We start from the raw sequence: 46927 nt of genomic DNA, 5'->3' as shown, positions 1-46927 counted from the left end.
GGGCGGGTGGGGTGCGGGGGCGGGCGTCGCCCCCACTCTGCGCCCCCCTCTCCCCCCCCCCCCCCCCCCCCCCCGCGGCCCCCCCCCCCCCCCCCCCCCCCCGCGCCTCGCGGCAGCCCACCGCCGCTGTTGCTGTTGCTGTTGCTGTTGCTGTTGCTGTTGCTGTTGCTGTTGCTGCAGTGACCGCGCCCTTTCCCAATGCCCCGGCCTTCGCACGGCCAAAACATGCCTTTCGACACAAGCCGCTCACCAACGGCTCGGGTTACCCTCAAAGACTTGTCTGACCGGAGAATTCCCCTTGACCACCCGTCTTGCCCTCGCCGTCGCCGTGACCCTCGGCCTTGCCCTGCCCGCCTATTCCGCCACCGCCGCCACCCCGGCCGCGACCACCGCCCAGCAGGCCAACCCGTTCTTCGCCGACAGCCCGCTGCCGCTGCACTTCCCGCAGTTCGACAAGATCAAGGACAGCGACTTCGCTCCCGCCTTCGACGCCGGCATGGCCCAGCAGCTGAAGGAAGTCGACGCGATCGCCAACAACAAGGCCAAGCCGACCTTCGACAACACCATCATCGCCCTGGAAAAGAGCGGTGACACCCTGGATCGCGCCACCACCGTCTTCTTCAGCCTCGTCGGCGCCGACACCAACGACGCACGCAAGAAGCTGCAGGCCGACTACTCCGCCCGCTTCGCCGCGCACAGCGACGCCATCGCGCTGAACGGCAAGCTGTTCGCCCGTATCCAGAGCCTGTACAACGGTCGCGCCTCCCTTGGCCTGGACGCCGAAGGCGTGCGCCTGGTCGAGAAGTACTACGAGAGCTACGTCCGCGCCGGCGCCAAGCTGTCCGAAGCCGACAAGACCAAGCTCAAGGAAATGAACGCCGAGCTGGCCAACCTGGGCACCAAGTTCAGCCAGAACGTGCTGGCCGAAGTGAACGCCTCGGCGATCACCGTCGATGACGTCAAGGAACTGGCCGGTCTCTCGCAGGAGCAGATCTCCGCCGCTGCCGAAGCCGCCAAGGCCCGTGGCCAGGACGGCAAGTACGTCATCACCCTGCTCAACACCACCGGCCAGCCGCCGCTGACCAACCTGGCCAACCGCGCGCTGCGCCAGAAGATCTACGAAGCCTCGGTGACCCGCGGCAGCCGCGGTGGTGAGTACGACAACACCGCCCTGGTCTCGCGCATCATGCAGCTGCGTGCCGACAAGGCCAAGCTGATGGGCTTTGCGAACTTCGCCGCCTACAACCTCACCAACCAGACCGCCAAGACCCCCGAAGCCGTCAACGCCATGCTCGGCCAGCTCGCCCCGGCCGCCGTCGCCAACGCCAAGCGCGAAGCCGCCGACCTGCAGGCCATGATCGACAAGGAACAGAAGGCCGCCGGCAAGCCGACCTTCAAGCTGGAAGCATGGGACTGGGCGTTCTACAGCGAGAAGGTCCGCCAGGCCAAGTACAACTTCGACGAATCCCAGCTCAAGCCGTACTTCGAAATGAAGAACGTGCTGGAGAACGGCGTCTTCCATGCCGCCCAGCTTGAGTTCGGCCTGACCTTCAAGCAGCGCACCGACCTGCCGGTCTACCACGAAGACGTCACCGTCTACGACGTGTTCGATGCCGACGGCAGCCAGCTGGCGATCTTCATCTTCGACCCGTATGCACGCGCCTCCAAGCGCGGCGGTGCGTGGATGAACTCCTACGTGTCGCAGTCCGAATTGACCGGCTTCAAGCCGGTGGTCGCCAACCACCTCAACATCCCCAAGCCGCCAGCCGGCAAGCCGACCCTGCTGACCTGGGATGAAGTGACCACCACCTTCCACGAGTTCGGCCATGCCCTGCACGGCATGTTCTCGAACGTGAAGTACCCCTACTTCTCCGGTACCTCGGTGCCGCGCGACTTCGTCGAGTTCCCCTCGCAGGTCAACGAGATGTGGGCCGATGATCCGGTCATCCTGAAGAACTACGCCAAGCACTACCAGAACGGCACGGCCATGCCGCAGGCCCTGCTCGACAAGGTCGTCGCCGCCGCCAAGTTCAACCAGGGCTTCGCCACCACCGAATACCTCGGTGCGGCCATGCTCGATCAGCGCTGGCACCAGATCGGTCCGGACCAGGTCCCGGCCGCCAAGGACGTGATGAAGTTCGAAGCCGAGGCCCTGGCCAAGGACGGCATCTTCTACGCGCCGGTCCCGCCGCGTTACAAGACCCCGTACTTCAGCCACATCATGGGCGGCTACTCGGCCGGCTACTACGCCTACATCTGGTCTGAAGTGCTTGATGCCAACACCCAGAAGTGGTTCCGTGAAAACGGCGGCCTGAGCCGCAAGAACGGCGACCACTTCCGCCAGACCCTGCTCTCCAAGGGTGGCAGCGTGGATGCGATGGAGCTGTTCCAGAACTTCGCCGGCCACGCCCCGCAGATCGAGCCGCTGCTCGAAAAGCGCGGCCTGACCTCGGGTGACGGCAAGAAGTAAGCGTCTGCTTCACGGACGTGCAGTACGAAAAACGCCCGGCAGTGCCGGGCGTTTTTTTGTTGCCCTCACCGCGGCGCCACATAGCCCCCAGGCACACCATTGGGCGATAACACCAACTGCCACAACTGCGCATGCCGGCAGCGGAAACTCGCCATCGAACCGGCCAGGTAGAACCGCCACATCCGGCGGAACCGTTCGTCATAGCGCTGCGCATCCAGCCGGGGCCACGCCGCCTCGATGTTGGCCCGCCATGCCTGCAGCGTACGATCGTAATCGGTGCCGAAGTTGTGCCAATCCTCCAGCACGAACAAGCCCTCGAACGCCTGTGTCACCTGCGCCGCGGAGGGCAGCATCGAATTGGGGAAGATGTACCTGGCGATCCACGGATCGGTACGATGCCGCGACAGGTTGCTGCCGATCGAATGCAGCACGAACAACCCCTCCGGCCGCAGGCAGCGACGCGCCATTTCGAAGTAACCGCGATAGTTCTTGTCGCCGACGTGCTCGAACATGCCCACCGACAGGATCGCGTCGAACGACTCCTCCACCTCGTGGTAGTCCTGCAGCCGGATCTCGATCGGCAGCCCGGCACACAACTGGCGCGCGTACTCCGCCTGCTCCTGCGAGATCGTCACCCCCACCCCGGACACGCCATAGCGCTCGGCCGCGAACTTCAACGCCTCACCCCAACCGCAACCGATATCCAGAATGTGCTGGCCGGGCCGCAGCCCCAGCTTGCGGCAGATCAGATCGAGCTTGGCTTCCTGCGCTGCATCCAGCTCCGCGGCCTGGCGCCAGTAGCCACAGCTGTACACAAGTCGCTGGCCCAGCATCGCCTCGTACAGATCGTTACCCAGATCGTAATGGCGCCGGCCGACCTCGAAGCTCCCCGCGCCGGCCTGCAGATTGAATACCCGCGCCTTGAGCGCATCGGCCAGATCGCGCCAGCCGTGTACGCGCTCATCCAGATGCGCCTGCATCAGATGAAACAGGAAAGCATCCAGCGCGCGGGCATCCCAGTGCCCGTCCATGTAACTCTCGCCCAGGCCCAACGAGCCCTGGGCCATGACCCGCGCAAAGAAGCGCGGATCGTGCACCGTGATGTCCTGCGGCTGGTCACCGTCAACGGTGACCCCCGCCTCATGCAGCAACCCTGTGACCCGTCGTTGCAGCCCAGCGTCCACATCGCCTCCGTCGATCAGCCCCGGGCGAACAGCCCCGCGACATCCTGCGCCACGTGCGGCACCAGCACCGCGGCCGGAACGTCCACGGTCTGCGTGCCGTCCGAGTACGGCCCTACCTGGTAGGGCGGGAACACAAAGCGTATCGCTGCGATATGCCCGTCGGCACCCGTCAACGGCTGGAACTGGCTGAAGTTGTCCGCGCTCGGCCCGGTGCCGTCGGCGATCATCCGGCTGGCGTTGCGCAGCGATTCCTGCATCTGTGCCGGCTCCATCTCATCGCCACTGAGCCGGGTGGCCACGCGCTCGCGCAGCTGGTCGGCCACGTAATCACTGATCGCTTTCCAGCCCTTGGCATCGGCCACCAGCTTGTCGGCGGTCAGCATCTGCTGCTGCTCCGGCAGCCACACGAAACGCGCCACCAGCGGCTCCCCATGGGCACCCCCGGTGTAGCGGCTGCCATCGGCGGTCACCACCACCAGCTGCGGTGTCTCCAGCACCTTCTCAAAGCTCAGCGACAGCTCATACGGCATCGTCGGCTTGTCGTTGCCCAGGCCGTCCACCGCCTGCTGCAGCTCGGCCCGCGCACTGTCGGCGTAGCCGGCCAAGGCCTTGGCCAGGCCCGGATAGCGCGCGATGTCGGGCGGATAGCTGATCCCGACCACCGCCTGCGGCGAAGTCTCGATCACGTCGCGCAGTTCGATCGGCGCGTCGGGTGCCACGGCCGGGGCAGCCGGCTCGGCGGCGGTGTCGACCGGCGCGGCCGGGGCCGCTGTTTCGCCGTCGCGCTTGCACCCGGCCATCACCACCACGCCCATGGCCAAGGCCAGCGCGCTGACGCGCAGCGCGCGACGGTTTCCTGCGATGTTCATCCTGAAATCCCCTTGTTGTAACCCACCATCATGATCAGCCATCCCTGAAGCATGACCCGCTGTCGTCATCGGACCAGCAGGTCGTCGTACTCCTCGTGCCGCTGCAGGAACGCCTCGGCGTACGCACAGGCCGGCACGACCTTGAACTTGTTGTCGCGCGCGTAACGCAGCGCCACTTTGGTCAATTCGCCCGCGACGCCGCGGCCGGCGATCGGCTCGGGGACCTCGGTGTGGGTAATGATCATCCGCTTGCGCTTGATCTGGTAGTCCAGCAGCGCCACGTGCCCTTTGACCCGGGCCTGGAAGCGGTGGTGGTCCAGATCGTGCTCCACTTCGTAAGCCAGTCCGGGCGGCGTGACCGAAGCCATGAGCGGTGTCTCCTGCGGCGACTGACGCGATAGTGCGCAGCCGACCGCCATGATCGTGTGAAGCCTGAACAGGGTCAGGCTGCGACGCGGCACGTCACTTGCCGACCTAAAGCCTGCGGCGTTCAAGCCGATATCGGCATCGGACAGGGCGTAAAAGCTGGCACGGCTTTTGCGAAGACCTAGCCAGTACGAACCCGCTTTCCGGAGGTCCGCATGGACAACACTGCACCCGCCCCCGCCGCCCACGGCGATGCCGACAGCTCGCTGCTCGAAGGCCTGTTCCAGCTGGCCGTGAATGGCCAGACCCAGGGCTGGGAATTCGATCAGATCGACAACGAGGTCTATGCCCGGCTGCTGAGCACCTATGGCGTGGACGGCAAGAAGGCTGCCTGACGGTTGGGATGCTCACGACCAACGGTCATGAGCTACCCCGCGCCAGGTACCACGCAGGAGGTACCGACCGTTGGTCGGTACGCCCTGCCTCAACCGCCGAGGCGGAAGGTCGGGTTGCTCAGCTCACGCAGGAAGTGGCTGAAGATGCTTGGCTGCATGGCCAGCATGAACAACACACCGAAGGCCGCACCGGCCAGGTGCGCGCTGTGGTTGATGCGATCGCCGCCACGGCGGTCCATCCAGATGCTGTAGCCCACGTAGAACACCGCATAGATGATCGCCGGGGCCGGAATGAACAGCACCAGGATGATCGACCACGGCTTGATCAGGATGAAGGCGAACAGCACCGCCGACACCGCACCGGACGCCCCGAGGCTGAGGTAGTTCGGGTTCTTCTGGTTCTTCAGGTAGCTCGGCAGGATCGAGACCAGCAACGCACCCAGGTAGAACGCCGGATAGGTCAGGTAGCTGCCGCTCAACTGCAGCATCACCTGCTCGATGAAGCCGCCGAAGAAGAACAGCGTGATCATGTTGAACGCCAGATGCGACAGATCAGCGTGGATGAACCCGTACGTGATCAGGCGATCGTACTGACGGTTGCGGTCCACCGCCGGCGGCCACAGGATCAGGCGGTCGGCCAGCGCGCGGTTCTTGAACGCCATCCACGACACGATGACGGTGATGGCGATCAGCAGCAGGTTGACTGGGGTCATGTCAGGCTCAGGCGGTGCGGTAGTTGTCGACCATACGATAGCGCTTGGCATACCAACCAAAGGCGAACGCCGCCAGGAATGCAAAACCGGCGAAGAAGAACATCAGGAATGCCGCCTCGCTCAAGCCGGTACTGGCGATCTGGTGGGTGACCGTATCGTTGCGCACCGCCGCGTTGGACAGCAGCACCCACAGGTTGCCGATGGTGGTGGTCAGGTTCCAGAAGCTCATCACCACGCCCTTCATCGCCTGCGGCGCCTGGCTGTAGGCGAACTCCAGGCCGGTGGCCGAGACCAGCACCTCACCAAAGGTCAGCAGCGCATAAGGCAGCATCTGCCAGAAGATGGACATGACGTTGCCGCCATCCATCATCACCTGGATGCCGCCCACCACGATCCAGGCCAGGCCACTGAAGGCGATGCCGGCGGTCATCCGGCGCAGGGCGGTCGGCTCGAAGCCGAAACGACGCAGCATCGGGTACAGCACCAGGTTGTTGAACGGGATCAGGATCATCACCAGCAACGGGTTCAGCGCCTGCATCTGCGAGGCGGTGAACCAGCTCGGCATGGCCATCTGCTGGCCCTGCAGGACCCAGGTCGAGGCCTTCTGGTCGAACAGCGAGAAGAACGGGGTGGTCAAGGCGAAGATCACCAGCACGCGCAGTACCGAGCGAACCCCTTCCACGGCTTCGGCCGGGTGCACCGCACGGGCCCGGTCGAGCTGGATCCAGGTGCCGCCACCGATGCCGGCCAGCAGCAGGACGAGCGCGATGCACAGGCAGATCACGATGCCCAAGCTGCCCACCAGACCCATCGAGGCCACGGCCAGCACCGCACCGAGGATCGCCAGCGTACGACCCGGACGGCCCTTGCCCGGCACCTGTGCCGACAGCGCGGTACGCACCACGTTGCCGAACGAATGCGGGTCCTTCGGCGGCAGCGGAACCAGCACATAGCGCTTGCGGCCCATCCAGAACACAAAGGTGGCCACGAACATCAGGATGCCCGGGATGCCGAACGCCCACGACGGACCGAGGTTCTTGAGCGCCAGCGGGATCAGCAGGGAGGCGAACAGCGAGCCGAAGTTGATGATCCAGTAGAAGGCGTCGAACACGACCTTGGCCAGATGCTTGTTGCTCTGGTCGAACTGGTCGCCCATGAACGAGGCCACCAGCGGCTTGATGCCGCCCGCGCCCAGCGCGATCAGGCCCAGGCCGACGAAGAAGCCCTGGCGGCTGTCCTCGAAGATGGCCAGACAGGCGTGACCGGCGCAGTAGATCAGGCTGAACCACAGAATGGTGTGGTACTTGCCGAAGAATTTGTCGGCCAACCAGCCACCGAGCAGCGGGAAGAAGTACACGCCGATCATGAAGCTGTGCATGATGTCCTTCGCCTCGCCGGCGCGGCCATCGGCGGTGATCTCCTGCAGCAGCAGCGAGGTGATCAGGAACTGCACCAGGATGTTGCGCATCCCATAGAAGCTGAAGCGTTCGCAGGCCTCATTGCCGATGATGTAGGGAATCTGGCGCGGCATTTTTCCTTTGCCGGCGCTCGCGGCTGCGATATTGCTCATCCTGTGGGGCTGTCCTGCGAACACGAAAGGGCCAAGATTACCGGAAGCCTGTACCCCAGCGCACGCTGCACAGCTGCATGACAGGGGCCGCCGGACATGGCAGGCCGATCCGGAACAGCGGTCCCACAGCAGCACCATGTCACGGATCGTCGACGGCGGAAGCGTAAACTTATCGTTATGCGCGCGCACATCACTGGTGGGACCCAACGCTGGCCGAGCTGGATCCTGCTGCTGTTACTGGCGGCACCGACGGCGCTTGTCCACGCACGGCAGGCCGAGGAGGCCCTGCCCTCGCTGAAGATCGCCACGCTGGAGCTGCCCACCCAGGATGATGCGCAATGGCAGCAGCGCCGTGACCAGGTGCTGCAGCTGCTCGAAGCGATGCAGCCGGACGTGATCGCGGTGCAGCGGGTACTCCAGACCCAGGGCCGCAATCCGGCCTGCTGGCTGGCCAGCCGCCTGCGCTACAGCTGCGATTTCGTCACCGCCGACCCGCCCAGCCAGCCGCTGCGGCACGGCAGCGCCCTGATGACCCGCCTGCCGGTGACCGATGATGCGGTCACCCTGCTGCACCCGCCCGGCCAGTTCAGCGCGGCCGGCATGCTGCGGGTCAAGCTGCGCGAGGAGCTGGTCAACATCTACATCGCGCGGCTGCGACCGGAACCGGACGATGCACAGATGCGCCGGCACCAGACCGGCGACCTGATGACGTGGATCGGTGCGACCGCCGATGGCCTGCCGTCGCTGATCGCTGGCGACTTCTCGGCCGAGATCGGCGAACTGGTCGGCAGCACTCCGGGGTTCCAGCCGGCGCGCAAGAATCCCGGCGAACGCGTGGATCCGCCCTCGCTGGCCGGCGCAGCGCGCGGGCACGGCCTGGACGTGCTGTTCCAGGTCAAGCACTTCGGCGGAATGCGCCAGGACAGCATCAAGCTGCCGGCCAGCGAAAGCGACCCCACCGCGATGCGCCTGGGCACCATGGCGACGCTGCGCCTGCAGACCCCGGCAAGCACCAGCGCGCCCTGAGCTGCAAGGTGTCCCCAACGAAAAACGGCCAGGCATCGCTGCCTGGCCGTTCGTCTGTCAGGTGACCGTGCCGATCAGACAATGGCTTCCTGGTAACGACGCTCGACTTCATTCCAGTCGACGACGTTGAAGAACGCGCCGATGTATTCCGGGCGACGGTTCTGATACTTCAGGTAGTACGCGTGTTCCCACACGTCCAGCGCCAGGATCGGCGTGTTGCCGTCCATCAGCGGGCTGTCCTGATTGGCGCTGCTTTCCACCACGACCTTCTTGTCCGGGGTGACGCTCAGCCAGGCCCAGCCGCTGCCGAAACGGGTCAGTGCGGCCTTGGTGAAGGCTTCCTTGAACTTTTCCAGGCCGCCCAGCTGCGAATCGATCGCCTTGGCGACATCACCGACCGGGGCGCCGCCGCCGTTGGGCGACATCACGGTCCAGAACAGGGTGTGGTTGGCGTGGCCGCCGCCGTTGTTGCGCACGACGCCCTGCAGGTTCTCCGGAAGCGACTTGGTCTTCTTGACCAGCTCTTCCACCGGCAGGTCGGCGAACTCGGTGCCTTCCAGCGCAGCATTGACGTTGTTGATGTACGTCTGGTGATGCTTGGTGTGGTGGATTTCCATCGTCGCTGCGTCGATATGCGGCTCGAGCGCGTCGTAGGCGTAGGACAGCTTGGGGAGGGTATAGGCCATGTGGTTCTCCTGGTAGCTCACTCACCCGGCAAAGACCGGGCGTTGCGGAGTCGATGATGGGGATGGCCGATGAGCTTACCAAGGGCCATGTAAAGGAAACTTCGTCCTGCGCGGTCGATGGCGTGTCGGGATCGTTACGCGAAAGTGACGGTGGCACGCACGCGCGGCGCACTTGCTCGCAATGCAGCACGCCTGTTCGGCTGGGCCTCACCGTGCGGGCCGATGATCGCAGTAGAGTAGTCGCCTCGCCCAACGCTCTTGGCCTCCCATGCGCAAGCCGCTGCTGTTGTTGATCGCCATCGTGCTCCTGGTCGGTGGGCTGGCCGCCATCAAGCTCGCCCAGCGCCCGCCCGCGCCGCAGTTCGCGCCATCGCTGACCCAGCCCGATGCCGCGCCGGTCACCGGTGCACCGACGTCATCGCCAGCATCGGCGAAGGCAGCGCGCGATCCCCTGCCCCCGTTCCTGCCCGCCGAAGCGCGCGACACCATTGCACTCATCCAGCGCGGCGGTCCGTTCCCGCACCGGCAGGACGGCAGCGTCTTCAGCAACCGCGAACAACGCCTGCCGCAGCGGCCGCGCGGCTACTACCACGAATACACGGTGGACACGCCCGGTGCCGGCAATCGCGGCGCACGGCGCATCGTCACCGGCGGCACACCCCCTACTGGCTGGTTCTATACCGATGATCACTATGAAACGTTCCGCAGTTTCGACGTTCCACCTGCCGGGAGCTGGCAATGACGCATGACGGATTCGAGTTGGGCCTGCACGACATCAACAACGCCGGCATCTATGCGATCGGCAATGACGATGTCGCCCCGTTGTCGGCCGCGATGCGCGATGCCGGCCTGCGTGTGATCCAGATCGATCTGGCCGGCTGCCAGGACAAGCGCACGCTGCTGATGCGGCTGGCCGCGCGCCTGGATTTCCCGACCGGCTTTGGTGGCAACTGGGATGCACTGACCGACAACCTGCGCGACCTGGCCTGGCTGCCGGCCAACGGCTATGCGCTGTTCTTCAACGATGCCGATGCGTTGCGCAGCGAGGCGGGCGCGGAATTCGACACGCTGCTGGATGTGCTCGACGAAGCCTGCCGCTACTGGGGCGAGAGCGACGTGCCGTTCTGGGCGTTCGTGGCGTTGCAGGACGCGGGCGTGGATGCGAGCGACGCAGTACAGCCGTAACGCTGCGCAGCCTCATCGGCTGCCGTTGTCTTCCTGCAGTTCTTTCTTGAACGGGATGTCCGGCGGCGGCCGCGCGATGGCCGGCTGGTCCTGCATGTTCGGATCACTCAGGCCGCACCCGCCACCGAACTGCAGGACGGAAATCACGCAGGAGATTGTCGAGCTTGTGCCCGGGATCGGGATCTCGACGGCCTTGATGCCCTTGCGGACCCACTCGGCCAGCAGCGATTCGTTGGGCGCCCAGTACTTGTCGAACGAGGTCGGGGTGTAGTCGTACGGCGGGCGCTTGAGCCACGTGCCGGACTGCGCGATGCGCTCCTTGCTCCATCCGTCCTTCTCGCCGCCGGGTGCACCGCGCTCGGTGTTGCCTGCTCCCGCCTGCCCTGGCACGCGCACGCTGCCATCTGCGTTGAACAGGCTGCCGCCGCTCTTGCCTGTCGCGCTGACCGCCCGCCCGTTGAGATCGGCATCCTGCGGGTGATTGGCTGCACCCCAGTCGTCCGCGCGATTCGGGGTTGCCCAGTTGCCCGGGGCCGCTGCCGCCTGGCTGGCGGGCGAAGCTGCAGGCGTCGACGCGCGGTTGGCGGGCGCACGGGTGGCGCCTGCGGGAGTGGAAGGCGCCGATGCCGTGGCAGTGCTGCTCGGCGCAGTTGGCGACGGTGGCGACGGGCGTGGTGCGGCATTGGGCACGGCACGTTCGCGCACGGCGACCTCCGCGGATCGTCCCGGGACGGTCATCTCGCGCGCAGGCAGCGTCGCGACGGTCACGGCAGGCGCGGTAACCGGCCGGATCTCGCGCTCGCGCACCTGCAGCTCGCGTTGCGGCACGGCGGCCTCCACCTGTGGGCCCGGCACCGTGACAGTCGGTGTCGGCGCCTCGACGATGGCGACCTGGCGTTCCTGCACGCTCACGTCGGGCGTACGCAGTTGCGGCTCCACCGCGCGCGGCGTTGGTACGTTGCTGCGTGGCGCCGGCGCTTCCACAGTCACCACGGTGCGCTCGCGCACGGCGATGTCCTGCGGATCACGCGTGACCACGCGCGCCTCGGTGCGGGGCACGCTGGTGGGCGGCACCACGAAATCGGATGTCGCCTGGGCCACGTCCGTCGCCTGGAGCGGCTGCTCCACCGCCGGTGTCGCTGGCGAGGGGGGCGCCGGCTGCGGTTCGCTGGGCGGCACGGGCGTGGAAGAGGGCTGCGGCGCGGATGCGGACGGCTCGCGCGCATCGGCTTCGGCCTGGGCCATCGCCTGGGCATTGGCCATTGCAGCCGCGATGGCGGCTTCAGCAGTGGCAGGTTCGGCTGCGGCAGGCTGGCCACCCTCTTCCTGCTGCGGGGTGCCACGGCCGACGAACGCGACCTGCACGCGGCCACTCTCACCGCTCTGCTCCGGCTCGCTCGGCGGCCGGATCAAGGCCACCCACAGCAGCAACAGTGCGAATATCAGATGCAGCAGCGCGCTGATCACCGCCGACGTCCATCGCATCCAGCGCTGATCGCGCGGCGCCGGATCCCAGCCCTGCCAGAGCAAGCGACGCATCGCCTGGACGAAACTCAGTTCGGGCAGGCGCCCGCCGTGCGGCACCGGCGCGCGCTGGGCCAGCTCGGCCAGCACTTCGCTGGCCCGGAACGGCCGCGGCAACGGCGACAACGCACGCAGCCACAGGCCCCACCCATAGGGGAGGCCGGTGGTTTTTTCAAGAAAGCGCGTGTCCGGCTGGCGTGCCAGCAGCCACTCGAGGATGTCGTCAGCCCGGCGCAGTGGCACGCAGCGGAATCAGGCTGCCGTGCCGCGGGGAATGTACGGCGCGTCGCCACTCTCGTGGTCGGTCGCATCGCGCACCGCAGTGATGCCCGGCACCCGCCCCATCAGGGTCTTTTCAATCCCCTGCTTGAGCGTGACATCGGCCATGCCGCAGCCCTGGCAGCCGCCGCCGAAACGCAGCAACACCACGCCATCAGCGGAAACTTCCTGCACCGCGACTTTGCCACCGTGCGACGCCAGCTGCGGATTGACTTCGTTCTCGACCACCCAGCGCACGCGCTCGACCAGCGAGGAGCCTTCGGTCGGCGCCTCGCCCTTGATCTTGGGGGCCTTGATGGTCAACTGCTGGCTGCCGGTAGCACTGGTGACGAAATCGATCTCGGCGCCATCGACCCAGGCCACACTGGTGGCGGCCACATAGAGGGTGAAGCCATCGCAGTCCACCGCCCATTCGTCACCCAGCAGTTCACTGGGATCAGCGAACTCCAGGCGGGCATCGGCGCGCGGGGTACCCGCATCGACGGCGGTCAGGCGCACACCCATGCCGGGCACGGCCTCACGTTCGATCAGCTTGCGGAAATAGGATTGGGCAGTGTCGGATATCTGGATCATCGGGCTATTCTAGCCAATCCCTTGTGATGCGCTCATTCGGTTTATACACCGGACCGCGCATTGTTCAGTCATACAGATGTGGAGGAACCCATGGCCGACCTGATTCCGCTGGCGCACGCGCACTGCGTGCCGCGCAAAGGCAGCGACCACAAGCTCGGCACCGCCCGGGTCACCGAGCTGCTGGCCCAGGTGCCTGGCTGGGAGCTGGCCGAGGCCGGCCAGGCGCTGACCCGCACCTTCCGCTTCGATAACTACCACGGCACCATGGCCTTCGTGAACGCGCTGGCCTGGGTGGCCCATCGCGAAGACCACCACCCGGACCTGGGCGTGCATTACGACCGCGCCGTGGTGCGCTTCTCCACCCACGATGTGGGCGGACTGAGCGAGAACGACTTCATCTGCGCGGCGAAAGCCTCGGCCCTGACGGAGTAAGCCCATGAAACTGCAGTACATCGCACTGTCCAGCCTTGCCCTGGCCGCCCTGGCCGGCTGTAACAAGACACCCGCCGAACCGGCTGCACCGGTCGCTGCGCCGACCGAAGTCGCCGCGGTCAAGACACCACCGCCGGAGTACCCGATCGAACTGGCCTGCCAGGGGATCGGCGGCACCAGCACCTTCAAGGTGACCATCGCCGCTGACGGCAAGCCCAGCCAGGTTCAGCTCGCCAGTGGCAGCGGCAATGCCCAGCTCGACGAGCAGGCGCAGAAGGCCGTACAGGTCTGGCAGTTCAAGGCGGCCACCCGCGCCGGGCAGACGGTCCCGACCACGATCCAGGTGCCGGTCAGCTTCAACCCGCCGCAGCCCAAGCCCGACCAGTGCTTCGCGGTTGAAGAACGGCTGCGTCGCGGCGGCTGATCGACGCAGTGTGTTGAGGTCAGCCGCCGCAAGCCTCGTGCTCCCTACTCCACGCCCCGGTGCCAATGCCCGGGGCGTGCTGCACTTCTACAAGGACGCGTTGGCGGATGCCTGATATTTCCAGTGAAAACCTGTGGATCGCCCTGGCGGTCACGTTGGCCGCCGGCCTGGCTACCGCGCTGGGCAGCCTCATGGTGCTGTTCTCCCGCCGGCCTAACCCGCGCCTGCTGGCGTTCGGCCTGGCCTTTGCCGGTGGGGCGATGGTCTTCGTCTCCCTGACCGAGATCCTCAACAAGGCGATCGATTCATTCACCCAGGCCTACGACGCCCGGCTGGGCTTCGCGTATGGCACCGCGGCCTTCCTGGTCGGCGTGCTGCTGATCGTGGTGATCGACCATCTGATCCCGAACCCGCACGAAAGCCTGGACAAGCAGGACCCTCTGTTCCGTGACAACAACAAGGCCTACATCAAGCGGGTGGGCCTGCTGACGGCGGTGGCGATCACCGCGCACAACTTCCCCGAGGGCCTGGCCACGTTCTTCGCCACGCTGGAAAGCCCGTCGGTGGGCATGCCGCTGGCCTTCGCCATCGCGATCCACAACATCCCCGAGGGCATCGCGATCGCGGTCCCGGTGTATTTCGCCACGCAGAACAAGTTCTACGCGTTCGGCGCCAGCCTGCTGTCCGGTCTGGCCGAGCCGATCGGCGCGGCGATCGGGTATGTCGCGCTGTCAGGTGTGCTCAACCACGCCACCTTCGGCTGGGTGTTCGGCATCATCTCCGGGGTGATGGTGTTCCTGGCCCTGGACGAACTGCTGCCGGCGGCCAAGCGCTACGCCAAGGGCCACGAGACCGTGTACGGCCTGGTGGCCGGGATGGGAAGCCTGGCGATCAGCCTGGTGCTGTTCAAGTGGTGATGGGCCGGTTCACTTCAACCGGTTGAGCACCTCGACCAGCTCCTCGGCCAGCGGTGCATTGATCAGGTACGGCGTCTTGCCCGCATCCAGCGCGAACTCCAGCGAGGCCGCGTGCAGGAACAGACGTTTCAGACCGATCTGCTCACGAAGCCGCTTGTTGACGTCCGGATCGCCGTATTTATCGTCACCGGCTACCGGGTGACCCAGATGCTGGGCATGCACGCGGATCTGATGGGTGCGGCCGGTCTCGATGCGCACCTCGCAGTACGAATGCCCGCCCTTGCGCTCCAGCACCTTGAAGTGGCTGATCGACTCCTTGCCGATCGGATTGACCTGCACATGCCGCTCGCCGCCCTGGCGCAGGCCCACGTGCAGCGGGGCGTCCACGGTCATGGTGCCATCGGGCATGCGGCCGGCGAGCAGGGTCAGGTAGCGCTTGCGGATGCCGGCCCCGTGGTCTTCCCGCAGCAGCGCCTGCAGCTCGCTCAGGGCCGAGCGCTTCTTGGCCACGATCAGCAGGCCCGAGGTATCGCGGTCCAGCCGGTGTACCAGCTCCAGGGTCTTGCCCGGCCGCAGCGCGCGCAGGGTTTCGATCGCGCCGAAGCTGATGCCGCTGCCGCCATGGCTGGCCACGCCCGACGGTTTGTTCAACGCCAGCAGCCGATCGTCTTCGAACACGATGGCATCTTCCAGCCGTTTCATGAATGCCGGGGGCGGACCTGCCTTGTCGCCCTCTTCGTTCAGACGGACAGGCGGAACCCGCACTTCGTCGCCGCCTTCGAGTTTGCGCTCGGCCTTGGCGCGGCCGCCGTTCACGCGGACCTGGCCACTGCGGACCAGCTTGTAGATCAGGCTGCGCGGTGCACCCTTGAGCTGGCCGAGCAGGAAGTTGTCCAGGCGTTGCCCGGCGCGGTCGGCCGGGACAGTGATGATACGTACGCTGGTCATGGCTTCAGCGGCTTTGGGGGTGGGCTCGGTAACGGTCATTGGCCTTTTATTCTGTTACACTCGGCGGGCGAGATAAGGGATTGATTTCGTTGGAAGTTGCTCTGGGCCAGAAGCCCGACTTCCCGCGATTCCGGCACAGTGCGCAGCCACCGCCCCCGGGGCGGCCATGTTAGCGGCTCACCGGCGGTCCCGGCCATCGCCGGATGTCTGACACGCATTCGCGCTGAACATGTCCCTGTGGCGCTCCAGCCTGGCTGAAAGCTGCCTCCGGCCCCGTTACACCCAAACCAAAACAAATGAAGCGCTCCCGCGGCCTGCCGTGGTGTTGTAGCGCTGGAAACCCAAACCGCCCTCCCCGCGCATGCGCGATGGGCGGTGAAGCGTGACCAGAAGCGAAACCCCATGGCGTTCCGCGCGGTAGCAGCGCGCGAGGAACGCAAGAATGAAGCGAATGCTGATCAATGCCACGCAGGCTGAAGAGCTGCGGGTAGCCATCGTGGATGGCCAGACGCTGTACGACATCGACATCGAACAGCCGTCCAAGGAACAGAAGAAGTCGAACATCTACAAGGGCCGCATCACGCGCCTTGAGCCTTCGCTGGAGGCCGCTTTCGTCGAATACGGCGGCGAGCGCCATGGCTTCCTGCCGCTGAAGGAAATCTCCCGCGATTACTTCCAGGCAGGCGTGGACCACAACAAGGCCGGCATCCGCGAGCTGCTGCGTGAAGGCCAGGAAGTCGTGGTCCAGGTGGACAAGGAAGAGCGCGGCAACAAGGGCGCTGCCCTGACCACGTTCATCTCGCTGGCCGGCCGCTACATGGTCCTGATGCCGAACTCGCCGAGCGCCGGTGGCGTCTCGCGTCGCATCGAAGGCGAAGACCGCGCCGCGCTGAAAGAAGCGCTGGACAAGCTGAACATCCCTGACGACATGGGCGTGATCATCCGCACCGCCGGCGTCGGCCGCGATGCCGAAGAGTTGCAGTGGGATCTGGATTACCTGCTGCAGGTCTGGAAGTCGATCGCCGAAGCGGCACTGACCAAGCCCGCCTCGTTCCTGATCTACCAGGAATCGCGCCTGATCGTGCGCGCCCTGCGTGACTACCTGCGCGCCGATGTCGGCGAGATCCTGGTGGACACCGAAGAGCTGTACGAGACCGCCCAGGAGTTCATGCAGCAGGTGATGCCGCAGACCCTGCGCAAGCTCAAGCATTACAAGGACGACATCCCGCTGTTCAACCGCTTCCAGATCGAATCGCAGATCGAAGGCGCGTATGAACGCAACGTCCGCCTGCCGTCGGGCGGCTCGATCGTGGTCGACCAGACCGAAGCGCTGACCGCCATCGACGTCAACTCCTCGCGCGCCACCAAGGGCAGCGACATCGAGGACACCGCCTTCCAGACCAACCTGGAAGCGGCCGAAGAAGTGGCCCGCCAGCTGCGCCTGCGCGATCTGGGTGGCCTGGTGGTCATCGATTTCATCGACATGGCCTCCAACAAGCACCAGCGCGAAGTCGAGAACCGCCTGCAGAACGCGCTCAAGTACGACCGTGCGCGCGTGCAGCTGGGCCGCATCTCGCGCTTCGGCCTGATGGAAATGAGCCGCCAGCGCCTGCGCCCGAGCCTGGGCGAATCCAGCCAGATCGTCTGCCCGCGTTGCGACGGCCATGGCCGGATGCGCAGCGTCGAGTCGCTGTCGCTGTCCATCATCCGCGTGGCGGAAGAGCATGCGATGAAGGAGAACACCGGGCAGGTGCTGGTCCAGGCCCCGGTCGAGATCGCCAATTACCTGCTCAACGAAAAGCGCAGCGCGCTGCGCGAGATCGAGCAGCGTCATGACGCGCCGATCGTGATCGTCGCCGACGAGCAGCTGCACACCCCGCATTACGAAGTGACCCGCCTGCGTGAGAACGAGCTGGGCGAAGAAAGCGGCAAGCCGAGCTACCAGCGCGGTACCCCGCGCAAGCTGCCGGTGCATGCACTGACCAAGGCCCAGCTGAACATCCCGGTCGCCCCGGTGGTGACCCAGGTCAAGCACAGCCAGCCGGCCCCGGTGCGCGAAGCGCCGGAACCCGAAGCCGCACCGGCCCCGGTCGCCGCCCCCGTTGCCGCCCCGGCGGCAACCGGCGTGGTGGGTTGGCTCAAGCGCATCTTCGGTGGCGAACCGGCCCCGGCCGCCGCACCGCAGCCGAGCAACCGCTCGGCCCAGGATGGCAACCGCAACGGTCGCAACAAGGACCGCAACGGCAAGGACCGCAACGGCCGCCGCGATGAGCGTGGCGAGCGTGGTGGAAACGGCAATGCGCAGGCGCAGGGCCGTGGCAAGGACCGCGGTGAGCGTGGCGAACGCGGCCCGAAGGGTGAGCGTCGTGACGAGCGCCGCCAGGACACCGCCGCACCGGCCAATGGCAATGCAGCACAGGTGCAGGCACCCGGCCAGGGCAAGCCGCGCAACGAGCAGCAGCCGGCCAAGCCACGCAATGAATCGCGCAATGACCAGCAGCAGCCGAAGCTGAAGCAGAAGCAGGGCCAGAACGGCCAGGCCAAGCCGCAGCAGAACGACGGCGACAAGCCAGCCATGAGCGAGAAGCCCGCGCGCCAGCCGCAGGCCGATGCATCGAAGCCGACCCCCGCTGCACCGGCCGCCGATGCCGCCGTGATCGCCGCGGCGGCCGTGGTGACCACCGATGCCGCCGCACCGGCCGCCCACGTCCAGGAAACGGCCAAGGCCACCCCGGCCGAGGATTCACAGCGGAGCGACACCGACGCCACCGAACAGGGTGACGCGCCGGCCAATGCTGAAGACGGTACCGGCGAAGGCGCTTCGCGCCGTCGTCGCGGTCGTCGCGGCGGCCGTCGTCGTCGTCGTGGCAATGGCGAGCAGGCTGCCGGCAGCGATGGCCTGAACGGTGATGACAACGGTCTGGATGACGAGGGCGACGACCAGGACGGCGATCAGGACGGCGGCAACGCTGCCCCGGCCGAGCGTCAGGTCGCCAACCATGGTCAGCCGCAGCCGGAATTCGAGTTCGACGACGAATCCAGCAACGCGCCGGCCGCTACCCCTGCACCGGTCCAGGCCCCGCGCCCGGCCCCGGTGGCGGCAGTTGCTGCCGCCGCTCCGGTCGCCGTGGTCAGCAGCCCGGTCGTGACCGCCGGTCATGCCGAGCCGGCCACGGCCCCGGTGCCTGCACCGGCGGCCGAGAAGGTCCCGACCCCGGTCGTTGAGAAGGCCGCTGCTCCGGCTGTCGAGCCGGTCGCTGAGAAGGCCCCGGCCTCCTACAACGACCCGGTGCCGTTCGTGGAAAGCCCGAAGCCGGCTCCGGCGGCGGCTCCGGCCGCCCCGGCTCCGGCTGCTGCTCCGGTAGCTCCGGCTCCGGTTGCTGCTCCGGTTGCTGCTCCGGTGGCTCCGGCCCCGGTCGCGGCTCCGGCAGCTTCGGCTCCGGTCGCCGCTCCGGTGGCTCCGGCCCCGGTCGCTGCTCCGGCCGCCCCGGCTCCGGTTGCTGCTCCGGTAGCTCCGGCTCCGGTAGTTGCACCGGCTGCTCCGGCGGCGACCGCCCCGGCCCCGGTTGCTGCACCGGTTGCTCCCGTCGTTGAGACCGCCCCGCAGGAAGTGAAGGAGCCGACCGTCGCACCGGTGCAGACCAGCATGCTGGATGCCGTCGATGCGACCCAGGCCCCGGCACAGCCGACAGCGCCGCAGGCCCGCACCGAATCGGCCCCGGCCGGCCCGGTCGTGCACAACGGTCAGCTGTTCGGTTCGGCCGCCAGCGAAACCCCGGCCGCGACCAACGCCGCCGAACAGGCCGCGCAGGCCGAAGCCCGCGAGGACATCCCCACCGATGCCCCGCAGGCCGAGGAAGGCGACAAGGCCGACCAGGAAAAGAAAGACACGCTCTGATCCTGAGTGAGTGACGCAACAAACAGACAGCGGCCTTCGGGCCGCTGTCTGCGTTTGGGGGGGGTGGATGGCGCAGGCAGCGGCGTACGTCAGGCGGTCATGAGGGCGGCACTGAGAGCAATCCACGCATGGCGTGGATCTACACAGGCCATCGAATGCAACGAGGGTAGACCCACGCCATGCGTGGATGCGGCCGTTTGCGTGCTACGCCGTCACCGACGACGCTGCGCGCACCTCAGGGCGTCGTCGCGCCGGCGTTTCCGGTACCCGGCGCGAACTGCAGCCGGGTCCACACGCCGTAATGATCCGAGGCCCAGCGGCCATCGGCGTACGGCTGGTCGAACAGGATCTTCGCCTCACGGGCAAGCAGTCGATCCTGCTGGAAGAAGATATGGTCGATTCGCGAAGGTGCGTCGTAGTAATGCCGGTTCAACGTACTGACCTGCGCCAATTCGTTGTTGACGTGCACGCTGCCGTAGCTGTCGCCATAGTGGTTGCGCAACGCGCTCAGATCACCGGCATCCACCAGTGCATTGAAGTCCCCCGCCACGACCACCGGCGCGTCGCCTGCGCTCTGCGCGATGAAGGCCAGCAGATCCGCCACCTGTTCTCCACGGATGCGGCTGCCCACCTCGTCCGAACGTTCGTTCAAGTGCGTGGCATACACATTGACCGGGCGACCGTCCACATCGATGCGCAGATGCGCCACGGTGCGGTAGTCGCCCAGCGGCGCCAGCAGGTGGTCGTTGCGCGACAGCACCGGCCGACGGGTCAGCAACGCATTGCCATAGCGCTTGAAACGCCCCGGCGGATCGGTGGACACGAACTGATAGTCGTAGCCCAGCTTGCGCGCCAGCCAGGCGGCCTGGTTGCGCACGTGGGGCTTCTGGATCACCTCCTGCAGGGCGATCGCGTCGGGCTTGAGTGCCTGCAGCTCGCGCAGGATCACCTTGCGTCGGGCCGGCCAGTCTTCGCGGTCATGGTGCAGGTTGAAGGTGACCATGGTCATCTCCTGCCCCGCCCCGGCGTTCTGCGCGAGCGCTACCAGCGGCGCCAATGCCAGCGCCGCGACCAGCAGGCCGCGCATCATCTTCGTCATCTGCCGCATCAAGGCGCCTTGCGTTCGGCCCGGCGTACCGACGCCGGAATCTCGATCTCGACCTTGGCCGGCACCTGCATCACGCGCAGCTCGCCGCCCACCCATTCCGCCGGCTCACCATTGACGGTGGTGGCGCCCGGCTCGCCGCTGTACGGCCACGGCAACACCACGCCGCCCGCCGGCGGAATCAAACCGGCCGACACAGTGAGGGTGAGCTGCTTGTCGTTGCGGATCAGCGCGTAGTTGAGCTGCCCGTTCGGGGTGCGCAGGCCCTGCACGCCGACGCCCTTGCCTTCCAGCCAGCGCGAGGGCACGCCGGCAGCCAGCACCAGGCTGTCGTCGATGTCGCGGCTGTAGGCGAACATGTCCAACGCCGAACGGACGAAATCCGAGGCTACCCACGCGTGCGGCAGGTCACCCAGGAAGAACGGTTTGCGCGGCGTGCGCGAAACGACTTCAGCCCACTGGTTCCAAGGCTGCGGTGCGCGGTCCTTGAAGAAGAACTCGGTTGCCTGCCAGGCGCGGTCACGCCAGCCCAGCCGGACGAACGCAGCCACGTTGCGCCACTCGTACGGGGTGTAGTCCTTCCACTCGCGCTTGCCGTCGCGGCGCGCTTCGAACTCGCTCCAGTAGCGCTCGAAGGTGTTGTTCAAGTACGGCTGCGGCAGGCGGCCCTGCTCACCGGCCGGCGCCAGTGCGATGGTGGTCGAGGTGGCGTCGAAATCACCCAGCTCGGCCGAACCAGGCAGGTAGTCGATCTTGTGCTGCGCGGTCGCGGCCAGCAACGATGCCTGCAGGTCATCGCGGAACTGATCGCGCGACTCGCTGATCTGCATCGCTTCTGCCTTGCCGAGCGTGCTGGCGATGATCGCCGCGTCCTTGTAGCCACGCAGCGCCCAGAAATTGTCCCAGTACGAATGCATCGGCTTGGCCGAATAGCCCTCGTGGCTGATCGAGACCGGCATCATTCCGTAGAAGGCGGGGTTGCGCGCGCGGTTCTCTTCGGTGCGCTCGCTCAGGCGCAGCTGCTCCATGTACTGGTAGGCGCCCTGCACGTGCGGCCACATCACCTCCAGGAAGGTGGTGTCACCGGTGTAGCGCCAGTACTCGGCAATGTTGAAGATCAGTTCGCCGTGGCTGTCGTTCTCCGGCACCGGGTCGCTGCCACGCGAATCCACGCAGCACGGCACCTTGCCGTTGTCGAACTGGTAGGGCGCATACCAGTTCACGTACTGACGCACCGCATCGCTGCGGCCCATGCGCAGCAGCCCTTCGGAAATCATTGCGCCATCCCGGATCCAGCTGCGCGAATACGAACGCGTGCCCGGCTGCAGGCTGGGGCCGATGCGCGAGATCAGCATGTGCGCCAGCGCGGTGCGCAGCGTATCGGCCAGGGGCTTGCCAGCCGCAGGCACCTGCAGCGTCACCTGGTCCAGCTTGGTGCGCCACATCGAGGCGACCTGCTGTTGCGCCTTGGCCGCATCGAAGGCCTTGGGCATGGTCCAGGTGCCGGTCTGCGGCAGCACGATGGCCACCTCGCGGCTCTGGCCCGGCTCCAGCTTCCAGCGGTACAGAAGTGCACCGGAGGCCAGCCCGGTACTGTCCTTCACTTCGGTGGTGCCCGGCAGCTTGCCGCTGGCCAGGTGGACCACATCCAGCTTGCTGTCGAACGCCGTGGCAAACGCCGCATCCGGCGCCTGCGCGGGGTACAGGCGAGGCGTGCCGTTGACGTCGACGTGGGTGGGGTCAACCGACAGGTTATCGATCCGGCTCACGCCGCCGACGGTATTGAGGAACTGGGTCGGCGGATTCACCTGCCATGGGCGCACGGCCAGGGCCAGGGTGTACTCGTGGGCGACCTTGTCCGGGTTGCGCAGGGTGTAACGACCGACCAGCTGCGCGTTGTCCGGCGTGCCCTGCACGAAGCCGGTCACCTGCAGGCCCGCCTTGTCGTGGGTCCAGCCGACGTTGGCGATCGGCAGGTAATCGTCCTGCAGCGATTGGCTGGTTTTGACGTCGGCCCAGCTCAGCAGCTTGTTGTCGACCAGCACGAACGGCTCCACGCTGAAGCTCGATTTGGCCACTTCCAGCGCGCCATCCTCACCGATCAGGGCCTGCTCACGGCCGCCATCCAGTCCGAGCAGTGTCCAGTACGGCTGCTCGCCGGTGAAACCACGCGGCACCGAGCCGCGCGGCAGGTCGGCACCGACCGAACGGACGAAGTCATTCGGGGTCGCGGCGAACTCGAGCGGCTTGAGCGTGATGTCACGGATACCGTAGCGCCAGCTCGGGCCGCCCTTGAGGTCGAAGCGCAGATAGCGCGCTTCGGTATCGGGCAGGGCCAGCCAGTCGCGGGCACCACCACCGGCAGTCACGTCGCGCAACGTCGTCCAGGTGCGCCCATCAGCCGAAGAGCGCACCTCATAGCGCGTGGCCTCCAGCCCAGGCAGCCATTCGATCACTGCCCCGCCAAACTCACGCACCTTGTGCAGGTCCAGGCTGATGGTCTGCTCGGCCACGCCGCCACTGATCCAGACCGTATCCGGTTTGCCATCGACGATGCGGTTCTGCAGCGCGGTGGCGGTATCGGCGATCACCGACGGGCTCAGCGAAGAGGTGTCAGCGGCGGGCAGGCCCTGCAGCGTCAGCCGGTCGAAACAGACCGTGCCCTTGCCGCCGACCTTGCTGTAGATCGTGAACTCCACCGCCGCGCTGCGCTTGAGCGTCTTGTCCGTCTCCGGGCCCCAGGCCTTGTCGATCTGGCGCTTGCGGTATTGCACCGGCGTCCAGGTTTTAGGGAAGGCATAGCCGGGGCGGTTGACCCACCACACGTTGTCGCCGCTGGCATCGATGAGCTTGAACTGCAGGTCGTTGGCCGGCGAGTCGCCGCGCAGCTGGAAGCCGAACTGGTAGTTCTCCGGGTACTGGATGCCGAGCTCGCGCCGGATGCCGACATAGCCGGACACGTTGTGGAAGTCGTAGTCCACGCACAGCGCGCGGCCACCGCCACTACCGGCCACGCTGCGCAGCGAGCCGCTGACCTGGTCGGAGACGACCAGCTTCCACGGGGTCATGTCATCGAAGCTGTCCAGCACCTTGGGCGCGGGCAACACCGGCGTCGCCGGCGGTGCGGCTGAGGCCGCCAGTGACCAGACCAGACCCAGACCCACCGCGACGACGGCATGCTTCACCCTTTGACACTCCCCAGCAACAGACCTTGGATGTAATAACGCTGCAATGCCAGGAACAGCAGCAGCACGGGAACCACCGTGACCACCGCGCCGGCCATCATCATTTCAACGTCCATGATGTGCTCGCGCGAGAGCGTGGCCAGGGCCACCGGGAGAGTGTAGTGCTCCTGGTCGGTCAACACGATCAAGGGCCACATGAAATCGTTCCAGGCGGCCATGAAGGTGAAGATCGACAGGGTCACCAGCACCGGCTTGAGCATCGGCAGCACGATCTGGAAGAAGATCCGCAGCTCCCCTGCCCCGTCGATGCGGGCCGCTTCCAGCAGCTCGTCCGGGATCGAACGGGCGTACTGGCGGACCAGGAAGATGCCGAACACGGTGGCCAGCGCCGGCACGATCACGCCACCGAAGTTGTTGACCAGGCCCAGCTGCTTCATCAGCAGGAACAGCGGCAGCATCGCCACCTGCGCGGGGATCACCAGCGCGGCCAGCAGCAGCTGGAAGATGCGCTCGCGCCCAGCGAATCGGAGCTTGGCGAAGGCGTAGCCGGCCATCGTGTTGAGCAGCAGCGAACCGAAGGTGATCGCCAGCGACACCATCAGGCTGTTGACGAAGTTGTTGGCCATGCCGGTGCGCGCGAACAACTCATGGTAGTTCGCGGTGGTCAGCGAGGACGGCAGCAGCGGCGGTGGGAAATGCGCCGCCTCGCCGGTCGGCATGAACGACACCGACACCATCCACAACAGCGGCGCCAGGCTCAGGACCGCCAGCACCAGCAGGCCGCCATTGACCCACCAGGCATGCCAGCGGGATTGACCGATTTCACGACTCATACCAACTGCCTCTTGCGGCCGAAACGCAGCATGATGCTGGTCACGCCCAGGATGATCAGGAACAGCAGGAACGCCACCGCGGAGGCGCGACCCAGGTTCCACCACTTGAAGCCCTCTTCAAACATGAAGTACAGCACGCTGACGGTGCTCTGCAGTGGGTCGCCACGCGTCATCACGTAAGGCTCTGCAAACAGCTGGAAGTAGCCGGACACGGTAATCACGCCCACCACCAGCAGCACCGGGCCGAGCATCGGCAGGGTGATGTGCAGGAACTGCTTCCAGCGCGACGCGCCATCGATGCGGGCGGCCTCATACAGGTCATGCGGGATCGCCTGCAGGCCGGCCAGGAAGATCACCATGTTGTAGCCGAAGTTCTTCCACACCGCGAACAGCATGATGGTCGGCATCGCCCAGTTCGGGTCGCCCAGCCAGTCGATCGGGCTGATGCCCAGATGGCCCAAGCCGTAGTTCACCAGGCCGTAGCTGGTGTGGAACAGGTAACGCCAGATCACCGCCACCGCCACCAGAGTGGTCACCACCGGGGCGAACAGCGCGGTACGGAACAGCGCCTTGAAGCGCGCGGCCGGGGCGTTGAGTAGGATCGCCGCACTCAGCGATACCGCGATCGACAGCGGCACGCCGACGATCACGAAGTACGTGGTGTTCCACAGCGACTTCCAGAACATCGGGGTCTGCAGCAGATCGATGTAATTGCCCAGGCCGACGAAGCGCAGGTTGTCACCGTCGGCCAGTGCGTACAGGTCGAAATCGGTGATGCTCAGCGCCAGCGCCGAGAACACCGGCAGGCCGAAGAACACCGCGATGACCAGGATGGCCGGACCGGCGAACATCCAGCCGGCAAGCGAACGCTGCTTCATGGTGCCGCCTCCGTGGCCACGGCACTGGAGTGCGCCGGGTCGCTCGCCCCGGAGGATTCCTGCCGGTGCTGCTCATGCATCCAGCGGCGTTTGGCGAGGACCTTGTCCACGCGTTCGTCCAGCTCTTTCACTGCTTGATCCTGGTCTAGGCCACCACGCACCACCTGTTCGGTGGTGATCCGCATTTCCTGGGCGATCCGCTCCCACTCCAGCACCTTCGGGGTCGGCTTGACCCGCTCGAGCTGGTCGCGGAACGGCTGCGCCAATGGGTCGTTGGCCAGCGAGGGATATTCCCAGGTGCTGCGGCGCGGCGGCAGGTCGCCGATGATGGAATGGAAGCGCTCCTGGATCGCCGGACGCGACAGGAATTCGATCAGCTTCCACGAGGCTTCTTTCTGCTTCGAATCACGGAAGATCACCAGGCTGGTCCCGCCGGCGATGCCCGCACCCGGGCCATCCGGACCCGGCAGTGCGGCGGTGCCCCACTGCCCTTCCAGTTCCTTCGGCTGCAGCTTCTTGAACTCGCGGATGTTCCAGGGGCCGGACACGTAGAACACGTTGAAGCCGCGGAAGAACTCGTCCCAGACGTTGGAGATCTGCGTCTCGGACATGCGCGGGGCCCAGCCCTGCGCGAACATGTTCTCGTAGAAGCCCAGCGTCTTGCGGAAGCCCGGACTGCTGAAGTTGCCACGGGTGTCTTCTTCGCGCAGCAGCGGATCGGGCTGCTGCAGCGCGAAGGACAGCTGCTGCTCGAATTCATTGATCGGCATCAGCACCGCGTAGCGGTTGGCGCCCTGCATCATCTTGATCGCCGCCATCATCTCGTTCCACTCGTCCCAGGTGCGGGGCGGGTGGTCGTAGCCGGCCTTGGCGAGCATGTCCTTGCGGTAATACAGCAGGCGCGTATCCACGTACCACGGCACCCCGACCAGTTCGTCGTGGATGACGTTGGTATCCCAGATGCCCTGGAAATAATCGGCCGGGTCCACCACCTTGGACTGCGCAACGTAGGGCTGCAGCGGGGTCAGGGTGTTGAGTTCGGCGAACTCGGGGATCCACGTGTTGCCCAGCTGGCACACGTCCGGCAGCCCTTCAGCGGCGAAAGCGGTCAGCAGTTTTTCATGCGCGGCCGTCCACGGGATGTTCTGCACATCCACGTGGATGCCCGGATTCTCCGCTTCGAATTCACGCACTAGGCCGGTGACGACTTCGGCCTCACGGCCCATCGCCCAGAACCGCACGGTCACCCCCTCGGGCTCCTTGCGGCAGGCACTCAACAACAGGCTGCCGGCAATCAGCAGCAACAGACTCAGCCCCAGCTTCGGGCGCGACGACAATGGCACTGCTTACTTCCCCTGCTGCTGGTTGCGGTTCGAATTGGAATTGTTCTTCTGTTCCTGCGCGGCCGCCGCGCGCGATTCGGCGATGCCGACCGAACGGGCCGTCGCGGCTTTCTCGTCTTTCTGCAGTTCCATCGGCTGATCCTCGCCTTCCGGGGTCAGCCAGCCGCCGGTGAAGCCGGCGCGCTCCAGGCCCTTGCGGATATGCGGGTTCTTCTTCATCACGTCCCAGACGAAATCGTTCCGGTAGTTGGCGATCATCGTCAGGATCGGGCCCTGGTCGATGCCGATGTAGTCACTGGCCACCCAGCCACGATCGGGCACCATCCGCCCGGTCTTGATCGGGATGTCGTAGTTGAAGCTGGGATTGAACGAATCCAGGAAGCCGTAGCTGGAATAGATGTAATCGCCGTAGCGCTTGTGCATCTCCAGCGCGGCCGGGATCACCTCTTCCGGGGCGAACACGATCGAGGAGATCGCCGCGGTCGGCGCGATGGTGCCGTCATCGAAGTTCTCGCGCAGGCCGGCGCCGCGCGAAGAGTAATGGCGGAACTGGCGCTGCTCGCCGCGGTATTCCTGCGTGGTGTTCTGCGGGCCGTCGCTGGCGGTCAGGCCCCACACGTTCTGGCTGTAATCCTTCCACTTCATCGGGTTGTCGATCGCGTATTCGCGCTGCGCCAACGCCGCCGAACGGCTGTTGAGGAAGTAGGTGCTGCCCCGCTCGCGCATGTAGGCATCCTGGATGTCGCGGAAATCGACCCACACATGGGTGTACTGGTGGCCGAACAGCGGGCCGAAGGACAGGTATTCCTGGCCCTGGTAGACGCCCCAGTCGTTGTCGTAGGTGCGCGTCCACACCGTCCACGCATCCGGGCTGACCGGGTGGGTCGGCGAACCGAGCGCGAGGATGTAGACCATCATTGCCTCGTTGTAGCCCATCCAGTCGTGATCGATGAAGCCGCTTTCCGGGAACCAGCCCATCGAGATCAGCGGTGCGCGCTGCTGCAGCCACGGCCAGTCCACGCGCTTGTAGAGCGTATCGGCGATCTCGCGGATCTCTTTTTCGCGCGCGTCGTCACCGTCGTAGTAGGACTGCGCGAACAGCACGCCCATCATCAACAGCGCGGTATCCACGCTGGAAAGCTCGACCCAGCTGTCGTAGCGGCGCCCTTCCTGCATGTCCAGGAAGTGGTAGTAAAAGCCCTTGTAGCCGCCCTTGCCGGTGCGCTGCGGACCCATCGGCAGATCGCGGAAGAACTTCAGCGTGAGCAGCGTACGGTCCACCGCCTGGGTGCGGCTGACCCAGCCGTTCTCGATGCCGATCGGATAGGCGGTCAGCGCGTAGCCGACCGAGGCGATGCTGGCGAATGGACGGGACGGGAAACGGTCCGGGCTCAGCCCGTTGACCTCGTTGGTGGTATCCCAGAAGAACTGGAAGGTACGGCGCTCGATGTCATCGAACAGCGGCGGCAGCTCCGGCTTCATCGGCCGCGGCGGCACATCCGCCTCGACCAGGATCACCGGGGGCTTTGGCTTGGCGGGGTCCTGTTGCGCCTGCGGCTGGCAGGCAACGGCGGCGACAGCGATCGCTGCAGCGGTCAACAGGTGGCGTGCCTGCATGGGCCAACTCCTTGTTCGTTGTTCGTGACTGGGAAGCATAACGTCCAATGACCTGAAATCGTTTACAGAGCGCTGCTTTAAAAAACCACGCATGCGTGGCCTTCGCGAGCGGGTCATTGCCCAGGCCGCTGCCACCCTCCGTGGCACCGGCCTGGACAATGGACTGGCCCGAAGGCCAGCCATTGCCATGAAACCGGCCCCGTCCGAAGACGGGGCCGTGTGCTGCATCAGAAGCGGAAGCCGACTTCGGCCTTCACCTGGCGCGGCGTACCGACGATATCGCCGGTCTCGTTGTAGCTGGCCTGCAGCTTGCCGTTGCTCTTGACGTAGTTGTACGTGGCGAAGTTGTCGAAGTTGAAGACGTTGATGATGTCCAGACGCGCGTACAGCTCGGTATCGCCGGCCATCTTGAACGTCTTCGTCGCCTGCAGATCGACCGAACGGTAGCCGAAGATCTTGCCACCCAGCAGGAACTTGCCATTGGCATTGGGCACCGCCGCCTGCGGGGTCGGCAGGTCGTAGCCACTGGCCTGCGGCACCGGGTACCAGTCGTTGACGGCGGTCGGGGTGGCCAGGGTGACCTTGCCACCGAAGGTGATGCCCCAGAAGCCCGCGTACGAACCGGTGACCACCAGGCGGTGGCGCGGCGCGCCGTTGGAACGGATGGTCGGGTAGTCCTCGATCAGGCCGCGGTCGAACGCGTACTTCTCGTTGATGTCGCGGTTGTGGCGCGCGGTGGTCCAGGTGTAGGCCACCGAGGTGCCCCAGCCGCTTTCCTGGGTGAACGGCTTCTGCGCCGACAGCAGGACCTGGGTCGCACGGGTCTTGATACCCTGCTGGCCGATGATCAGGCTGCCGAAGCCCGGCACGTTGCAGCTCCAGGCCTGGCTCAGGCCCGGGTCGGTGCCACCGCACAGGCGCGGGTCATCGAAGAACTGGCCGGTCGGGTAACGGTTGCCCAGGGTGAAGGCGAAGCCGTCGTAGCTCAGGGTGCGGGAAATGGTGGCATCGGTCAGCCACTCACCGACCTGGTTGCTCATGCCGAAGCTGAACTGATCCGAGTACGGCACTTTGAGGTTGTTGTTCAGCAGATCGACTTCCAGACCGGCATTGCTGGTCGAGCCGACCAGGGTCTGCAGGTTGCCGATCCCGTTGAGCAGGTTCGGGTTCCAGTCATAGCAGGCGGCCTGACCGTTGATGCAGGTACCGGTCGACGGATTGCGGAAATAGATGGTCGGCTGCGGCAGGGCCAGCTTGGTGGTTTCGAGCTGCAGGTTGTCGAACAGGTCGCGGTCGTACGAACGGCCGGCACCACCATGGAACACGTGCTGCTCGTCGGCGTTGATGTCATACGAGAAGCCCAGGCGCGGCTGCCAGGCATCCTTGAACGCCTTGCGGTTGCGGCCAGTGCTGATGTAATCGCCGATGTTCAGGCCACCCAGCGCCAGCGAATCGGCGTAGGTCTGGCCAGCGGCCGCACGCGGATCCTGCGAGTAGATCGCGTCGACCACCTGCTGCGGGGTCACGAAGTCCAGGTAGGACGGGGTCTTTTCGTAGTCCCAACGCAGGCCGAGGTTCAGCTGCAGATGGTCGTTGACCTGCCAGTCGTCCTGGATGAACAGGCCGATCTGCTTGGACTTCGAACGCACTTCGCCCGACACGCCCGACACGCCGGTCACCGGCTTGACGAACTGCGCCTTGTACGGGATGGAATCCGGGAAGTCCGGATCGCCCAGGCTGTAGGTGAAGGTCGGATTGATCTGCGCCGCATCGGATGCGTACAGGTCGATCTGCTTGTACTTGGCGCCCATCTTGATGGTGTGATCGCCGGCCCACTGGATGCCATCCAGGGTCAGGTTGTCTTCGATCGACCAGCCCTTCTGGCCCTTCACCTGCGAATCCAGTGCCGATGCGCCACCGATCTTCACCACGGTGCGGTCTTCGGTGCCGTCCGGTGCGGTGTAGGTGATGCCGTTGGCCAGGGTCAGCGGGGTCGGGTTGTTGAACGAATCTTCGTGGGTGACCATCAGTTCGTTGTAGTAACGCTCGCCGCTGTGGTTCCAGCGCAGGGCGTAACGACGGTCGGTGTTGACCACTTCACGACCGGCTTCCGGCGCGGTCTGGCCGCTGAACTGCGACTGGGTTTCATCGCGGTCCTGGAAGGTCAGCTCGATGCGATCGTTGTCGGTCGGCTCGAAGTCGACCTTGGCGAAGATCAGATCCTGCTGGAACGGCTGGCTGGCCGGACCGAGGCCGGCGGCGCCTTCCGGCGGCAGCAGCGCGGCAGCAGGGCCGACCGCGCCGTCAGGCGCGATGGTGACCGGCAGGTCGAAGCGCTTGGCTTCATAGGTCACGAAGAAGTGGGCCTTGTCCTGGATGATCGGACCACCCAATGCAAACCCGTATTCCTTCTCGGCCGATGCCTCTTTGGTCTGGCCAGCCTGACGCTCGGCCGGGGTCTTGGCGCGCATGTCTTCGTTGGTATAACGGTAGAAGGTTTCACCCTTGAACTCGTTGGTACCGGACTTGGTGGCCGCGGTCACGGCCGCGCTCGACACCTGGCCGTACTCGGCCTTGTAGTTGCCGCTGATGACCTTGTATTCGCCAATCGCCAGCTGCGGGAACGGGTTGCCGGCGCTGCCGGACTGGCCGGCCACGCCGCCGCCCTTGACGTAGCTCTTCTGGCCCACGCCGTCGATGTAGACGTTGGTGCCATCGGAGTTGGTGGCACCGCCACGCAGCGAGGTGTTGCCCTTGGCATCACGGGTGAAGATCAGGCCCGGCACCGCGTCGGCGAACTCCAGGAAGTTGCGCGACACCTGCGGGGTGGTCTGGATCTGCTGCAGGCTGACGGTCTTGCCCACTTCGGAGGTACGCACTTCCTGCAGCAGGGTCGGCGCAATGACGTTGACCGTGTCCAGGTTGGTGGCGTTGGCGGTGCCGCCGTTGGCCGGCGCGCCGCTGAAGTTCAGGGTCGCGGCCGAGGCCACGGTGACGGTCACCTTCTGGGTCTGGCCATTGGCCACGACATCGTAGGTGCCCGGATCCAGGCCCATCAGCGAGTAGCTGCCATCGGCACGGGTGGTGGCGCGGCGCACGGTACCGCTGGCGACGTTGGTCGCGGTGACCTCGGTGCCGGCGGCGGTATCAGCGACCTGGCCGCGCAGCGACGAGGTGGCCGACTGCGCCATGACGCTCGGGGCGGCGCCCAGCATCAGGCAGGTGACCAGCGCGCTGGCCAACAGGCTGCGTGCGGGCGCGCGATTGCGGTGATTGGAATACGTCATGTAACTCTCCGGGTGGTGGTGGCCGTCTTTGCGGCCCCTGTCGTTTTATGTGGTGCGTTTTTTTAGGGCGTCACGACCAACGGTCGTGACCTACTGCTCGGGTCTGGCTTTGCTCGAATCACGCACGATCAGGGTCGGCACGAGCGTCTGCTTGTCGCCAGCCCCTTCTGTGTTGTTGCCATCCATCAACTGCAACAGGCGCGTTGCGGCCTTATCGCCGAGGTCGGCGATACTCACCTGCATCGTTGTCAACGATGGGTGAACGAAACGTGCCAGCGGAATGTCATCGAAACCCGCCAACGCGACATCGAGCGGCACCCGGATCCCTGCCTGCGCGAACGCATACAGACACCCCAGCGCCATCATGTCGTTGGCGGCGAACACCGCATCGGGCAGCGTGCCGGCTGCCAGCAACTCCTGTCCGGCGCGATGGCCGGAAGCTTCGTCAAAGTCACCGGGCAACTCGATTCCTTCGGCAGCATCGCCAAAGGCCGCCAGCGCATCGCGGAAACCGCGCAGGCGCTCACGGGCGTCGTAGTTGAGGTCCGGACCGGAAATGAAAGCGATGCGCCGATGCCCGACGTCCAGCAGGTGGCGGGTCATGGTCATCGCACCGGCATGGTCATCGATGCTCAGCACCGGATGATCCTGCTCGGGCAGATAGGTATTGATCAGCACCGTCGGCAACGATTGCGGCAGGTTGTCGGTCAGGAAGCCCGGGCTCTCGGCATACGGCGAAAGCACCAGCAACCCATCGACACGACCGCGCATGGCACGCAGGGCCGCGCCCTGCTGCTCCTGGTCACCGTGATAACTGGACACGAGCAGATGCTGGCGACGCTCGCGGGCCACCCCATCGATGCCGCGCATCAGTTCGGAGAAGAATTCGCCATAGAGATCGGGCAACACCACGCCAATGGTGTTGGTCCGCCGGCTGCTCAGGCTCCGGGCCGCTGCGTGCGGGGTGTAGCGCAGACGCGCCGCCACCTCCAGCACCAGCTTGCGCACGGGCTCGGCAACATTTTCATGGCCATTGAGTGCGCGCGAGACCGTGGCAACAGAGACACGGGCTTCACGGGCGACATCTTTGATAGTGATCGCTGCCTTGTTCACTTCGCCGCCCTCCACGGCTTAGAGATCTGGGCTTGGCGCGGAATGTAAGCGTTTTCAAACCCGGATGTAAACACTACGTTAGCCTCATGTCGTACGGCGGTAACCAAAAGCTGTCCATGGCTGCCGCTCGGGGGACTGACCAGGACAAGGCGGGACAAGGGTTTCAGCGGTTTTTGACCGGTGTCTCGGCACGAATGGACAATGCGTGGATATCGGTCTCCATCATCGTGCCCAAGGCCGCATAGACGGCCCGATGGCGCGCCAACGGGAGCTTTCCTTCGAATGCTGCGCTGACCACGTGCACCTTGAAGTGCCCCCGGCCATCGCGCGCGCCCTCGTGGCCGGCATGCCGATGACTGTCGTCCTTGACCTCCAGCAGCTCCGGATCCAGCGCCTGCTGCAGGGCCTGGCGGATGCGCTCGACCCGGTTCATGGCAGGACCTTGCGGAACGGACGCACCTGGACGCGCACGTAGACGCCCGCCTCTACATAAGGATCGGCGGCGGCCCAGTCCTGGGCGTGGGTGAGCGAATCGAACGCAGCGATCACCACGCTGCCGCTGAAGCCGGCCGGGCCGGGGTCTTCGCTGTCGATGGCCGGGCACGGGCCGGCCAGCAGCAGCCGACCTTCGTCCTGCAGCGCCTGCAGCCGGGCCAGATGGGCCGGGCGCGACGCCAGACGGGCGGCCAGCACATCCGTGCCGTCATAGCCTTCAATCACATACCACACGGGCAACTCCGAGGTCTTGTTGAATCAATCCCGGGCATTCTAGCGGGGCTGGCTGGACACTGGCGCGGCAACCCCGTAGTCTTAGCTCCATTGCACGTGGCTGGACGCAGCGCCCCGTCGGCAACCGGCTCCACCGCCAGCCGACGACCGATCCACTGCCCCACACCAGCACACGTAGACGACCTCCCCGTAGTTCTGTCGCTGCCCGTCGCGGCGCGCCTTGCTGTTTGAAGTGTGGAATCGCGCCGACCCAGGCGTGTCATGGCTTGCCATCCTGCCGCCCGGCCCTGTTCCGGACGCTCGCATGGTGCGGCGACCGGTCCGTTGCAATACTGACGTCTATTTGATGACTGCCGAACTCGCGCTCGACGCGAACCCGCCAACCCGAGTGCCCGCCCCACAGCAGCAGGAAATGCCGCTGGCCGTGGTGCATGGACAACCGGTCCTGCAGATTCCGCAGGACCTGTACATTCCGCCGGACGCGCTGGAAGTCATCCTGGATGCCTTCGAGGGTCCGCTGGATCTGCTGCTGTACCTGATCCGCCGGCAGAACCTGGACATCCTGGATATCCCGGTCGCCGAGATCACCCGCCAGTACGTGGAATACATCAACGTCATGCAGGAGCTGCGCTTCGAACTGGCGGCCGAATACCTGGTGATGGCGGCGATCCTGGCCGAAGTGAAATCACGGATGCTGCTGCCGCGACCGCCCAGCGTGGAAGGCGAGGAAGCCGACCCGCGTGCGGAGCTGGTGCGCCGGCTGCAGGAGTACGAACGTTTCAAGCAGGCCGCCGAAGATATCGACGCCCTGCCCCGCCAGGATCGCGACACCAGCCTGGCACATGCCTTCGTTCCCGATCGCGCGGCCGTCAAACTGCCGCCGCCGGTGGATCTGAAGGAAATGCTGATGGCACTGCACGACGTGCTCAAGCGCGCCGAGTTGTTCACCGGCCACGCAATCAAACGTGAGGCGCTGAGCGTGCGCCAACGGATGGGCGACGTGCTGGGCCGTCTGGAAGACGGCAGGTTCTACCGGTTTGAAACGCTGTTCACGGCCGAAGAAGGCAAGCTGGGGGTGCTGGTCACCTTCTTGGCCCTGCTGGAACTGGCCAAGGAACAGCTGCTGGACATCGTCCAGGAAGCTCCGCTGGCGCCGATCTACGTCAAGTCCCTGGCCGCCGGCAACACCAACGAACCGCTGCAGTTCAACAGCGAGTTCGACGACGCCGACGCCGCCAACGAATCCGACTGAGCACCCGACCCACGCATGGATCAAGCACTGATCAACCGTATTGTCGAAGGGGCGCTGCTGGCCTCAAGCCAGCCGCTGACCCTGGCGCAGCTGCAGGGCCTGTTCCCGGAAGAGGAACCGGCACCGCCGGGCAGCATCGAACGCGCGCTGGAGCTGCTGCGCGAGGGCTGCCAGGACCGTGGCGTCGAACTGGTCGAGGTGGCCTCCGGCTTCCGCTTCCAGGTCACCAATGAAGTGCACGGCTACATCACCCGGCTGTGGACCGAGCGCAAGACGCGCTATACCCGCGCCACGCTGGAAACCCTGGCCCTGATCGCCTACCGCCAGCCGATCACCCGCGGCGAGATCGAACAGGTCCGGGGCGTGGCGGTCAGCAGCAACATCATCCAGGCCCTGGAAGAACGCGAATGGATCCGCGTGATCGGCCACCGCGACGTGCCCGGCAAGCCGGCGCTGTTCGGCACCACCAAGGGCTTCCTGGATTACTTCGGGCTCAAGCGCCTGGACGAGCTGCCGCCGCTGTCCGAGCTGCGCGACCTGGGTGAGCTGGAGCCGCAGCTGCCGCTGGACAGCGAAGGCCAACCGGCCGGACGCCTGGCCGCGGGCGCTGCGACACCGGATGCCGAGCTGGACAGTGACGCCGCCAACGACGACACCACCCCGCCGCCCGAGCCCGCGGATCCGGGCGAGCCGGTGGACCCTGCCGCCGCCCGGTTGGCAGCCCGCGTGGCGCTGGCCTCGGCCCGACTGGCGGAGCCGCCAGCCGATCCGGACAATAGTGGGGCCTCCGCCGACGCGGAGACCTTCGATACCCCATCCCATGCGCCGTTGTCGCTCGCCGACGACGACGCGGATACGACCGCCAGCGATGGCGAACCCGATACCGCGCCGGGAGAGCGCGCGGCGCCCCAGAACGAAACCGGAAACAACGCCGTCGCGAAGACGACCGTGGCTGTTGACGAAGCCGATCCCGAACCAGAGGCCGACGCACCCGTTGCCGGCCGGAGCCAAGTAAATGAGTGACACCCCCCGCAAGCCGTCGTTGAACAAGCTTTCGCTCAAGCGCGAAACCGCCTCCGAACAGCCCAAGCTCGAAGAGCGTCTGCACAAAGTGCTGGCCCAGGCCGGCCTGGGTTCGCGCCGCGCGCTGGAACAGCGCATCGCCGATGGCCTGGTCAAGGTCAACGGTGAGGTCGCGCAGACCGGCCAGTCGATCAAGAGCGGCGACAAAGTCGAGCTGGACGGCCGTGGCTTCGTCGCCACCGCGCTGACCGAAACGTCCCGCGTGCTGGCCTACAACAAGCCCGAAGGCGAAGTGACCACGCGCGAAGATCCCGAAGGTCGCCCGACCGTGTTCGAAGCGCTGCCTGCCCTCAAGGGCGCGCGCTGGATCGCGATCGGCCGCCTGGACATCAACACCACCGGCCTGCTGCTGGCGACCACCGATGGTGAGCTGGCCAACGCGATGATGCACCCCTCCTACGAGGTCGAGCGCGAGTACGTGGTGCGCGTGCGCGCCCCGGAAGGCGAAGAGAAGGTGCCGGACAACATCGTTGACCGCCTCGCCCGTGGCGTCGCGCTGGAAGACGGCCCGGCCAAGTTCGACGAGATCGAACGCATCGGCGGCACCGATTCGCACGACTGGTTCCGCGTGGTCGTCAAGGAAGGCCGCAACCGCGAAGTGCGCCGCCTGTGGGAATCGCAGGGCTGCCAGGTCAGCCGCCTCAAGCGCACCCGCTACGGCAAGGTCAGCCTGCCGCGCGAACTGCTGCGCGGCCAGTCGGTCGAGCTGCCGGCCAAGCAGGTTGAAGCGCTGCGCGCCGAACTGAAGCTGGAAGAAGGCGCCCCGTCGGCACTGACCCTGCAGCCGGTGATCGGCCAGCGCCGCGCCGCCAAGACCACCGTGCGCGTCTCGCGCGAGGGCGGTCGTGGCAATGCCTACGTGAACGGCCACAACTCGGCCGATGAAGGCCGCGAACTGCGCCGTTTCGACAACGTGCGCGAAGAGCGCGGCCGTGGCCGCGGTGGCAAGGGTGGCGGCTTCAAGGGTGGCCTGACGGTCAGCGGCGAAGCGGCCGCCAAGCAGTCGCAGCGTCCGTTCAAGGCCCGCCCGGACAAGGGCAACCGGGCACTTCCCGAAGGCAACCCGGCCGCGTTTCGCAGCTGGTATGTGCCGGACGGTGTGAGCACCGGTCCGAGCGGCCACCGCAATGCCGGCCCGGGCGCAGCCCGTGGTCCGGGCGCACGGGGTCCGGGTGCCGGCGCAGGTGCCGGCGGTCAGGGTCGCCCGTACGGCAAGCCGAAGGGCCCGGGTGGCGCAGGCGGCCCGGGTCGCGGCAGCTACGGCGGCGGCGCTGAAGGTCGTGGCGGTTATGCCGGCGGTGGCGAAAGCCGTGGCGGCTACGGCGGCCAGGGCCGTCCGGCCGGTCCGGGCGGCGGTGGCAACCGCGGTGCCCAGGGGGGCCAGGGTCCGTCCCGCCATCCGTACGGCCATCCGGGCAATGCCCCGAGCTTCCCGTCCGATCACGCCAATCCGGGCGCCAGCCCGTACGGCAGCGCGCGTCCGGCGGGTAACCGCGGTCCGGGTGGTCCGGGCGGCAATCGCGGTCCCGGTGGCCCCGGTGCCCGTGGTCCGGGTGGCGCCAACGCGCGCGGCCCTGGCGGTCCCGGTGGCCATCGCGGTGCCGGTGGCCCGGGCGGCAATCGTGGCCCGGGTGGCCCCGGCGGTCGTGGTCCCGGTGGTCCGGGCGGTCGCCCGGGTGGCAGCCGTGGTCCAGGCGGCGGTGGTCACCGTGGTGGCGGCCCGCGCGGTGGCTGATCACTGATACGCTGAGATCAAAAAACCCCGGCTTCGGCCGGGGTTTTTTTTTGGGTCCACGCGGGCGGCGATCAACCCGGTCGTGCAGAGCCACCCCATGGGTGGCTGCGTATCATGCCGAAGGCGGTGGTGCAGCCACGCAGGGCGTGGCCCTAGCCCTCAACGGCGCTCGATGGTGAACCGCCCCACGCCCACGCCCAGATCCCAGCCCTTGCCGGTACCAGCCAAGGCAAGCGAGATATCGCCCTTGGTCATCACCTGTGCGTTGCTGGATTTGTCCGCGCCGGCGTGCGCTTCAACGGCCGCGTAGGAGCCGAGCAGATCGTTCACCGAATAGGCGCCGGAGAACTTGCCCTTGCCATCGACGATCTTGGACTTGCCAACGGTGAGGCCGCCGCCCTTGGCGGTGATCTTGACCGGGATGCGCGCGCCGTTGTCGCACTGGATCGTACCCGTGCCCGAGGCGGTCTTGTACAGCACCGACCAGCCGGCCAGGTTGTAGTGCAGCTCGCAATCAATATTGCCGGCCGCCTGCGCGGCCGGCACGGCCGAGATGCCGGCCAATGCGATCAATGCCAGGGAGAACTTCTTCATGCGGGTCCGCTCGTACTGAAGGGGTAACGAGCCGAATCTAGCAGCGCACGCGTGTGGCGCGGATGATGCGTATCGCGCGCATCCGGCATCCGTTCAGCCGTCAGCTGCGTTCCTGCAGGGTGAAGCTGTCCGCGTCGAGCATGGCCGGGAAGCGCGCGCGGTGCGCGGCCAGTGCCGCCGCCGAGATGGTGGTGGTCACCACCTGCTCGCGTTCGCGTACTTCCACCTGCGGCTGACCCAGGAAATCGATCACCGCACTGTCGCCGGCGTAATGCAGCGCGTTGCCGTCCACACCGATGCGGTTCACCGCCGCCACATAGCAGAGGTTCTCGATCGCACGCGCACGCAGCAGCGTCTTCCACGCATAGGCGCGTGCCGACGGCCAGTTGGCCACGAAGATCTGCAGATCGAAATCCAGCTGGTCGGCGCGCTCCACGTTATACCGGTTGCGGCAGAACACCGGGAAACGCAGGTCGTAGCAGACCTGCGGATTGATCCGCCAGCCCTTCCATTCCACGCACAGACGCTCGCTGCCGGCGGCATAGCGTTCGTGCTCACCGCCGTAACGGAACAGGTGGCGCTTGTCGTAGTACTGAAGCTCGCCCTCCGGTGTGGCCCACAGCAAGCGGTTATAGACGCCCTCGCCCACCCGCAGCTGCACGCTGCCGGTGACCGCCGCGCCCAGCCGCACGGCCTGCTCGCGGATCCAGGCGACAGTGGGGCCGTCCATGCCCTCTGCCTTGTCGATGGCATCGTTGGAGAAGCCACTGGTGAAGGTTTCCGGCAGGATCACCAGGTCGGTCTGCCCGGCCAGCGGCGCCAGCAGCGCACCGTAATGCGCGCGATTGCCCGCCGGGTCGTGCCAGCGGGTGTCACCCTGGATCAGGGAAACGCGCAGATCCTGCAGCTCGGTCACAGCACTCATCACAGTGCCCGCAGGCGTTCGATCGCCGCGTCCATCGTGGCGTCGTTCTTGGCAAAGCACAGGCGGACCAGGCGCTGGCCGGCCGGGGCGGTCTCATAGAACGGCGACAGCGGGATCGCCGCCACGCCCTTCTCGATCGTCAGCCATTTCACGAATTCGTGGTCCGGCAGATCGCTGACGGCCGAGTAATCCACCAGCTGGAAGTAACCACCCGGTACGGGCAGCGGTGTCAGGCGCGTGGTCAGCAGCTGCTCGCGGAAGCGGTCGCGCTTGGCCTGGTAGAAAGCACCCAGTTCCAGATGGTGCTCGGGCTCGTCGCGGATCATCGCCGCAAAACCGTATTGGGCCGGGCCGAAGCTGGTGAAGGTGTTGTACTGGTGCACCTTGCGGAACTCTGCGGTCATCGCTGGCGGCGCGATCGCATAGCCAATCTTCCAGCCGGTGCAGTGGTAGGTCTTGCCGAAGCTGGAAATGACGAACGCGCGCTCGCGCAGTTCCGGATGACGCAACGAGGATTCGTGGCGGCGGCCGTCGTAAATGATGTGCTCGTACACCTCATCGGAAATCAGGTAAATGTCGGTGCCCCGCAACACATCGGCCAAGGCCTGCATGTCCTCGGCGGTCAGCATCGCGCCGGACGGGTTGTGCGGCGTGTTGACCATCAGCAGGCGGGTGCGCGGGGTGATCGCGGCACGCACGCGGTCCCAGTCGACCGCGAAGGTCTGCGGGTCCAGCGGCACGTGCACGGCACGCGCACCGGCCAGATCGATCGCCGGTTCGTAGCAGTCGTAGGCCGGGTCGAGCACGATCACTTCCTCGCCTGGGCGCACCACCGCGTGGATGGCGTTGAAGATCGCCTCGGTAGCGCCGCTGGTGACCGTGATCTCGGTGTCCGGATCCACCTGGGCGCCGTACAGCTCCAGCGACTTCTGCGCGATGGCCTGGCGCAGCGGTGCCACGCCGGTCATCGGCGGGTACTGGTTGAGCCCACCCTGCATCGCGGCGATGGTTTCATCGATCAGCCGCTGCGGTGCGGAGAAATCCGGGAACCCCTGGCCAAGGTTGACCGCCCCGTGTTCGGCGGCGAGCTGGGACATCACGGTGAAGATGGTGGTGCCCACCTTGGGCAGCTTGGTTTGCGGTTGCATCGGCAGCAGGGAAAGAACCGGGGGAACTCCCAGTGTACGCAAATCATCCAGCCCGTTCCCCCGATACAATGGCGGCCCATTCCGGTGCAAAGATCCCGCCCCTTGAACGCCCCTCCGTTGCTGGCCGCGCATGGCCTTGGCTTCAGTCGCAACGACGAACCCGTCTTCGGCCCGCTGGATCTGCACGTGGATGCCGGCGAAGCCCTGCTGGTGCAGGGTGAGAACGGTGCCGGCAAGACCACCCTGCTGCGGGTGCTGGCCGGCCTGCTGCGCGCCGACAGCGGCCAGGTGGAGATCGATGGCAAGCGTGCCGGGCACAAGGAGCGCGCCAACTACGTGGCCTACCTGAGCCACCTGCCCGCACTGAAGCCGGACCTGGACACGCTGGAGAACCTGCATTTCCTGTGCGGCCTGCACGGCCGCCGCGCGCGCCAGATGCCGGGCAATGCACTGGCCATCGTCGGCCTGGCCGGGCATGAGGACACCCTGGTGCGGCAGTTGTCGGCCGGGCAGAAGCGGCGCCTGGCGCTGGCCCGCATCTGGCTCTCGCCCGCGCCGCTGTGGCTGCTCGACGAGCCCTACGCCAATCTGGATCTGGACGGCATCAATCTGGTGAACCGCATGATTTCCGCGCACCTGCGCAGCGGCGGCGCCGCCCTGGTCACCACTCATGGCGCCTATTCCGCCCCGCCGGTGCGTACGCGCCTGCTGACCCTGGGAGAAGCCGCATGATCGCGCCAGGGACCGAGCCGGGTCTGTGGCAGACCGCACGGGCGCTGGTGGCCCGCGACATGCGCCTGCTCTGGCGCCGCCGCGGCGATGCGCTGCAGCCCGTGCTGTTCGCGCTGCTGGTGGTCGTGCTGTTCGCACTGGCGCTGGGCCGCGATCCGGAGGCCATGGCCCGCGTGGCCGCGGCGGTGATGTGGCTGTCGGTGCTGTTGGCCGGCCAGTTGGCGATGGATTCGCTGTTCCGCAGTGACGCCGAAGATGGCTCGCTGGAGCAATGGCTGCTGGCCCCGGTGCCGCTGGCCTGGCTGGTACTGGTGCGGGTGCTGGTGCACTGGCTCACCACCGCGCTGCCGCTGATCGTGATCTCGCCGCTGCTGGCAGAAATGCTGCATCTGCCGCATGACCAGCTGCCGATGTTGCTGGCATCGTTGCTGCTGGGAACGCCCTTGCTGAGCCTGATCGGCGGGGTGGTTGCCGCGCTGACGGTCGGCATACGGCGCTCTGGTATTCTCGTGGCGCTGCTGGCCCTGCCGCTGTATGTGCCGGTGCTGGTGTTCGGCGCAGGCAGCGTGGCGGCGGTCGCGCGCGGGCAGGACCCGATCGGCGCGCTGCTGATGCTGGGCGCCGGACTGGTGATTGCACTGGTGCTGGCCCCGCTGGCGACAGCCGCCGCGATCCGCATCTCGCTGAGTTGAGCGGTATGGCGTACTGTCGGTGGCGTGAGCGGCGTTGTGATCGTCACCTGCATCCGCGTCACCCGTTGCCGAGCCACTCCACGTCCGTTCCATCGTCGCCCTTCGTTGGATAGCCACTGCCGCATGCACCCGATCGTCCGCTGGTTCCACCAACTCGGTTCGCCGCCCACCTTCGACCGCTTTGCCGCGCGCTGGTCGCGGGTGTTCTACCTGGCGGCAGTGCCGGTGCTGCTTATCGGCATCTGGCAGGCACTGGCGGTGGTACCGGCCGATTCCAAGCAGCTGGACAGCTTCCGCATTCTCTACATCCATGTGCCCAGCGCGTGGATGAGTCTGTTCGTGTTCGCGCTGATGGCGCTGTACGCGGCGATCGCGCTGATCTGGCGGATCAAGACCTGTGAAATCCTGGCGATGGCCTGCGCCCCGCTCGGTGCCGGCTTCACCCTGATCACTCTGCTGACCGGCAGCATCTGGGGCAAACCGACCTGGGGCACCTGGTGGGACTGGGACCCGCGCATGACCACCGAGCTGATCCTGCTGCTCCTGTATCTGGGCGTGATCGGCCTGTACTACGCCATCGAGGACCGCCGCAGTGCCGCGCGCGCGGCCGGCCTGCTGGCCATCGTCGGGGTGAGCCTGCTGCCGGTGATCCGCTATTCCGTGGAATGGTGGGGCAGCCTGCACCAGGGCCAGACCATCCGCCTGTTCGGCGAATCCACGCTGGATGCCAGCATGGCGCTGCCGCTGTGGCTGATGGTGATCGGCACCAAGCTGTGGTTCGCCGGCTCGCTGCTGGCCAAGGCCCGCGCCGACAACCTGCTGCGCGAGGCCGGCAAGGCCTGGGTCACCGCCGGCATCCGTGCACCGCTGGAGGACCGCCGCCCATGACCCACCTGCCCTATGTGATTGCCGCCTACGCGGTGTTCGTGCTGGTGCTGGGCAGCGATGCCATCGGCTCCTGGCTGCGCCTGCGCTGGGCGCGCCGCTTGGCGGTCCGCCGCCAGCAGCGCCAACAGGCCCGTGCGGCGGCCGGCAGCGCGCCGCCGCTGGCGCCGGAGCTGACCCGATGAATCCGGTCCGGCGTCGCCGCCTGCTCTGGGTGATGCTGCTGGTGCTGGCCTCCGGCCTGGCGACCGCGCTGGTCGCGATGGCCCTGCAGCGCAATATCGCCTACCTCTATACCCCGTCCGAAGTGCTGCGCGGCGATGCCGGCGATCACGCCCGGTTCCGCCTGGGCGGCATGGTGGTCAAAGGCTCGCTGCAACGCGCGCCCGGCTCATTGGATGCCCACTTCGTGGTCACGGATGGTGACGCGACCCTGCCGGTGATCACCTCGCGGATCCTGCCGGACCTGTTCGCCGAGGGCACCGCTGTGGTGGCCACCGGCCGCCTGCAGGACGGTCGCTTCATCGCCGAGGAAGTGCTGGCCAAGCACGACGAGACCTACATGCCCAAGGAAGTGGCCGACAAGATGGGCCAGGCACACACCAAACACGATGTGCCCGTGCCGGCGCCGGAGACGTACTGAGTGCTGCCGGAACTGGGGCAGATCCTGCTGGTCACCGCGCTGTTGATGGCCGTGCTGCAGACCGTGCTGCCGCTGTGGGGCGCCCATCGCGGCCGCACCGCCTGGATGGCGGTGGCACGACCGGCGGCGTATGCGCAGCTCGCGCTGTTGCTGGGCGCATTCGGCGTACTGACGGCCGCCTTCGTCACCCAGGATTTCTCGGTGCGCTATGTGGCGGAGAACTCCAACTCGCTGCTGCCACTGGCCTACCGTTACTCGGCGGTCTGGGGCGCGCATGAAGGCTCGCTGCTGCTGTGGGCGCTGGTGCTGGCCCTGTGGTGCGGCGCGGTCGCGCTGTGGTCCAAGCGCATGCCGGCAGAGGTGTCCGCCCGCGTACTGGGCGTGCTTGGCATCATCAGCATCGGCTTCCTCGCCTTCCTGATCTTCACCTCCAACCCGTTCGCGCGGCTGATTCCGGCGCCGCTGGAAGGACGCGATCTCAACCCGCTGCTGCAGGATCCCGGGCTGATCATCCACCCGCCGATGCTCTACATCGGTTACGTCGGCTTTGCAGTGCCCTTCGCCTTCGCGATTGCCGCGCTGCTGGAAGGCCGCGTGGATGCGCGCTGGCTGCGCTGGACCCGCCCGTGGACCAACGTGGCCTGGGGTTTTCTGACCATCGGCATCGCACTGGGCAGCTGGTGGGCGTATTACGAACTGGGCTGGGGCGGCTGGTGGTTCTGGGATCCGGTCGAGAACGCCAGCTTCATGCCGTGGCTGGCCGGGGCCGCGTTGATCCATTCGCAGGCCGTCACTGAAAAACGCGGCAGCTTTGCCAGCTGGACGCTGCTGCTGGCCATCGCCGCCTTCGCGCTGTCACTGCTTGGCACCTTCCTGGTGCGCTCGGGCGTGCTGACGAGCGTGCATTCGTTCGCGGCCGATCCCTCGCGTGGCACCTTCATCCTGATTTTCCTGGCGCTGGTGATCGGTGGCGCGCTGCTGCTCTATGCACTGCGCGCCGGCGCGCTGACCAGCGAGGATCCGCGCCGCGGCTTCCTGCCAACCTCACGCGAGACCCTGCTGCTGGCCAACAACCTGCTGCTCGCCGCCGCCTGCGGCATGGTCCTGCTCGGCACGCTGTATCCGCTGCTGGCCGATGCACTGGGCCTGGGCAAGGTCTCGGTCGGGCCGCCCTACTTCGGCACGCTGTTCGTGGTGCTGATGGCACCGCTGGTGGCACTGCTGCCGTTCGGGCCGCTGGTCAACTGGCAGCGCGATCAGGCCTCGCGCCGCGTGGCGATGCTGGCACCGTGGGCGGCGCTGGCGCTGCTGCTGGGCGTGATCGCGTACTTCATGGCGCCGCAGGGCGCGTTGAAGACCGCTGCCGGCGTGACCGGTGCGGCCTGGGTCGCGTTCGGTACCGGGCGTTTCGTCTGGGCCCGCCTGCGCGGCAACGGGAAGTTCACCGCCGAGATGGTCGGCATGCTGCTGGCCCATGGCGGTGTGGCCGTGTTCCTGGCCGGTGCGCTGCTGGTGGAAGCCCTGAACGTGCAGCGCGAAGTGGCGCTCGCTCCCGGGCAGTCGCTGGTGGTGGGCTCCTATGAAGTGCGCTTCGAAGGCGTGGATCATCAACAGGGCCCGAACTACGTCGCCGATCGCGGCCACCTGCGCGTGTTCCAGCATGATCGCCAGCTGGCCCTGCTGCATCCGGAAAAGCGCCTGTACGCCAGTGGCGGCCAGGTGATGACCGAGGCCGGCATCCACGCCCGCCTCAACGGCGATGTTTACGTGGCACTTGGCGAGTCGCTGGGCAACAATGCATGGGCCGTGCGCGTGCACATCAAACCGTTCGTCCGCTGGATCTGGCTGGGCGCGCTGCTGATGGCACTGGGTGGCTTCGTCACTGCCGCCGACCGTCGTTTCCGTCGTCCCTAGGAGTTTCCCGTGTCCGATCCCCGCCCTGCCTCCCGTCCGCTGCCGCCCGTGGCCATCGTCATCGGGGTGCTGTTCTTCTTCGGGCTGCTGGGGCTGATGATCTACGGGGTGATGAAATCCGGCGCGCCGGACCGCGACGTGCTGCCTTCTGCACTGATCGGCAAGCCGGCACCGGCGTTCGAACTGCCGGTGCTGCACGACCCGCACATCAAGGTCAGCAGCACCGAGCTGCGTGGTGCGCCCTACGTGCTCAACGTGTGGGGCAGCTGGTGCGCGGCCTGCCGCGACGAACATCCGATCCTGACCAGATTCGCCGAGACCAAGCGCGTGCGCGTGATCGGCTACAACTGGAAGGACGAGCCGGCCGATGCCCTGCGTTGGCTGGAGCAGTTGGGCAATCCGTTCGTGCTGGTGCTGAGCGACATCGAAGGCCGCACCGCGATCGACTGGGGCGTCACTGCCGCGCCAGAGACCTTCCTGGTCGACGCCAGTGGCGTGGTGCGCTGGAAGTACAGCGGCGCGCTGAGCCAGCGCGTGATCGATACCCAGCTGATCCCGGAACTGGAAAAGGTGGAGCGTGCCCATGCCAATGCCCAGCCTCAGCTGCCTGCCTCGCCGTAACCGGATGCTCCACCAGGCCGGAGCGGCGCTGATCGCGCTGATGCTGGCCCTCGCCTCGCCGGTGCTGGCGCAGGCCGTCTCCGACCCGACCCCGTTGCAGTACCGCGATGCCGCCGAGGAAGCCCGCTTCCATGCGCTGGCCGCCGAGCTGCGCTGCGTGCAGTGCCAGAACCAGTCGCTGGCCGATTCCAATGCGCAGATCGCGCACGACCTGCGCCGGGAAGTGCTGGTGCTGATGCAGCAGGGCAACAGCGATGCGCAGATCAAGCAGTTCCTGGTCGATCGCTATGGCGAGTTCGTGCTGTACCGGCCGCCGATGGAAGCACGCAATGCACTGCTCTGGTTCGGGCCGCCGGTGGCGCTGCTGATGGGCGCAGGCGTGCTGGTCTGGGTGGTGCGTCGGCGCAGCCGCGGGATCGAACCGATGGACAAGAGCGAGGAGCGCTGGTGAGCCTTTGGATGGCCCTGAGTGCCGCCGTCGTCGCGGCGGCCATTGCTGCACTCGTACTGCGGCCGTTGCGTGCAGGTGGTCAGCATCGTCCCTTCGTGATCGCCATGCTGGCCCTCGGGTTGGCCGGGGGCGCGCTGTACCTGCTGGTCGGCACGCCGGATGCCGCCGAACGGACGGCGGCCAGTAACGAACCCGCCACACTGGAAGATGGCGTGCAGGCGCTGGAACAAGCGCTGGCCAAGGATCCACAACGCGCCGATGGCTGGGCCCTGCTCGGCCGCTCGCAACTGGCGCTGGGCAAGCTGGCCGAGGCCACCGCCGCCTTCGACCGCGCGGTGCGACTCGCCCCGGACGACCCCGGCATCCTGGTCGAAGCCGCGCAGGCGCGCGCCCAGGCCGCACCCGGCAAACAGTTCGACGACCAGGCCCTGCAGTGGCTGCGCCACGCCAACGCACTCGCGCCGGAGAGCGAACGCGCCGGCTGGCTGATCGGCATTGCCCTGCGCCAGCGCGGGCAGGATGCCGAAGCGGCAGCCGCCTGGGAAGCCCTGCTGCCTCGCCTGGAGCCGGGCGCGGCGCGCGCGTTGCGCGAGCAGATCGACATCGCCCGCGGCAATGCCGGGCTGCCGCCTCTGGCTGACGCCCCCGCCTCTGCGGCGGCGGGCAACCACGCCCTCACGGTGCAGGTGCGTATCGCGCCGGG

Annotated in this window: 43 protein-coding genes (1 of these 43 cut by a window edge); 21 read left to right on the top strand and 22 right to left on the bottom strand. The window is 66.5% G+C overall.

All coding sequences use genetic code 11. The features are described 5' to 3' along the window. The first annotated feature begins 298 nt into the window (after window positions 1-298). Window positions 299-2470 carry a M3 family metallopeptidase gene (locus AC13F7_RS11400; RefSeq protein ID WP_483000410.1) on the top strand — a complete coding sequence of 724 codons (2172 nt, stop codon included), beginning with the start codon at window positions 299-301 and terminating at the stop codon, window positions 2468-2470. Between the two features lie 65 nt (window positions 2471-2535). On the opposite strand, the gene cfa is transcribed toward AC13F7_RS11400, so the two are convergent. The 3 genes from cfa to AC13F7_RS11385 form a co-directional block, all read right to left on the bottom strand. Further along, window positions 2536-3654 carry a cyclopropane fatty acyl phospholipid synthase gene (gene cfa / locus AC13F7_RS11395; RefSeq protein ID WP_483000408.1) on the bottom strand — a complete coding sequence of 373 codons (1119 nt, stop codon included), beginning with the start codon at window positions 3652-3654 and terminating at the stop codon, window positions 2536-2538. Window positions 3655-3668: 14 nt separating this feature from the next. Continuing rightward, on the bottom strand, window positions 3669-4523 hold the full coding sequence (locus AC13F7_RS11390; RefSeq protein WP_483000406.1) for a DUF3298 and DUF4163 domain-containing protein: 855 nt from the start codon (window positions 4521-4523) through the stop codon (window positions 3669-3671). Window positions 4524-4588: 65 nt separating this feature from the next. Continuing rightward, the gene (locus AC13F7_RS11385) at window positions 4589-4891 is read right to left on the bottom strand and encodes a GNAT family N-acetyltransferase (protein ID WP_483000404.1); all 303 of its coding nucleotides are present in this window, start codon (window positions 4889-4891) and stop codon (window positions 4589-4591) included. A 213-nt stretch (window positions 4892-5104) separates the two neighbouring features. On the opposite strand from AC13F7_RS11385, the gene AC13F7_RS11380 reads away from it, so the two are divergent. Continuing rightward, window positions 5105-5284: a hypothetical protein gene (locus AC13F7_RS11380; protein ID WP_123730771.1), complete on the top strand. Its 180-nt coding sequence runs from the start codon at window positions 5105-5107 to the stop codon at window positions 5282-5284. 89 nt (window positions 5285-5373) lie between these two features. Here the strand turns inward: AC13F7_RS11380 and AC13F7_RS11375 are convergent, their stop codons facing one another. After that, the gene (locus tag AC13F7_RS11375) at window positions 5374-5997 is read right to left on the bottom strand and encodes a rhomboid family intramembrane serine protease (RefSeq protein ID WP_019182898.1); all 624 of its coding nucleotides are present in this window, start codon (window positions 5995-5997) and stop codon (window positions 5374-5376) included. A gap of 7 nt (window positions 5998-6004) precedes the next feature. Beyond that, a complete protein-coding gene (locus AC13F7_RS11370; protein WP_483000401.1) occupies window positions 6005-7567 on the bottom strand; it encodes a POT-type proton-dependent oligopeptide transporter in 1563 nt (520 codons plus the stop codon). Between the two features lie 177 nt (window positions 7568-7744). Between AC13F7_RS11370 and AC13F7_RS11365 the strand changes: the two genes are divergently transcribed. Beyond that, a complete protein-coding gene (locus AC13F7_RS11365) occupies window positions 7745-8593 on the top strand; it encodes an endonuclease/exonuclease/phosphatase family protein (RefSeq protein WP_483000399.1) in 849 nt (282 codons plus the stop codon). 74 nt (window positions 8594-8667) lie between these two features. On the opposite strand, the gene AC13F7_RS11360 is transcribed toward AC13F7_RS11365, so the two are convergent. Continuing rightward, window positions 8668-9279 (bottom strand): superoxide dismutase, encoded by a 612-nt coding sequence (locus AC13F7_RS11360; RefSeq protein ID WP_483000397.1) that lies wholly within the window; start codon window positions 9277-9279, stop codon window positions 8668-8670. 268 nt (window positions 9280-9547) lie between these two features. On the opposite strand from AC13F7_RS11360, the gene AC13F7_RS11355 reads away from it, so the two are divergent. Together AC13F7_RS11355 and AC13F7_RS11350 are read left to right on the top strand one after the other, a co-directional pair. Continuing rightward, window positions 9548-10021: a guanyl-specific ribonuclease gene (locus AC13F7_RS11355; RefSeq protein WP_481469466.1), complete on the top strand. Its 474-nt coding sequence runs from the start codon at window positions 9548-9550 to the stop codon at window positions 10019-10021. Then, window positions 10018-10464 carry a barstar family protein gene (locus AC13F7_RS11350; RefSeq protein WP_483000395.1) on the top strand — a complete coding sequence of 149 codons (447 nt, stop codon included), beginning with the start codon at window positions 10018-10020 and terminating at the stop codon, window positions 10462-10464. The genes AC13F7_RS11355 and AC13F7_RS11350 overlap by 4 nt, the downstream gene beginning before the upstream one ends. 12 nt (window positions 10465-10476) lie before the next feature. Here the strand turns inward: AC13F7_RS11350 and AC13F7_RS11345 are convergent, their stop codons facing one another. Both AC13F7_RS11345 and AC13F7_RS11340 read right to left on the bottom strand, forming a co-directional pair. Further along, a complete protein-coding gene (locus AC13F7_RS11345; protein ID WP_483000393.1) occupies window positions 10477-12231 on the bottom strand; it encodes a hypothetical protein in 1755 nt (584 codons plus the stop codon). 9 nt (window positions 12232-12240) lie between these two features. Continuing rightward, on the bottom strand, window positions 12241-12840 hold the full coding sequence (locus tag AC13F7_RS11340; protein WP_481469468.1) for an NfuA family Fe-S biogenesis protein: 600 nt from the start codon (window positions 12838-12840) through the stop codon (window positions 12241-12243). A gap of 90 nt (window positions 12841-12930) precedes the next feature. Between AC13F7_RS11340 and AC13F7_RS11335 the strand changes: the two genes are divergently transcribed. The 3 genes from AC13F7_RS11335 to zupT all read left to right on the top strand — a co-directional run bounded on the left by AC13F7_RS11335 (window position 12931) and on the right by zupT (window position 14613). Then, a complete protein-coding gene (locus tag AC13F7_RS11335; protein WP_481469469.1) occupies window positions 12931-13272 on the top strand; it encodes a 4a-hydroxytetrahydrobiopterin dehydratase in 342 nt (113 codons plus the stop codon). A gap of 4 nt (window positions 13273-13276) precedes the next feature. Then, the gene (locus tag AC13F7_RS11330) at window positions 13277-13696 is read left to right on the top strand and encodes an energy transducer TonB (protein WP_483000391.1); all 420 of its coding nucleotides are present in this window, start codon (window positions 13277-13279) and stop codon (window positions 13694-13696) included. A 107-nt stretch (window positions 13697-13803) separates the two neighbouring features. Next, the gene (gene zupT / locus AC13F7_RS11325; protein ID WP_483000389.1) at window positions 13804-14613 is read left to right on the top strand and encodes a zinc transporter ZupT; all 810 of its coding nucleotides are present in this window, start codon (window positions 13804-13806) and stop codon (window positions 14611-14613) included. Window positions 14614-14622: 9 nt separating this feature from the next. Here zupT and AC13F7_RS11320 read toward each other — a convergent pair whose 3' ends face one another. Then, a complete protein-coding gene (locus AC13F7_RS11320; protein WP_481469474.1) occupies window positions 14623-15600 on the bottom strand; it encodes an RluA family pseudouridine synthase in 978 nt (325 codons plus the stop codon). 403 nt (window positions 15601-16003) lie between these two features. Between AC13F7_RS11320 and AC13F7_RS11315 the strand changes: the two genes are divergently transcribed. Then, window positions 16004-19459, top strand: a complete 3456-nt coding sequence (locus AC13F7_RS11315; RefSeq protein ID WP_483000387.1) for an Rne/Rng family ribonuclease — start codon at window positions 16004-16006, stop codon at window positions 19457-19459. Between the two features lie 235 nt (window positions 19460-19694). On the opposite strand, the gene AC13F7_RS11310 is transcribed toward AC13F7_RS11315, so the two are convergent. The 10 genes from AC13F7_RS11310 to AC13F7_RS11265 form a co-directional block, all read right to left on the bottom strand. Continuing rightward, window positions 19695-20567 (bottom strand): endonuclease/exonuclease/phosphatase family protein, encoded by an 873-nt coding sequence (locus AC13F7_RS11310; RefSeq protein WP_483000385.1) that lies wholly within the window; start codon window positions 20565-20567, stop codon window positions 19695-19697. Next, window positions 20567-23749 carry a discoidin domain-containing protein gene (locus tag AC13F7_RS11305; RefSeq protein WP_483000383.1) on the bottom strand — a complete coding sequence of 1061 codons (3183 nt, stop codon included), beginning with the start codon at window positions 23747-23749 and terminating at the stop codon, window positions 20567-20569. The genes AC13F7_RS11310 and AC13F7_RS11305 overlap by 1 nt, the downstream gene beginning before the upstream one ends. Continuing rightward, window positions 23746-24582, bottom strand: coding sequence for a carbohydrate ABC transporter permease (locus tag AC13F7_RS11300; RefSeq protein WP_346472991.1), 837 nt, complete (start codon window positions 24580-24582; stop codon window positions 23746-23748). Before AC13F7_RS11300 ends, AC13F7_RS11305 begins: the two co-directional genes overlap by 4 nt. Next, window positions 24579-25460, bottom strand: a complete 882-nt coding sequence (locus AC13F7_RS11295; RefSeq protein ID WP_483000381.1) for a carbohydrate ABC transporter permease — start codon at window positions 25458-25460, stop codon at window positions 24579-24581. Before AC13F7_RS11295 ends, AC13F7_RS11300 begins: the two co-directional genes overlap by 4 nt. Further along, on the bottom strand, window positions 25457-26779 hold the full coding sequence (locus AC13F7_RS11290) for a sugar ABC transporter substrate-binding protein (RefSeq protein ID WP_483001021.1): 1323 nt from the start codon (window positions 26777-26779) through the stop codon (window positions 25457-25459). Before AC13F7_RS11290 ends, AC13F7_RS11295 begins: the two co-directional genes overlap by 4 nt. A 27-nt stretch (window positions 26780-26806) precedes the next feature. Then, window positions 26807-28420: a glucoamylase family protein gene (locus AC13F7_RS11285; RefSeq protein ID WP_481478410.1), complete on the bottom strand. Its 1614-nt coding sequence runs from the start codon at window positions 28418-28420 to the stop codon at window positions 26807-26809. A gap of 227 nt (window positions 28421-28647) precedes the next feature. After that, window positions 28648-31707, bottom strand: coding sequence for a TonB-dependent receptor (locus AC13F7_RS11280; protein WP_481469484.1), 3060 nt, complete (start codon window positions 31705-31707; stop codon window positions 28648-28650). 90 nt (window positions 31708-31797) lie between these two features. Beyond that, window positions 31798-32835 (bottom strand): LacI family DNA-binding transcriptional regulator, encoded by a 1038-nt coding sequence (locus AC13F7_RS11275; protein WP_353086310.1) that lies wholly within the window; start codon window positions 32833-32835, stop codon window positions 31798-31800. A 148-nt stretch (window positions 32836-32983) separates the two neighbouring features. Next, complete coding sequence (locus AC13F7_RS11270) at window positions 32984-33253, bottom strand: BolA family protein (RefSeq protein ID WP_121038102.1); 270 nt, start codon at window positions 33251-33253, stop codon at window positions 32984-32986. Then, window positions 33250-33549, bottom strand: coding sequence for a YciI family protein (locus AC13F7_RS11265; RefSeq protein ID WP_019182875.1), 300 nt, complete (start codon window positions 33547-33549; stop codon window positions 33250-33252). The genes AC13F7_RS11270 and AC13F7_RS11265 overlap by 4 nt, the downstream gene beginning before the upstream one ends. Before the next feature lie 346 nt (window positions 33550-33895). On the opposite strand from AC13F7_RS11265, the gene AC13F7_RS11260 reads away from it, so the two are divergent. From AC13F7_RS11260 to AC13F7_RS11250, 3 genes are read left to right on the top strand one after another with little or no spacing between them, the layout of a single operon-like run. Further along, entirely contained in the window at window positions 33896-34801 is a 906-nt protein-coding gene (locus AC13F7_RS11260) for a segregation and condensation protein A (protein ID WP_481469485.1), read from the top strand. Between the two features lie 15 nt (window positions 34802-34816). Continuing rightward, window positions 34817-35824, top strand: a complete 1008-nt coding sequence (gene scpB, locus AC13F7_RS11255) for an SMC-Scp complex subunit ScpB (protein ID WP_483000377.1) — start codon at window positions 34817-34819, stop codon at window positions 35822-35824. Further along, window positions 35817-37619 (top strand): pseudouridine synthase, encoded by a 1803-nt coding sequence (locus AC13F7_RS11250; protein ID WP_483000375.1) that lies wholly within the window; start codon window positions 35817-35819, stop codon window positions 37617-37619. The genes scpB and AC13F7_RS11250 overlap by 8 nt, the downstream gene beginning before the upstream one ends. A 159-nt stretch (window positions 37620-37778) precedes the next feature. On the opposite strand, the gene AC13F7_RS11245 is transcribed toward AC13F7_RS11250, so the two are convergent. The 3 genes from AC13F7_RS11245 to AC13F7_RS11235 form a co-directional block, all read right to left on the bottom strand. Beyond that, a complete protein-coding gene (locus AC13F7_RS11245) occupies window positions 37779-38213 on the bottom strand; it encodes a hypothetical protein (protein WP_483000373.1) in 435 nt (144 codons plus the stop codon). Between the two features lie 100 nt (window positions 38214-38313). After that, on the bottom strand, window positions 38314-39120 hold the full coding sequence (locus AC13F7_RS11240; protein ID WP_481469525.1) for an amidohydrolase: 807 nt from the start codon (window positions 39118-39120) through the stop codon (window positions 38314-38316). Between the two features lie 17 nt (window positions 39121-39137). Beyond that, the gene (locus AC13F7_RS11235) at window positions 39138-40286 is read right to left on the bottom strand and encodes a pyridoxal phosphate-dependent aminotransferase (protein WP_481469490.1); all 1149 of its coding nucleotides are present in this window, start codon (window positions 40284-40286) and stop codon (window positions 39138-39140) included. A 102-nt stretch (window positions 40287-40388) separates the two neighbouring features. On the opposite strand from AC13F7_RS11235, the gene ccmA reads away from it, so the two are divergent. The 9 genes from ccmA to AC13F7_RS11190 all read left to right on the top strand — a co-directional run. Next, the gene (ccmA, locus tag AC13F7_RS11230) at window positions 40389-41018 is read left to right on the top strand and encodes a heme ABC exporter ATP-binding protein CcmA (protein WP_483000371.1); all 630 of its coding nucleotides are present in this window, start codon (window positions 40389-40391) and stop codon (window positions 41016-41018) included. Continuing rightward, window positions 41015-41710 (top strand): heme exporter protein CcmB, encoded by a 696-nt coding sequence (ccmB, locus tag AC13F7_RS11225; protein WP_483000369.1) that lies wholly within the window; start codon window positions 41015-41017, stop codon window positions 41708-41710. Before ccmA ends, ccmB begins: the two co-directional genes overlap by 4 nt. Window positions 41711-41833: 123 nt before the next feature. Continuing rightward, entirely contained in the window at window positions 41834-42598 is a 765-nt protein-coding gene (gene ccmC, locus AC13F7_RS11220; protein WP_123730745.1) for a heme ABC transporter permease CcmC, read from the top strand. Further along, window positions 42595-42780, top strand: coding sequence for a heme exporter protein CcmD (locus AC13F7_RS11215; protein ID WP_123730744.1), 186 nt, complete (start codon window positions 42595-42597; stop codon window positions 42778-42780). The genes ccmC and AC13F7_RS11215 overlap by 4 nt, the downstream gene beginning before the upstream one ends. Continuing rightward, window positions 42777-43238: a cytochrome c maturation protein CcmE gene (gene ccmE, locus AC13F7_RS11210; RefSeq protein ID WP_481469496.1), complete on the top strand. Its 462-nt coding sequence runs from the start codon at window positions 42777-42779 to the stop codon at window positions 43236-43238. The genes AC13F7_RS11215 and ccmE overlap by 4 nt, the downstream gene beginning before the upstream one ends. After that, the gene (locus AC13F7_RS11205; protein ID WP_483000366.1) at window positions 43239-45152 is read left to right on the top strand and encodes a heme lyase CcmF/NrfE family subunit; all 1914 of its coding nucleotides are present in this window, start codon (window positions 43239-43241) and stop codon (window positions 45150-45152) included. Between the two features lie 9 nt (window positions 45153-45161). After that, window positions 45162-45773: a DsbE family thiol:disulfide interchange protein gene (locus tag AC13F7_RS11200; RefSeq protein WP_123730741.1), complete on the top strand. Its 612-nt coding sequence runs from the start codon at window positions 45162-45164 to the stop codon at window positions 45771-45773. Between the two features lie 4 nt (window positions 45774-45777). Then, a complete protein-coding gene (locus tag AC13F7_RS11195; protein WP_483001018.1) occupies window positions 45778-46224 on the top strand; it encodes a cytochrome c-type biogenesis protein in 447 nt (148 codons plus the stop codon). Further along, a protein-coding gene (locus AC13F7_RS11190; RefSeq protein WP_483001016.1) for a tetratricopeptide repeat protein crosses the window boundary here: on the top strand, window positions 46218-46927 show its 5' portion. It continues 307 nt past the right edge of the window; only the first 710 of its 1017 coding nucleotides appear in the window; it begins with the start codon at window positions 46218-46220; its stop codon lies off the right edge, out of view. The genes AC13F7_RS11195 and AC13F7_RS11190 overlap by 7 nt, the downstream gene beginning before the upstream one ends.

The organism is Stenotrophomonas sp. K-6 (genome assembly GCF_056861555.1).
Note: the sequence above shows the minus strand (reverse complement) of the source record. Positions and strands in the feature narration are given on the sequence as shown.

Bases quoted from the DNA above. Each gene is read 5' to 3' on its own strand.
- AC13F7_RS11300 (WP_346472991.1), bottom strand. From the start codon at position 24,582: ATGAGTCGTGAAATCGGTCAATCCCGCTGGCATGCCTGGTGGGTCAAT.
- AC13F7_RS11315 (WP_483000387.1), top strand. From the start codon at position 16,004: ATGAAGCGAATGCTGATCAATGCCACGCAGGCTGAAGAGCTGCGGGTA.
- AC13F7_RS11360 (WP_483000397.1), bottom strand. From the start codon at position 9,279: ATGGCCTATACCCTCCCCAAGCTGTCCTACGCCTACGACGCGCTCGAG.
- zupT (WP_483000389.1), top strand. From the start codon at position 13,804: ATGCCTGATATTTCCAGTGAAAACCTGTGGATCGCCCTGGCGGTCACG.
- scpB (WP_483000377.1), top strand. From the start codon at position 34,817: ATGGATCAAGCACTGATCAACCGTATTGTCGAAGGGGCGCTGCTGGCC.
- AC13F7_RS11280 (WP_481469484.1), bottom strand. From the start codon at position 31,707: ATGACGTATTCCAATCACCGCAATCGCGCGCCCGCACGCAGCCTGTTG.
- ccmC (WP_123730745.1), top strand. From the start codon at position 41,834: ATGCACCCGATCGTCCGCTGGTTCCACCAACTCGGTTCGCCGCCCACC.
- AC13F7_RS11295 (WP_483000381.1), bottom strand. From the start codon at position 25,460: ATGAAGCAGCGTTCGCTTGCCGGCTGGATGTTCGCCGGTCCGGCCATC.
- AC13F7_RS11235 (WP_481469490.1), bottom strand. From the start codon at position 40,286: ATGCAACCGCAAACCAAGCTGCCCAAGGTGGGCACCACCATCTTCACC.
- AC13F7_RS11260 (WP_481469485.1), top strand. From the start codon at position 33,896: ATGACTGCCGAACTCGCGCTCGACGCGAACCCGCCAACCCGAGTGCCC.
- AC13F7_RS11370 (WP_483000401.1), bottom strand. From the start codon at position 7,567: ATGAGCAATATCGCAGCCGCGAGCGCCGGCAAAGGAAAAATGCCGCGC.
- AC13F7_RS11385 (WP_483000404.1), bottom strand. From the start codon at position 4,891: ATGGCTTCGGTCACGCCGCCCGGACTGGCTTACGAAGTGGAGCACGAT.
- AC13F7_RS11375 (WP_019182898.1), bottom strand. From the start codon at position 5,997: ATGACCCCAGTCAACCTGCTGCTGATCGCCATCACCGTCATCGTGTCG.
- AC13F7_RS11390 (WP_483000406.1), bottom strand. From the start codon at position 4,523: ATGAACATCGCAGGAAACCGTCGCGCGCTGCGCGTCAGCGCGCTGGCC.
- AC13F7_RS11340 (WP_481469468.1), bottom strand. From the start codon at position 12,840: ATGATCCAGATATCCGACACTGCCCAATCCTATTTCCGCAAGCTGATC.
- AC13F7_RS11285 (WP_481478410.1), bottom strand. From the start codon at position 28,420: ATGCAGGCACGCCACCTGTTGACCGCTGCAGCGATCGCTGTCGCCGCC.
- AC13F7_RS11355 (WP_481469466.1), top strand. From the start codon at position 9,548: ATGCGCAAGCCGCTGCTGTTGTTGATCGCCATCGTGCTCCTGGTCGGT.
- ccmE (WP_481469496.1), top strand. From the start codon at position 42,777: ATGAATCCGGTCCGGCGTCGCCGCCTGCTCTGGGTGATGCTGCTGGTG.
- AC13F7_RS11380 (WP_123730771.1), top strand. From the start codon at position 5,105: ATGGACAACACTGCACCCGCCCCCGCCGCCCACGGCGATGCCGACAGC.
- AC13F7_RS11270 (WP_121038102.1), bottom strand. From the start codon at position 33,253: ATGAACCGGGTCGAGCGCATCCGCCAGGCCCTGCAGCAGGCGCTGGAT.
- AC13F7_RS11330 (WP_483000391.1), top strand. From the start codon at position 13,277: ATGAAACTGCAGTACATCGCACTGTCCAGCCTTGCCCTGGCCGCCCTG.
- AC13F7_RS11350 (WP_483000395.1), top strand. From the start codon at position 10,018: ATGACGCATGACGGATTCGAGTTGGGCCTGCACGACATCAACAACGCC.
- AC13F7_RS11310 (WP_483000385.1), bottom strand. From the start codon at position 20,567: ATGCGGCAGATGACGAAGATGATGCGCGGCCTGCTGGTCGCGGCGCTG.
- AC13F7_RS11245 (WP_483000373.1), bottom strand. From the start codon at position 38,213: ATGAAGAAGTTCTCCCTGGCATTGATCGCATTGGCCGGCATCTCGGCC.
- ccmB (WP_483000369.1), top strand. From the start codon at position 41,015: ATGATCGCGCCAGGGACCGAGCCGGGTCTGTGGCAGACCGCACGGGCG.
- AC13F7_RS11250 (WP_483000375.1), top strand. From the start codon at position 35,817: ATGAGTGACACCCCCCGCAAGCCGTCGTTGAACAAGCTTTCGCTCAAG.
- AC13F7_RS11335 (WP_481469469.1), top strand. From the start codon at position 12,931: ATGGCCGACCTGATTCCGCTGGCGCACGCGCACTGCGTGCCGCGCAAA.
- AC13F7_RS11320 (WP_481469474.1), bottom strand. From the start codon at position 15,600: ATGACCGTTACCGAGCCCACCCCCAAAGCCGCTGAAGCCATGACCAGC.
- AC13F7_RS11195 (WP_483001018.1), top strand. From the start codon at position 45,778: ATGCTCCACCAGGCCGGAGCGGCGCTGATCGCGCTGATGCTGGCCCTC.
- AC13F7_RS11215 (WP_123730744.1), top strand. From the start codon at position 42,595: ATGACCCACCTGCCCTATGTGATTGCCGCCTACGCGGTGTTCGTGCTG.
- AC13F7_RS11365 (WP_483000399.1), top strand. From the start codon at position 7,745: ATGCGCGCGCACATCACTGGTGGGACCCAACGCTGGCCGAGCTGGATC.